Genomic DNA, 51,226 nt, shown 5'->3' on the forward strand with positions numbered 1-51,226 from the left:
CATAGCGGTCGAAGAGCTGCACGAGGCGCGGGTCGCGGCCGAAGGCTTTCTCGTGGCGCTGGTGCATGGTGCCCAGCAGGCCGAGTTGCGGCAGAGCTGCCACGGCTTTCAGTGTTTCGGGGCTGAAGTAAGTGCCGGCCTTGTGCAGAGATTTATGCAGAAAAGTGCCCGCCGTGGCATCGTACGCTTGGCCAGCGCGGGCCAGAAACTGCGTGACGGCCGCCGCCGGCGTACCCAGCTTTTCTTCCACCTCCACCGCAAATTTTGCCGCCTCTGCCCAGGCTGTGAGCCGCGTGCCGTCGGCAAAGAAGTAGTTGGTGATGGGGTCGAGCCGCTCGTAGCGGAAGTAGTCGGCCGGCTCGCGCTGGGCCAGCCGGAAAATATCGTCCACCAGTTGCGGCAGCGTAAACAACGACGGCCCGGCATCGAACCGGTACCCACCGGGCAGTGCAAACTGGTGCATCTTGCCCCCGAACGTGGCCCCGGCCTCAAATACCGTGACTGGGTGCCCGGCCACCGCCAGCCGCGCCGCCGTGGCCAGCCCCGCAATGCCCGCGCCGATGACGGCCACGGGCTGCCGGGAAGGAGAGATTTTGGCTTTCTTTTTAAACACTGGACTGCTAACCGCCGCAGCGGGGGGAGAAGTTTAGCCGAAGTGGCCAAAAATAAAACGGCGCTCCGGCGCAGACGTTTTTTGTCCACGCCGGAGCGCCGCTTTATTGCTAAAATAGGCTATTCCACCGCCAGCACCAGCCCTTTCAGGTAAGCGCCTTCCGGGTGGAACAAGCTCACCGGATGGTCGGCAGGCTGGGTGAGGCGGTGCAGGATGCGCGCCGGCCGGCCCGCCTCGATGGCTGCTGCCAGCACCGCGCCCTCAAACAATTCGGGGCTCACGACTTGCGAACACGAGAACGTAAACAGCAGCCCGCCGGGCGCGAGGTGCGCTATACCGGCCGCGTTCAGGCGCTTGTAGCCCATCAAGGCCGCGTGGCGGGCCCCCATGTGCTTGGCGAAAGCGGGCGGGTCGAGCACCAGCAAATCGTACTGAGCCGAGTGGTTTTTGAGGAAGCCCAGCACGTCGTCGGGGTAAGCGGCGTGGCGGTTGGCATGGTTCGATAGCTCGGCGTTGCGCTCGGTGAGGGCAATGGCTTTCTTGCTCGAATCGACGGAGTGAACCAGCTCAGCGCCAGCTTCCAAAGCATAAACGGAGAAGCCGCCAGTGTAGCAGAATGTGTTGAGAACCTTACGGCCGGGCGAGTAACGGGCCAGCAGGGCGCGGTTGTCGCGCTGGTCGATGAAGAAGCCGGTTTTCTGGCCGGTTTCCCAATCCACGGCAAACTGGTGGCCGTTTTCGGTCACCACGTGCTCGGTGCCCGAGCTTTCGCCGAACAGGTAACCGTTTTGGGCATCGGGCACGGCGTTGCCGGGCACGGTTTCGGCGCTCTTATCGTAAATGGCGCGCAGCTTATCGCCGAACACCACTTGCAGCGCGGCCGCGATTTCGGGCCGGGCGCGGTACATGCCCACGCTGTGGGCCTGCACCACGGCGGTGTCGCCATACACGTCGATGATGAGGCCGGGCAGGCCGTCGCCCTCGGCGTGCACTAGGCGGAATACGTTGGTATCGGCCGTGCCGGTCAGGGCCAGGCGCTGGCGCAGGCGGTAGGCATTGCCCAGCTTGTCTTCCCAATATTTTGCCGTTGGCAATTCGGATTCGGGGCCGAAATCCAGCATTCGCACGGCAATGGAGCCGCCGCTGGAGAAGTGGCCCACGCCCAGCAGCTCGCCGTTGATGGCTTCGACGCGCACGGGCTCGCCCTCGCGGGGCTCGCCCAATACGCGGGCAATGGCCCCCGAGAACACCCAAGGGTGGCGGCGGCGCAGGCTGTGGTCTTTTCCGTTTTTGAGGACGATGGTGGCGGGGTTCAGCATAGTGTGCAAAGGTACGGCCCCGCGCCGGGCCGGCTTGTCCCACCTACTTGAACCAGCGCCGGTAAATGGGCCGTCGCCAAGCAAACTGCGCCCACATGGCCGGGTATATCACCACATCGAGCAGGCGCGAAGCCGTGCGGTATTCCAGCGCATCCACAATCACGCTGCCACCATTGGGGTCGGGCTGAACAAGGTGACGGTGCCGCCAGAACTGCAGCGGCGGCGGCAGAATCTGGCCTTCATCCACGAAAAAATGGGTGCCGTCGGGCTGCACGCCATCGTCCACAATCAGCGAAGTCCAGGGCAGACGCTTCACCAACGTATCGAGCTCAATTTCAACCCGGTTGCCGGTGCGGCAGCCATCGAAACGTAGCAGCCGCAGCCTCGGAAACGGCGGGGCCAGAGCCACAAATAACTCGCGGGTGAAGCCGGCCATGACCGCGGCCGGAGACTGAGAAACGGCGGTGCGGAGGGTGACGTGCATGGGTTGCTAACCCCAGCCGCAGGCAATTGTTGGCCGAGCCCTATTGATAATCACGCAAGCAGGCATCGGTGTACCTGCAAGAGGGAATTTGCCGTTGAACTCAGCTATTTTATCCCAACAACTCCTCAATATCCTCGCGGGTGAGGTGCTTAATCACAGCTTCGTCGGTGGCGATGAGCTCGCTCACCAAGGCCAGTTTGCGGCGTTGCAGAGCTAGGATTTTCTCCTCTACCGTGCCCTGGGTGATGAACTTGTAGGTGAACACCGGACGCTGCTGGCCGATGCGGTGGGCACGGTCCACGGCCTGGGCTTCCACGGCGGGGTTCCACCACGGGTCGAGGATGAAGACGTAGTCGGCGGCGGTGAGGTTGAGGCCTACGCCGCCAGCTTTGAGGCTGATGAGGAAGATTTTCAAGTCCTCCGTTTCCTGAAAGCGCGCTACTTCGGCGGGCCGGTCGCGGGTCGCGCCGTCGAGGTAGGCGTAGGGCATCTGACGCTCATCGAGTGCGGCGCGTACCAGGGATAGGTGTTGGACGAACTGGCTAAATACCAATACCTTGTGTCCTTCGGCCACCACGTTGCGAATCATGCGCAGCACTTCGCGTAGCTTGCCCGATTCGTGGGTGTAGTTTTCGTCGGCTAGGCGCGGGTGGTTAGCAATTTGGCGCAGGCGCGTGAGGCCCTGCAACAGCAGAAACTGCGTGCTGGCCGGGCCGTGTTCGTCGAGGTTGCGCAGGATTTTGTTGCGGTAGAAGCTCTTGGTTTCCTCGTAGGCATGGGCCTGCTCGTCCGTCATCTGGCAGTAGCTGAGCTGCTCCGTTTTAGCGGGCAGTTCTTTAGCTACCTGGGCTTTGTGGCGACGCAGAATGAACGGCTTGATGAGCGCGTGCAGGCGGCGGGTGCGGCCTTCGTCCTGGTCTTTCTCAATGGGCTTGAGGAATTCCTTGCGGAAAAACGCCTGCGTGCCCAGCAAGCCCGGGTTGATAAAGGACATCTGCGACCATAAGTCCATCGTGCTGTTCTCCACCGGCGTGCCCGTGAGGATGAGCCGGTGCTTGGAATGCAACTGCCGCACGGCCTGCGAGGTGGTGCTCGACGGGTTTTTGATGGCCTGCGACTCGTCCAGAATCACGTAGTCGAACTTGTAGCCGGCCAACAGCTCAGTATCGAGACGCACGATGCCGTAGCTGGTCAGCACCACGTCGTAGTCGGCGAAACGGTCGGGGTTTTTGTCGCGGTAAGTGCCGGTGTAGGCCAGCACGCGCAGCTCGGGCGTGAACTTCTGGGCCTCATTCAGCCAGTTGAAAACCAGTGAAGTAGGAAGCACCAACAGCGACGCAGCCCCTTGCGCCTCCCCGCTTTCGCGGCGATGCTGGAGCATGGCCAGCGTCTGAATGGTTTTGCCAAGCCCCATATCGTCGGCCAGGCAGCCGCCGAAATGGTAGTCCTGTACGAAGCGCAGCCAGTTGTAGCCCGCCTTCTGATAGGGGCGCAGTTCGCCTAGAAAACCTACGGGCAGCGGATGGTCTTCCACTTCGGCAAAGTCGCGCAGCTTTTCCAGCTTGCGGCCCATGCGCACGGTGGCCAACTCATTGCTTTGCAGGTCGGCTACTAAGGCGAGGTGGTGGCGACGCAGGTTAAGGCCGTCCTCGGTTTCTTCGCCGAAGGCAAACAGCTCCAGATAGTCCGTAAACCACTCGTCGGGGATGATGGCAATCTGGCCGTTGGGCAGCTTGAACTCGCGCCGACGTTGCAGAATGTGCCCCCGCAGCCGGATAAATGGCACTTCGATATCACCAAAGCGCACCGTGCCGCGCACGTCGAACCAGTCGCCCGCTTCCTGAATGCCCACCTGCACGCTGGTGGGACCGATAAAGTAATTTTTGGTGGCCGTAGCAGCGGCTTCTACTGTGTAGCCTAGCTCCGTAAGAGCAGGGGAATTATCGTGCAGCCACTTGAAGGCCTCGGCTTTGGGCAGGGAGGCGTGGCCATTGGCCACCACGAGGCGGCGCGCCTGGAGCTCTTCCACAGTGGCTTGCTCCTGCTCGGGGCTGCGTAGCAATCGGTGAAAAACGTAGCTGTCGGCCGTTTTTTCGAGGTGCACGCTCACGGGCTTGCTGGTGCCCAGCGGCATGAGGTGCGGGCCGTAGCGGAAGCTCAGCTCGAAGTGAATCTGTTCGGTTTCAGCCCCGGTGAGGAGGGGCGCGATGGGCTTGGGCAGCGGGATGCGACCCCGGCGCGGCGGGCCGGGCGGGCGCACGGGCGCTTCGGGCGCGGGCAGGACGGGTTGAGCGTCGCTGAATGTGAGCCGGGGCCGCGCCACGTAGCGCTCCGAGCGGATATCGAAACCCCGGGCGTGTACCTCGAAGGCCTCCATGAGCGGAGCCACAAATTTCTGGAAATAGCTTTCCTCCACCTGCCGGGGCACCACGATGAATTTCTTCTTCAAAAACGGCAGGAGCTTCTTGCCATCAACTTCGGTACGGAAGGTGTAGAGCAGGTCGTTGAGCAGCAGCCAGGCCGGTTGCAGGCACACCAATACCGCATCTTTGTATTGAAAATCAAGCTTCTGTCCCTGGTATTGGATGGTGGGGAAGTAGTGAGTGCCTTCCTCGTTGCGGCGGAAGTGGAACAGGATGGACGCCTTGGCCGGGGCCATGCCGATTTCCTTCCAGGTCGGCTCGCCATCACGGCCCATGATGAACACCTGCTTGCCCGCCAGCCGCGCCAGAATGCCGGCCATGCGGGTCTGCACGTACTTGGAAATGAGCTCCTGAAGCGGTTTGTCGCCCTTTTCAGCGTTGTAGGTCTTGAGGAAAAACTCGGCTGTAGCGATTTTGCGGGGCCAGAATTCTTTCACCACCGCTTCCTGCTGAATCTGGTCGCAGAGTTCTACCAACTCAAAGTCGGTAGCATCAAGACCGGCCGCGAACTCATGGGCATTTTTCCCCGAAACGGTCTGGTGCTGAAGCGTTAGCTGACCGCGTGGGCCAAGCTGGACCACGTAGGCCGCGAACAAGTGGCCCAGGAACTCGTGTTCGAAGAGCGAGTAGACGATTTGAAATGGTTCTGCGGTAGATACTTTCATAGCCGGGCACGCGGAAGGCGCAAGGTAGGGCAGAAAGCGGAAATTGGTGTAGTCGAGCTTTGCTGCCAGGGACGAATGCCCGGTCCTTACGGCAGAAAAAGCTCAACGATAACCCAAAAGTCGATAAACGCTATAAATTCTCGCGCAAGTCCAACTTGCTAGCATTCAGGGCGGGGCGAATACTTACGGCCAAGGTGATGACGATAATGGACACGCAGGTAAAAATTAGGTCCGAAGCCTGCATTTTTACGGGGTAAGCGTCCACCACGCTCGTGGCCATGCCCATGCTCACGAAACCAAACCGCTGCTGGAGCCAGCAGAGCGTGACCCCCAGAATGAGCCCGGTGGCCGCGCCCACCAGCGCCACAATGGCCCCCACGTACAGGAACGTGCGCCGTACCGTCTTCTGACTCGCGCCCATGGCAAGCAGCACCGAGATGTCCTTTTTCTTATCGATGACCAGCATCGAGAGCGAGAAAAAGATGTTGAGCGAGGCGATGAGCAGAATGAGCGTGAACGTGATGAACACGAACAGCTTCTCCACTTTGATGGCCTTGAACAGGCTGACGTGCTGCTCGTCGGAATCCTGCACTTTGAAATCCGGCCCGAGGAGGTTGCGGAGTTCGCCTTTCACCTTTTCGATTTCGAAGCTCTGGCCCACCTTCACATAGAGGGCCGTGCGGCGCGTGCCGTAGCCCAGCAGGCGCTGGGCGAAGGTGAGCGGCACGAAAATGTAGCTGTCGTCGATGTGCTGCTCGATGAGGAAAACGCCGCCGGCCGTCAGGTTCTGCTCGTTGAAGGCGTTTTCAGGATTGAAATCGAGGGTTTTTTTGCCGGGCGTGTTGCGCGGGTACAGCAGGCGCATGGGGGCCAGGCGGTTGTTGAGCGTGATGCTGAGTTCGTGCTGCACGCCCGCGCCCACCAGGGCCAGTTCCAGGCTGTCGCGGCGGAGGCGGTGGTCGCCCTCGCGGATGTTGGCATCAATCTGGCTCTGGCCGAAGTAGTTATCCGAAAGGCCGCGCATTTTTACCACCATCTGGCGGTCGTGGTATTGTAGCAGGGCGTTGTCCTCAATCACCTCCGTGAGCAGGGCCACGCCGGGCGTGTTTTCCAGCTTCATCAGGAAGGTGCGGTCCACGTCGAAGGCCTTGCCTTTGGTGGCCGAGATGACGAGGTTGGGGTCCGACTTGCCGTAGAGCGTGCGCACCAAGTCCTCCAGCCCGTTGAACACCGACAGCACGATAATCAGCGCCATGGTGCCCACCGCCACCCCAATCATCGAAATGTTGGAGATGATGGTGATGATGTTGCGCTTGTTCTTGGAACGGAAATAGCGCCGGGCAATGAGGATAGGTACGTTCATAAATCACGGAATCGTCGGGTAGCTCACGGATTATCCGGATGGGACGACGATTCCTGCGTGGGTTTTATCGGGGCGCTTTACGGCGTTAGCGTTCGGAAAGCTAAGGCAAAATGCGGGTTAAATGGTAACGACTACAATTTCAGGTGATTTGCCTGCTCAGGTAGCAGCTTACTTCCAGGCCTTCACGATGAGGCCGGTGCCGGAGTCGTGCGTGCTGCGGGCGTCGAGCCAGTTCAGCAACAGGCAAAACGGGAACACCACGGCGTAGTAGAACGGCAGCAGGATGAAAAAGGCGCGCGACTTGCCCAGCATCAGAATGGGGTATTTCATGCTCAGGCGCCACGAAATCTGGCCCGGCTCGCCGTAGCTGTAGCGGGCCTCGATGCGCTCAAAACCGGCGGTGCGCAGCTTCTGCTGAATCTCGCGGATGTTGTAGCCGTCGCGCACGTGCTCTTCGATGAAGCTCGTTTCGCCGTCGTCGTGCACGTCGGAGCCGCCCTGGTCGCTGGGGGTCGAAATGAGCAGCATGCCGCCGTCTTTCAGCGACGCGTGGATGTTGCGGAACACTTCCACATCTTCCAGAATGTGCTCCATCACATCAACGGACAGGGCCAGGTCGAAGGAATTGGGTTCCTGATACAGCACCAAATCCTGCACGGCAAACTGCACGTTCTTGCGGCCAATCTGGCGGAAAAACTGGTTGGAATCGGCCACCTGGTCGTCTTTCACGTCTACGGCCAGGATGTTCCATTTCGCGCTCAGCCCGCTCAGCCAGTAGGTATACTGGCCGTAGCCGGAGCCGGCATCGAGGATGTGCAGGGGTTCCTGGGTGCGGCCTTTGGCCCAGCGGCGCAGCTCCCGGTGCACGTGCCAGGTGCGCAACAGCAGCAAATCGAGCAGGTGATAAAACAGCCGGCGCAGCCACGGCGTGCGATTGAATACCTGGCCGAGCGTCTTCTTAATAGGGTCGTAGTACAAGGGGAATTCTGAATTCTGACTTACAAATTATGAATTCAACGACAGGCTTATTGGTCGTCTTTGGGGTTGAACAGGCGCGGGCGGGCGGGCTTGTCGTCGTCCTCCGAAGTGTCTTCCTTCGGCGCGTCCGGAATGTAGAGTGTGCCGAGCACTTGGTCCATGTGGGCGGCGTAGGCGGCGCTGTCGTCGTGGAAAAACACGAGTTCGGGCACCACGCGGGCCGTTTTGCGGATGCGCTTGGCCAGGGCGTGGCGGATTTCCTTGGCGTTATCCTTAATAATTTCGATGCGCTCGTTGGCATCGTTGCCCAGCAGCAGGCTGAGGTACACGCGAGCCTGTCCCAGGTCGGGCGTCACCTTCACCATGCTGATGCTGGGGGCCAGCCCGCCGCCGAACAGGTGTGGTAAGTCGCGCTGCAATACGGCCGCAAGCTCCTGTTGCAGGAGGCTGGCCATTTTTTGTTGTCGTTTGCTATCCATAATGACTGGCAAAGGTACGAGGTGTTTTTAAGGGCGTGAGGGTAAGAGGGTGTGAGGGTAGGAGGTATAGAAAAAGAATAGGCGGCAGCGTTGGGGGCGCACAATACCTTTGCGCTGTCTTCAGGCCCCGCCCACTCATCCCCTCATACCCTAACGAGTGCTCCGCTTTTTCAAAAGCTCGTTGCCCACGCAACTGCTGGCTCTGGTGCTGCTGGTGCTGGCCCTGCGCCTGCCGCTGCTCTGGTTCGGCCTGCCCCTGACGGCCGCCGAGCTGCGGGCCCTGCTGGTGGGCGAGCGGCTGCACGGCGGGGCCATGCCCTACCGCGACCTCTACGACGGTACCGCGCCGCTGGCCGCCGCCACCTTCGCCGCCCTCGATGCCGTGCTGGCGCGCCCCGTGTGGCTCTACCGCATGGTGGCGCTGGGGTTGCTGTTCATCCAAGGCCTGCGCCTGAACCTGGTGTTCAACCGCTACGACGTGCACCCTGAGCGCGGCTATGTGGCGGCCCTCACCTACCTGCTGGTGGGCAGCGTGAGCACCGATTTGGATGCGCTCTCGCCGCTGCTGCTGGGCAATACCTTCATCGTGTTTTCGCTGAGCGCGCTGCTGCCCACCTCCCGCGAGGGCTACGACAACCGCCGTCTGTTCCGGGCCGGGTTTCTCATTGGCTTGGGGGCGCTGTGCTACCTGCCGCTGAGCTTGTTTGTGATAGTGGGGCTGTTTGCGGTGGTGATTTTCGCGGCCAATTCCTTTCGTAGCTCGCTACTGCTGCTGTGCGGGTTTTTCTTCCCGTATGCGCTGGTGGCCACCTTTTTCTTTTATACCGATGCCCTGCCGGGCTTCGTGCAGTTCCACTTGCAGCCGGGCCTCACGGACCTCATTGCCAGCGGCCTGCCCGCCGGCCTGCAACTGCGCCTGCTGATTGTGCCCGTGCTGGTGCTGGTGCTGGCGTTGCTGCGGTCGCTGGGCACATCGCTGGGCCTAGTGTTCCAAATAAAGTTCCGCCAGATGATGCTGGTGTGGCTGGCCGTGGCCGCCGTGGCTGCCGCCGTGGAGCGCGGCGCGGCTCCTGGGGCGCTGGTGCTGCTGCTGCCGCCGGTGGCCTATTTCAGCCTGTTTCTGTGGCAGCGCTACCGCCAAAGCTGGCTGCTGGAGCTGTTGCTGCTGCTCATCATCAACGCCGTGGTGGTGCTGCGCTACCGCGCCCAGGTGCCGCGCCTCGAAAGCCTGCTGCACATGCCCGCCGAAAGCCGTTTCGGTCTGGAGCCCGACCCGCGCTACGCCGCCCTGCGCGGCCAGACGCTACTAATCCTCGGCCCCGACGACCGGGCTTATTTCAACAACCACCCCGCCACGCCCTACCTCGACTGGGCCCTGTCGCAAGTCGATTTCGGCCACCTCAACGAGTACGCTGCCGTGGTGCGCGTGGCCCAGAAAATGGGCCCCACGCCGCCCGCCTACCTGCTCGACCAAAGCCGCGTGGTGCCCCGCCTCCAACAGCTGCTGCCCAATATCTTCAGCGCCTACGAACCGACAAGCACGCCCGGCTTGTACAAGCGGAAGTAGGACCTACACCCAGCACCACGCCTTGGTGCGCCGCTCCGTGGGCAGGCTACGCAGAAAAGTGGCCAACGGCTCCAAATCGGTAAGTAATGCGGTAAGTATAATGGCACGGCCGTCGCGCAGGTGCAGCGTCAGGTAATCATATTTTGCCCAGAAGGTGCGGCGGGCACTACATGTCACACGCTCTACGCGGGCTAAATCGCGCCACTCAAACGGCACCCGTTGCCCGGCTTCATACACTTCAAACCGATTATCAACGGGCTGAAAAGCCAGCGTGGTTTCCCGATTCAGAATCCAGTAGCGCAGGTGCAGCAGCAGCGCCGGTCCACTTAGGGCCAGCGTAAAGAGCATAAATCCCGCCGTGAGCAGCCACTCAAAGGCGCTGACTTCGGCTCCACCCATGGCCACGGCGGGCAGTACGCTCAGCCCCGCGCCCAGCGCCAGCAGCGGCCAGAAGAGCAGCCGCAGCTGCCGCGCCGCCGTGGTCTGGTACACGTGGGTACGCTTTGAGAACAGCCCCGTGACCCAGCGCGCCGCCCCCAGCACCAGAAAAATGACCACGGCCGCTTCAATCAGCGGGCGGAAGAAAGAGGTTTTCATGCCTGAAAAGCCAGCTCCACGCTAGGCTTGCACCTGTACCCAGGCCTCGCCATCGGTGTGCGTCCGCAGGTGGCCGAAGCTCTCCAGCGCCAGCCCGTGCTTGGCAAAAACAGCCTCCACGGCCGCCCGCCCGGCGGGCTCCACGCACACCAGCAGGCCGCCCGAAGTCTGCGGGTCGCACAGCCACGCCCGCTGCTCGTCCGTTACCGGCCCGATTTTGTGGCCGTAGCTGGCCCAGTTGCGGCCGGTGCCGCCAGGCACGCTGCCCTGCTTCAAATAGCTTTCAGCCGCAGCGATGCGCGGCACTTTGCTGAAGTCAATTTCCGCCGTCAGGTGGCTGCCTTCGCACACTTCGGCCAAGTGCCCGAGCAGGCCGAAGCCCGTCACGTCCGTCAGGGCCGTCACGGCGGGCAGCTTGCTCAGCTCCGCCCCAATCTTATTGAGCTGCATCATCTGAGCCGGCGCAATGTTGGCATCCTCATCCCGCAGAATGCCCTTTTTCTGGGCTGTCGTCATGATGCCCACGCCCAGCGGCTTGGTCAGGAATAATTCCGAACCCGCCGTAGCCGTGTCGTTCTGCTTCAGGTCTTTGATGTCGACCATGCCCGTCACCGCCAGCCCAAAAATGGGCTCCGGCGAGTCGATGCTGTGCCCGCCCGCCAGCGGAATCCCGGCCTCGGCGCAGATGCTGCGGGCACCTTCCAGCACGCGGCGCGCCACCTCGGGCGGCAGCTTATCCACCGGCCAGCCCAGCACGGCGATGGCCAGCAGCGGCCGCCCGCCCATGGCGTACACATCCGAAATAGCATTGGCCGAGGCAATGCGCCCGAAATCGTACGCATCATCCACGATGGGCATGAAAAAGTCAGTAGTCGAAATCACCGCCTGTCCGCCGCCGATATCATATACGGCCGCGTCGTCGCGGCTGGCATTGCCCACCAACAGCTTCTCGTGCTGAGGCTGCGCAATGCTGGTGTGCAGCATTTGGTCGAGCACGGCTGGCGCGATTTTGCAGCCGCAGCCCGCACCGTGGCTGTATTGGGTGAGCTTGTATTCCATGATATTTCAGGTTGGGGTGGGTACAAAAGTATGTAGCGTGGACTCTGTGAGTCCGCGTGTGGAACGCCCCACACGCGGACTCACAGAGTCCACGCTACGATTCATGCAAACAATTCTACTTAATAGCCACCGGCAATTCCACATTTTCCCAGCGCAGCACCAACGCCTTAGGCGTTACCTCATACACTAGGCGCTCGGTCACGGCTGCCGTTTTGCGGGGCGTCACCATCACGCGCAGGGCGTCCTGCTTCTCATCGTACTTGAATGCACCCCACTGGTTCGGCACCTTGTTAAAGATGACTGTCCACTGGCCACTCTCCGCCGGAATCACAAAGAAGCCGTACTTGCCCGCCGGCAGCGGCTTGCCTTCTACTGTCACCGCCTTGCTGAATTCGACCGTGGTAGCCTCATTAGCCCCGGCGCGCCACACTTTGCCATAAGGCTCCAGCCCGCCGAAAATCTTGCGGCCCTTTACCCCCGGGCTACTATAGTTCACCGTCACATCGGCTGCGCCAATCTTGCCGGTAGCCGTAGCCGCCGGGCTTGGCTTCACCGCATCCTTAGCAGGAGCATGCATAGTAGTGGGCGTCGTCTGGGCATAAGCAGTCGTGCTGGCCAACGCCAGCGTCAGGCCGAAAGCGGCAGTGCGAAGAGTCGTGAAGGATTTCATGGGAATTTGGCGTTGAAAATGAGAGTGAATTGGGTCGTGAAGTTCGGTCGTCGACTCGCAAACTCCGCATCAGCCACTGAGGTTTACCAAAGACACTGATTGCCGCCAGAGTTGCAGAAGTTATTTCAACCCCTAAACGCGTCAGGCTCCCCTCTCCCCAAGGAGAGGGGTTGGGGGTGAGGTTCTGCCGCTTGCACCGTTGCTGCGGCCGCACTCGTTCCATATTGCATTCGGCCCCCAATTGTCGTACCTTTGCCCCGAAGTTGGTATTCAATCTGATAAAGAGGGGACGCGCAGTCCCCTCTTTTTTTGCCCGCTTGTTTCAAAAACTATGCACTTCGACCGCAACCTGCTGCTGGAAATGCTCCACGACGCCATCGGCGAAGAGGAGCTGTTCATCGTGAGCCTCACCGTGTCCGATTCGGTGCTGCCCAAGGTCACCGTCACTCTCGACGGCCCCAACGGCCTCGCCATTCAGGCCTGCGCTACCATCAGCCGCCGCCTGGCCCGCCGCATCGACGAGCACTACGGCGAAGAATCCGCGTATTCCCTGGAAGTCACCAGCCCCGGTGCCGACCAACCCCTCACCGACCCGCGCCAGTACCCGCGCCACATCGGCCGCTCGCTGGCCCTGAAACTGGCCGACGGCACCGAAAAAACCGGCACCCTCACTGCCGCCACCGCCGAAGGCGTAGAAATCGAGGAAGTCATCAAACAAAAAACCAAGAAAACCACCCTGCCCGCCGCATTCTATCCCTTCGGGGACATTACAGAGGCCAAGGTTGTTATCTCTTTCAAATAAATACAGTTCTGCCTCTTATGAACAGCCACGAACTCATTGAATCCTTCGGCGAATTTGCCCGGAGCAAGAACATCGACCGGCCCACGATGATGAGCATCCTGGACGACGTGTTTCGCACCATGATTCGCAAGAAGTACGACCAGGACGAAAACTTCGACGTCATCATCAACCCCGACAACGGTGACCTCGAAATCTGGCGCAACCGCGAAATCGTGGACGATAACTCGGAGGATATCTGGGACCACGATAAAATTCCGCTGGCCGAAGCTCAGAAAATCGAGCCCGACTTCGAGGTTGGCGAATCCGTAGCCGAAGGCGTGAAGCTGGAGGATTTCGGCCGCCGCGCCGTGCTCATGGCCCGCCAAACGCTGATTCAGCGCGTGAAAGACCTCGAGCGCGACAACCTGTACCAGAAATACAAGGACCAGGTGGGCGAAATCGTGACTGGCGAAGTGTACCAGGTGTGGAGCCGCGAGGCCCTCATCATGGACAAAGACGACAACGAGCTGGTGATGCCGAAAGGCGAGCAAATCCCCAAAGACCGTTTCCGCAAAGGCGACACCGTGCGCGCTGTAGTTCACCGCGTTGAGGTGATTAACGGCACGCCGAAAATCATCCTTTCCCGCGCAGCCCCCGCTTTCCTCGAGCGTTTGTTCGAACTGGAAGTGCCCGAGATTTACGATGGCCTCATCGTTATCAAAAACGTGGTGCGCGAGCCCGGCGAGCGCGCCAAAGTAGCCGTCGAAAGCTACGATGAGCGCATCGACCCTGTGGGTGCCTGCGTGGGCATGAAGGGCAGCCGCATCCACCCGGTGGTGCGCGAGCTGGAAAATGAGAATATCGACATTATCAATTACACGGATAACTTAGAGCTTTATATTGCGCGGGCACTATCGCCGGCCAAAGTAGGTTCTATGAAGATAAACCAGGAGAACGGCCGGGTTTCCGTGTTCATGAAACCTGACCAAGTAAGCCTGGCCATCGGCCGCGGCGGTGCCAACATCAAGCTGGCCAGCCGCTTGGTGGGCATGGAAATCGACGTATTCCGCGAAGCCATCGACTACGAGGAAGACATTTCGCTGGACGAGTTCCAGGACGAAATCGAGCCTTGGGTACTGGCCGAATTGAAAAAAATCGGTCTGGACACCGGCCGCGCCGTACTAGCTGTGAAGAAAGACGACATCGTGCGCCGCACGGAGTTGGAAGAGGAAATGGTGGACGATGTGTACCGCATTATCCGCCAAGAATTTGCCGACGACGAAGACCTCGACGAGAACTCGCTGGAAACGGCTAAAAACCGCGTTGCCGCTGGCAAAACGGACGATGCGACCGCCGAAGAAGCGGCCGTAACCCACGCCTCGGCTACCGAAACCGCTCCCGAGCATACCCCCTTGGAAACCGAAGTGACCAACGAAAACGAACCAACGACTGAGGAAGCGGGCGCGAGCTCTCCCGCCGAGCCAGCCCAATGACGGCCGCGCGGCCGGTACGGCAAGGGTAACAAATCGGGCCAGTAGGCACGGTTTGCACCCTGCTGGCAAGATTTAATGTAATACCTTTGCACTTAGAAGCGTATCGTTACGCGAGAAAAGATAAATGGCGGAAGCAACCCCGAAACGGCTACAACAGGCGGCCAAAGACCTGAATATTGGAATGGACAGGGTGGTAGAAGCCCTGGCCAAGAAAGGTATACAAGTAGAGAACAAGCCGACCACGAAGCTCACCGGTGAGCAAGTGGCCTCGCTGGAGAAGGAATTCGCGGCCTCTGCCCACGACCGTCAAGAAGCCCAGAAAGTCATTCAGGCCAAGCGCCAGAGCGACCTCGATGCGGCTCCAAAACCTGCTGCCCCAGCCCCGCGCCATGCGCCGGTGGCTACGCCCGCACCGGCTCCCAAGCCGGCCGCGCCGGTGGCACCCGTGGCCGCCGCTCCGGTGGCTGCTGCCCCAGCCCCGGCTGCTCCGGTAGCCCCCGCGGCTCCCGTTGCCGCCGCTCCGGCACCCACGCCAGCTCCCGAAGCACCCAGCGTGCCCGGCCTGAAAGTGCTGGGTAAAATCGAGCTGGACAGCAAAGGCCGCGTGGTTCCGCCCCGGCCGGTGGCTGCCGCTCCGGTAGCTCCAGCCCCGGTGGCTGCCGCTCCGACACCCGCACCCGCTCCGGCTCCCGTAGCAGCGAAAGTGGAAGCCCCAGTGGCTCCTGCTCCTAAAGTAGAATCTCCGGCTGCCTCGGCCCCGGTTGCCGCCCCGACTCCCGTAGCCCAGCCCGTAGCGAAAGCTGAGCCGGTGGCTCCGGCCCCAGTGGCTGCTGCTCCGGCCGCGCCTGTTGCTCCGGTAACTCCTCCGGCTGCTGCCGCTGCTACTCCCGTAGCCGCTGCTCCTGCTGAACCAGCCGCTACGCCCGAAGACACCAGCACTATCGTGGCCAAGTCAGACACGCTGAAAGGTCTGACTGTATTGGGCAAGATTGACTTGTCGTCCATCAACAATGACCGGCGTGGGCCGGGTGGCCGTGGTCCCCGCCCCATTGCTTCGTCGGATGTGAGCAAGCGCGGTTTGCCCGCTGGCCCTGGCCAGAAAAAGCGCACGCGCCTGCCCGGCCCTCCCGGCAGCACCACCTCGCCTCCCAGCCCCGGCTATCAGGGCAACCGCCCTGCTGGCGCTCCCGGCCAGGGTGGTGGCTACCAGGGCAACCGTCCCAACGGTGGCCCCGGCGGCAACCGTCCCGGTGGTCCCCAGCGTCCCGGCCAGAATACGGCTCCCAAGCCTAATGCACCCGCACTCACCCCTGAGCAGGCTGAAAAGCAGATTCAGGAGCAGATTAAGGCCACGTTGGCCAAGCTCGGTGGCAATAAGGGCGGCAATAATCAGAACCGCGCCAAGTACCGCCGCGACAAGCGCAGCATGCTGGCGGAGGACCGCGAGGCCCTGCGTGCACAGAACGAGCTCGACGCCAAGACCCTCAAGCTCACCGAATTCATCTCGGCCAATGATTTGGCTTCGCTGATGGATGTGAACGTGAACGAGGTGATTAAGGTGTGTCTGGGCATGGGCATGTTCGTGTCCATCAACCAGCGCCTTGATGCTGAAGCCATCACCGTGATTGCCGACGAATTTGGCTTTGACGTGGAATTCCTGTCGGCTGAAGAAGAGGAGATTGATGTGGATGCCGGCGATGCTGAGGAAGACCTCAAGCCCCGCGCCCCCATCGTGACCATCATGGGCCACGTCGACCACGGCAAAACGTCGCTGCTTGACTACATCCGCGATGCGAGTGTGGCCAAAGGCGAAGCCGGTGGTATCACCCAGCACATTGGTGCTTATGAGGTTCGCACCAAATCAGGTCAGCCTATCACGTTCCTTGATACGCCTGGTCACGAAGCCTTTACGGCTATGCGTGCCCGTGGTGCCAAGGTGACGGACATTGCCATCATCGTGGTGGCGGCTGACGACTCGGTGATGCCGCAGACGAAGGAAGCCATCAACCACGCGCAAGCGGCTGGGGTGCCGATTATCATCGCCCTCAACAAGATTGACAAGCCCACCGCTAACCCCGAGAAAATCCGCGAGGAGCTTTCCCAGATTAACATTCTGGTGGAAGAATGGGGTGGCAAATACCAGAGCCAGGAGGTTTCGGCCAAATCGGGCATTGGTATAGAAGACCTGCTCGAAAAGGTGCTGCTGGAGGCTGAATTGCTCGACCTGAAAGCCAACCCCGACCGTGGTGCCATCGGCACCGTGATTGAAGCCTCGCTGGACAAAGGCCGTGGCTACGTAACCACCGTGCTGGTGCAAACCGGCACGCTGAACGTGGGCGACGTGATTCTGGCCGGCCCGCACTTTGGTCGCGTGAAGGCCATGACGGACCACCGTGGTAAGAAAATGAAGTCGGCACCGCCCGCAACGCCGGTGCAGGTACTCGGTCTGACCGGGGCCCCGCAGGCCGGCGACCGTATCCAGGTAATGGAGACGGAGCGCGAAGCCCGCGAAATCGCTACCCAGCGTCTGCAACTGGCCCGTGAGCAAACCATCCGGACCAAGAAGCACATCACGCTGGACGAAATTGGTCGCCGTTTGGCAATCGGCTCGTTCAAGGAACTCAACATCCTGGTGAAGGGCGACGTGGACGGCTCGGTGGAAGCACTTTCCGACTCGCTGCTGAAACTGAGCACGCCGGAAGTAAAGGTGAACATCCTATCGAAAGGGGTGGGCGCTATTTCCGAAAGCGACGTGCTTCTGGCTTCGGCTTCTGACGCCATCATTATTGGCTTCCAGGTACGGCCCTCGCAGAGTGCCCGTAAGTTGGCTGAGAATGAGCAGATTGATATCCGCCTGTACTCCATCATTTACAACGCCATCAACGAGGTGAAGGATGCCATGGAAGGCATGCTGGCCCCGACGGTGCAGGAGGTGGTGACGGCCAATGCCGAAGTACGGATGGTGTTCAACATCACCAAAGTGGGCACCATTGCCGGCTGTATGATGACGGAAGGCACCCTGACCCGCAAAACCAAGGTGCGCGTGGTTCGCAATGGCATCGTGATGTACACGGGCGATATCCAGGACCTCAAGCGTTTCAAAGACGACGTGAGCGAGGTGCGCCAGGGCTACGAATGTGGTATCTCCATCAAAGGCTTCAACGAGCTGCAGGAAGGCGATAACATCGAAGGCTTCGAAGAAAAGGAAATCAAGCGTACGCTCTAAGACCACGGATTCGCTCGGATTTTTCGGATTCCACGGATTTTGTGGACGTGTATTGAAAAACAAAAAGGTTTGCCATCCGGCAAGCCTTTTTGTTTTTTGCGTCATTGTTAAACTTTGAAAACAAACGAAAAAGGCTGCCCGATGAGGCAGCCTTTTTTGATATCTGACAACTGAAATCGTCTACAAAATCCGTGGAATCCGAAAAATCCGAGCGAATCCGTGGTCTAGAAAAAGAGAAATCTGTGTTGGCCCTTGTGCTTGTGCACCAACGGCTTACCAGCCGGATTGGAACTGCCCGGGGTATGGCCCGTGCCGCGCTTGCTAACATAGCCGGGCTTGCCGGGGGTGGCTTTAAACTTGCGGACCATGAAGCCGTTGCCGCTGCGGTTGGAGTCGAACTGGCGCTCGGGTCCCCGGGCACCGAAGCTGGTGTTACCGGTGCGGGCTTCGAGGAGCTCAAGCTGCTGGTCGCGCTTCACTTCGTCGGGCGTCATGGCGGCGCGGCGCTGGTTGCGGGCTAATTCCTGGGCGTTGTTGGCCGTGGTGACGCGGGCGCCTTCTTCGCTGGTGGCTTTGCCGGGCATGGGGAATGCCGGCCCGGTTTGGGCGTGGGCCGCTGAGGCAGCTCCAAAACTCAAGCCGCCAAAAAGTGCGGCAACAAACAATATTTTCATGGGGCGCGATGGTGGTGAGGGGAGCAGGATAGCGGCCTAACGATTGAGAGAAGTGGGTGGTTCAATGCAGGTATCCAAAAGGACGGCCTGCGGCGTTAGGCTGCCCCTAAGTTCGCAACTTATTTTGAATCGACCAATTAACCAGCTTGAATAAAATGACTGGTTGAAGCAAAAAAGCGAAAACCGTGGCCTGCCACTCGGTAAACCACGGTTTTTTCTGGGTGAACGGAATGGGCGACTTAGGCGCGGCCGGCACGCAACGAATCGCGGATTTCGGCCAGCAGGAGTTGCTCTTTAGTGGGGGCGGGCTCGGCGGCTACCACTACTTCGGCGGGCCGTTTGAAGCGGTTGGCGAGCTTAACCACCCAGAAAATGACGAAGGCAATGATGAGGAAGTAGATGATGGCATTGATGAAGTTGCCGTAGGCAATAGTGGCAGCTTTGGCATCCTGGGCGGCTTTTAGGGTGTCGTAGTGCTTGCCATCGAGGGTGAAAAACTTCTCGTTGAAGTCGATGCCGCTGGTGAACACGCTGAGAATGGGCATGATGATGTCGTCGGTGAGCGAGGACACGATTTTGCCGAATGCGCCGCCGATGATGACGCCGACCGCCAGGTCGAGCACATTGCCTTTGGAGATGAACTCCTTGAATTCGGAAACAAAGCCCATTGTAGTAAGAGGTTAGGTGTGAAAAAAGAGTAGGGTATGGCGCTAAAGCTACTTATTTAAATTCAAATAGCTATACCTGATTGCCGATGCAAAGCTGGCTTGTTTTGGCTTAGGTGGGCAGATGGTTTCGTTGGGGCGGGATGCTGGGGCGGCGAACCGGGGTATTAACCCGACCGGCACGGGGCGGCGCGTGTCCTATCTTTGGCGCTGCCAACCGCATTTCGGGGCTTCCTCTCTGCTTATGTCTGCTTCTTTCGAAAACCTGCTTTACGACCTGGACGCCGCCAGCGGCATCCTCACCATCACCATCAACCGGCCCACCAAGCTCAATGCGCTGAACGCGGCCACGATAGCCGACATCGACGCGGCCGTGCAGCAGGCGCTGGCCGAGCCGCAGGTGCGCGGCATTATCCTGACGGGCAGCGGCGAGAAGGCCTTCGTGGCCGGCGCGGATATCGCGGAGCTGGCGGCCCTCACGCCGGAGCGGGCCGGCCGGGCCTCGCTGGCGGGACAAGAGGCATTTGCCCGCATCGAAGCCAGTACCAAGCCGGTGGTAGCAGCCGTGAACGGCTTCGCGCTGGGCGGTGGCTGCGAGTTGGCCATGGCCTGCCACATGCGCGTGGCTTCGGACAATGCCCGTTTTGGGCAGCCGGAAGTGAACCTGGGCCTGCCGCCCGGCTACGGCGGCACCCAGCGCCTGCCGCAGCTTATCGGTAAGGGCAAGGCCATTGAGCTGCTGCTAACGGCCGATATGGTGAAAGCCGACGAAGCCCTGCGCCTCGGCTTGGTGAACCATGTGGTGCCGCAGGCGGAGCTACTGCCGTTCTGCACGCAGCTGCTGAACAAGATTCTGGGCAAGGCCCCGCTGGCTGTGGGCTTGGTGCTGGACTGCGTGAACGCGCACTACACCAAAGGCGCCGATGGCTACGAAACCGAAGCCCGGGCATTTGAGCGGGCGTTTGAGAGCGAGGATTTCAAGGAAGGCACCACGGCTTTTGTGGAGAAGCGGCCGGCGGTGTTCACCGGGAAATAATGTTGAGGATTGTCATTGCGGGCGCAATGCAGTGGAGCGCGGCAATTCGTCCTGTTTTCAGCGACCAGCTTTCTTGCTGTGACAACTCCCTTTAACTGCTGGCACCGCGTCGTATTTGTTTTATAGAGGCTGGTGCTTATCACAATTCAGGGCTTATCACATTGGAAGGACGGATTGCCGCGCTCCACTGCGTTTTGCTCGCAATGACAATATGAGTGCAATTGCCAAAAGATTAGCCTCGCAAACGGCCGTGTATGGCGTGAGCAGCATTGTGGGCCGGGTGCTCACGTATTTGCTGGTGCCGATATACACGGCGGCGTTTTCGGCGGCGGAGTACGGGGTGGTGACGGGGCTGTACGCCTACGTGTCGTTTCTGAACGTGGTGTTTACCTACGGCATGGAAACCACGTTTTTCCGCTTCGCCAACCGGGCGGGTGCTGACCGCAAGGAGCTGTACGACCGGGTGCTGAGCCTGCTATTTGTGAGCACGGCCGGCCTCACGGTGCTGCTGATGCTGCTGGCGCGCCCGCTGCTGAGCCTGTTGGAAATACCGCCTGGGCACGAGCAATACGCGGTGTGGGTGGCCCTGATTCTGGGGCTGGATGCGCTGACGGCCATCCCGTTTGCCCGGTTGCGGCTGGAGAACAAGGCGCGCAAGTTTGCCGGTATCAAGCTGGCCGGCATCATCGCCAACGTGGCGCTGAACCTGTTTTTCATCGTGCTCTGCCCGGCGGTGATGAGCGGCAAATGGCTGACCTTTTTGCAGCCGCTGGTGGCGCGGGTGTACGACCCCACGGTGGGCGTGGGCTATGTTTTCTTATCGAACCTCTTTGCCAGCGGCCTTACGCTGCTGCTGCTGTGGCGCGAGCTGCTGGATTTCCGCTTTCGGCTGAATCTATCGTTGCTGCAGCCGCTGCTGGGCTATGCTTTCCCGCTGATGCTGATGGGGCTGGCCGGCATGGTGAACGAGACGCTGGACCGCATTCTGCTGCCCAAGTGGCTGCCCGATAATTTCTATCCCGGCCAGAGCAGCCTCACGGCAGTGGGTATTTATGGGGCGTGCTATAAGCTGAGCATCTTCATGTCGCTGGTCATTCAGGCGTTCCGCTACGCGGCCGAGCCGTTCTTCTTCGCTCAAAGCACGGAGAGGAACTCGCCGGCCACGTTTGCCATGATATTGAAGTGGTTTACGCTGTGCTGCGCGGTAATTTTCGTGGGAATTAGCCTGAATGTGGAGGATTTCGGGCGGCTGTTTCTGCGGCGGCCGGAGTATTTGCAGGGGCTGGTGGTGGTGCCCATTCTGCTGCTGGCTAATCTGTTTCTGGGCGTTTATTACAACCTGTCGGTATGGTTTAAGCTCACCGATAAGACGTATTACGGCACCTACATCGGGGCGGGCGGGGCGGTACTTACTATTGCCCTCAACTTCGTGCTGATTCCGCTGCTGGGCTACCTGGGCTCGGCCATTGCCACGCTGGCCTGTTATTTCATGATGGCGGTGTTGTGCTGGCGTCTGGGCGAGCGGCATTTCCCGGTGCCGTATCCGGCGGTGCGGCTGGGGCTGTGGCTGGTATTTGCCTCGGGGCTGGTGGCACTAGGCTGGTGGGTGCAACCGGCGGGCTGGTGGGTGCGTCACGCCTGGCACGCGGGCCTCACGGTGGCCTTCCTGCTGGCGCTGTACGCGGTGGAGCGGCCCCGCCCGGCATTGAATGTTGCCAAAGTGTAATGCGGTTGGGATAGTATAGGCCTGCTTCTATCTTTGCCCGTTCCCTTATTACTGCCCATGCACATTCCCGTTATCAACCACTCGGGCCACCCCTTGCCCGAATACCAGACACCCCACGCCGCCGGCCTCGACCTGCGCGCTCACCTAGCCGATGGACCCGTCACGCTCGGGCCGCTGGAACGCCAGCTTATCCCTACCGGCCTAAGCCTGGAAATACCCGTAGGCTACGAAGCGCAGGTGCGACCACGCAGCGGGCTGGCTGTGAAGCACGGCATCGGTATTGTGAACAGTCCGGGAACGATTGATGCCGACTACCGAGGCGAAATCCGGGTGCTGCTCGTGAATTTATCCAACGAGCCTTTCGTGGTGAATGACGGCGAACGCATTGCCCAGCTGATAGTTGCCAAACACGAAACCATTGCCTGGCAGCCCGTTGAGGCGCTGAGCGCAACCCAACGCGGCGCGGGCGGGTATGGAAGCACGGGCAAGCAGTAACCAGCTTGCAAAAACAGCCGAATGCCGTGCCGGCTGGCATCCGCGCATTTGAAGCATCTTACCGCAGCGCTAACTCCGGCAAGTAAATTATTTGCTCGACACCTATGCTGCGACTGTGCCCGGCATGACGTTCTTTTACCAATAATTACTAGGATAAATCACCAACCAACCACATGAAAATCATCGTCCCGATGGCCGGCATGGGCAAACGCATGCGCCCCCACACCCTCACCGTTCCCAAGCCGCTCATTCCCATTGCGGGCAAGCCCATTGTGCAGCGCCTCGTGGAGGACATTGCCAAGGTCTGCGGTGAGCCGGTGGACGAGGTGGCCTTCATCATTGGCCGCTTCGGGGCGGAGGTGGAGAAAAACCTAGTGAAGATTGCCGAGTCGGTGGGGGCGAAGGGTACCATTGTGTATCAGGACGAGCCGCTGGGCACGGCCCACGCCATTCTGTGCGCCAAAGAATCGCTAACTGGCCCGGTGGTGGTGGCTTTTGCCGATACCTTGTTTAAAGCCGATTTCACGCTGGATTCCAGTGTGCCCGGCACCATCTGGGTGCAGAAAGTGGACGACCCCAAGCCCTTCGGCGTGGTGAAACTGAATGAGCAGGGCCAGATTACAGAGTTTGTGGAGAAGCCGCAGGAGTTCGTGTCAGACTTGGCCATCATCGGCATCTACTACTTCCAGGACGGCGAGTATTTGCGTAGCGAACTGCAATACCTGCTCGACAACGACATCAAGGACAAGGGCGAGTACCAGCTCACCAATGCCTTGGAAAACATGAAGAACAAGGGCACCGTTTTCGTACCCGGCCGCGTGACCGAGTGGCTCGACTGCGGCAATAAGGACGCCACGGTGTTCACCAACCAGCGCTACTTGGAGTATTTGAAGGAGCGCGGCGAGTCGCTGGTAGCTGAGTCGGCCAAAATCACCAACTCTGTTATCATCGAGCCGGTGTACATCGGCGAGGGCGCTATCATTACTGATTCGGTGGTGGGGCCGCACGTTTCGCTGGGTGCCAGCGCCAACGTGCGCGACTCGCGTCTGTCGAATTCCATCGTGCAGCAGTCGGCCTCGGTGCTGAACGCGGTTATCACCAATTCGATGATTGGCAACTTCGCCACCGTGACCGGCACGCCCGATGACCTGAGCCTCGGCGATTATAACCAGCTACGGGTGTGACATTTTAAGTCCGAAATGCGTTACCACGACGCGGCCTTCTCCCGGGGGCCGCGTCGTTGGCTTTTATTCCCCGTAATTTCGTGGGCCGGGCCTCAGGTCCGGTTTTCTTGTATATGCGTCAAGTTGTTCTGAGTCTGCTGGTTTGGGTGGGGCTGACGGCCCCGGGATACGCACAGGCCCCGTCGGGCACGCCTGAGCCGCCGGCCAAGCTGAGCCGCAAGGAGCAGCGCGTGCTGGAAAAAGAACAACGCGAGCTGGAGAAGCGCGTGGCCGAACTCCGCGCCAAGCGCGCCCTGATGCCGGGCCTGTCGGAGCGGGAGAAGGAGCAGAGCGAGGCCCTGTTTGTGGACGGCGTGAAGTACGTGATGCTGGAGGACTACCCCAAAGGCCTCGAAAACCTACTGAAAGCCTACTCGCTGCGCCCCGACAACGCGGCCATCAACTACAAGATTGCCGAAGCCAGCCTGCTGAGCGGCAACCTGCGCGACGCCACCAACTACGCCGAAGCCGCCACCCGCCTCGACCCGCAAAATGCCTATTATTACCTATTGTTAGCCCAAGCGCAGGCCAGCCAGAAGCAGTATGAGGCGGCCACCAAAACCTACGCCACGCTCATCAAGCAGGTACCCAACTCGGGCAGCTACCTGTTCAATCTGGCCGACCTCTACCTGGCCCAGAACCACCTGCCCGAGGCCCTGACCACGCTGGACCAGGCCGAAAAAGAGTTTGGCCAGGTCGACGAGATTTCCTTCAAGAAGCAGCAGATTTACCTCAAGCAGAACAAGCTGGACCTGGCGTTGGCTGAGGGCGAAAAGCTCATCAAGGCCAACCCGACCGAGGCGCGCTACGTGCTGGCCCAAGCCGAGATGTACGCCAGCAACAACCGCCTGCCCGATGCCGTGCGCGTGACCCAACAGGCCCTGCGCCTCGACCCCGACAACCCCCAAGCCCACCTGATACTGTCGGAAGTGTACCGCCAGCAGAAGCAGGATGCCGATGCCGACCAGCAGCTCCGCCAGGCTTTTGCCAGCCCCGCGCTGGACATTGATGCCCGGGTGCGCATTCTGGTGGGCTACATCAAGCAACTGCCCAGCCCCAAGGAACCGACCAACCAGCTGGTGCGCGACCTCGCGGCGGCCACCGTCAAAAGCTACCCCAAGGATGCCAAGGCCTACGCCATTTCCGGTGATGTGCAGACCCTGACCGACCACAAAAAGGACGCCCGCAACACCTACCTGCAAGCCCTGCGCTACGACAATTCCAAGTTCCAGGTGTGGCAGCAGGTGGTGCTGATTGATGCCGAGCTGAACCAGACCGATTCGCTGCTCGTGCACTCGGGCCGGGCGCTGGAGTTATTTCCCAACCAGTCGTCGCTGTGGTTTTATAACGGTGTGGCTTACCTGCTGAAAAAGCAGCCTCAGAAAGGCGTGAAAGCCTTGGAGCACGGCCGCAAGCTGGTGGTGAACAACGCGCCGTTGCTGGGCCAGTTCGATGCCCAGCTGGGCGATGCTTACCACGAGCTGCACGAGTACGAAAAGTCGGATTCGGCTTATGAATCAGCTTTGGTGAGCGACCCGGATAATGTGCAGGTGCTGAACAATTACAGCTATTTCCTGTCGTTACGGGGCGAAAAGCTAGACAAGGCCAAACAGATGTCGGGCAAAGTCGTGAAGCAATTCCCTGACAACGACACCTATCTGGATACGTATGCGTGGGTGCTTTACAAGCAAAAAGATTACGCCGGGGCAAAAACTGCCCTGGAAAAAGCGCTGCAAACCAGCAAAGACGGCTCCATCATCGAGCACTACGGCGACGTATTGTTCCAGCTCGGCGAGAAGGACAAAGCCGTGGTGGAATGGCAGCGGGCTCATAAAATCGGAGGAACGTCCGACCTGCTGGAGCGGAAATTGAAAGACCATAAACTGTATGAATAAAGTCACGCTACTGCTGGCCCTGGGGCTGCTGGGCAGCTGCGCCCGCAAGGCCGTACCCACTACCACGTCGGCAGCCGGGCCGGGCACCTCTACCCCCATGATGGAGCCCGCTCTGCCTTCGGTGAAGGCCACCAATACTACCTTCATCTTTCTGAATGCCAAGGCGAAAGCCCAGATTAACATGAAGGGCAACAAGCAGGGAGCCAACCTCTCGTTGCGGATGCGCCGCGACAGCATCATCTGGGTGTCGGCGGGTTTGGCGGGTATTGAGGGCGTGCGCGCCGTGCTCACGCATGATTCGGTGCGGGTGATGAACCGGCTGGATAAAACCTACTTCTCGGGCGGCTACGACTACCTCAGCAAGCTGCTGAATGTGCCCGTGAGCTTTGCCCAGATGCAGGCCCTGCTACTCGGCGACTACCTGCCCGCCCCCACCGGCACCAAGCCCACCGTGGCCACCGAAGAAGCTGGCCGCCAGCGTGTGAGCTACCCCCTGGCCGATGTGCTGGTAGAACGCCTGCTGCAAGCCGGCACCGGCCGCGTGCAGCAGCTCAAAATGAGCGACGAAGCCACCAAACGCAACCTCACCGTCGATTACACCGATTTCCAGCCGCTGGATGAGCCGGCGGGTCTGCCTTTTGCGCATGCCACTTTCATTCAGGCGCAACAGCCGGCGGCGGGCGTGGTCACGGCAGCCATCAATTACAATAAGGTGAACACTGGCCGCGAGCGGCTGACGTTTCCGTTTGCCGTGCCCAAGGGCTTTCGGCGCATTAAGTAGCCGGGCCGCAAGCGCGGTGGCGCGAAACTGATTCGGGCCAACAATTAACAACCACTCACCCGATTACCTTTGCCCCGCCATAGTAGTGGCGGGTTTTGAATGGCGCACGTTGAATAAGCAGGTAGTACAGGCTGAGAAAGCACTCGTTTCGGAAGTAAAAGCTGGCGCGATGGCCATTCGTGGCCGGTGGTGGCTATTCGCCCTGCTGGGCCTGCTGCTGGCGGGGCCCGTGGGTGCGCAGCACCGCAAGCCCAAACAACCCGCCAAGCCGGTGCGGCAGCCGGCAAAGTCAGCCCGGAGCATCAAGCAGCCCACCCGTACCCGCACAAAGGCTACCACCAGTACCCGGCCGGCCCGTGCCAAAAGCAAAGAGCAGCTGGAGCGCGAGCGCCAGAACAACCTGCGCCAGATTCAGCAAACCAGCCAGGCGCTGAACCAAACCCAGGAAAAGAAAAAGGTGAGTCTGGGCCAGCTTCACGTCATCACCGAAAAGCTGACCGAGAAAAAGCAGGTTATTCAGGGGATTTCGACCCAGCTGCACGGCATCGAAACCAACGTGCACCAGACGGCGAAGCAGGTTATTCAGACCCAGCAGACCCTGGCCCAGCTGAAGGCGGAATATGCCCGTCTGCTTTATACGGCTTCAAAAACGTCGAATGGCTTCAACCGGCTGATGTTTTTGTTTGCATCGGAGTCGTTCAACCAGTTTGCGCTGCGGCTGCGCTACATCCGGCAATACACCGAGGAGCGGCAGCGGCAGGCGGCCCGCATCATGGGCACGCAATACCGGCTGCATCAGGAGCTTTCGGGCCTCACCAAGCAGCAGCAGCGCAAAAGCAGCCTGCTGAACAGCCAGCTGAGTGAGAATAAAAACCTGCTCACCCTCAAATCGAAAGAAGACGAGATGGTGCAGCAGCTCAGCCAGCAGGAGCAGGGCCTGCGCCAGGAGCTGGAGGAGCGCCGCCAGGCCGTCAACCGCCTCGATAACCTGATTGCCGAGCGGGTGCGCGAAGAAATAGCCCGTGCCGCTCGTGCCGCCCGCCTGGCCGCCCGCCGCGAAGCCGCTGTGGCCGCCGCCCGCGATGCCCGCGCCGCTCGTGCTGCCCGCAACAACGCCAGCGCCAGCCCCGCCCGCACCCGTCGCAACGAAGAAGCCACCACTGCAGAAACCAGCTCCGACGCGAACAACGACACGGCCAACCCGGAAATGGACGCGCCCGAAACGGCCGCCGAAGCTGCCGCCGACCGCCGCGCCGTGCGCATTGCCCTCACGCCCGAAACTGCGCAGTTGTCGTCTTCTTTTTCGGGCAACCGGGGCCGACTGCCCTGGCCCGTGAGCCGAGGCTTTATCAGCCAGCACTTTGGCCGGCATCCCCACCCGGTGCTGAAAAACGTGACCGTCGAAAACCGGGGCGTGGACATCCAGACCGGGGCCGGCGAGGCCGTGCGCGCCTGCTTCGATGGTAAGGTGCAGACCGTGACCAATATCGCGGGCATGAACACCATTGTGATGATTCAGCACGGCGACTTCTTCACGGTGTATGCCAAGCTGCGCTCCGTAAGCGTGAGCGTGGGCCAGCGCGTGAGTGCCCGCGACGTTATCGGCACGGTGGCGACGGATGCCGAGGGCACGTCCGAAGTGCAGTTTCAGGTATGGCACAACTCGTCCAACCTCAACCCGGAATCCTGGCTGGGTCACCGCTAGGCGCTGGGGCTGATATGAGCTCTTGCGGTAGGGAATAACAGCCCTGCCGGACCAAGTCAGCCTAAAAATAAAAAAACCCGCTCCAAAGGTGCGGGTCTTTCTGAGCTATGAAAACAAACTTAGCTGTCGGCAGCGGCGGCTACTAGCCTGCTGCAACCGATAACCGTATCAAAGATGCAGGGCGGGGCTACCTATTAGCTGAGCAATTCGGTGAAGGGAGCCATTAGCGCGGCGAACGTCAGCTTTGCCGGGTCTGGAGTAATTGTAGCCCCCGCCAGCTTCTAAACCAAGGTGAGCCGATTGAGCAACCCGGCTTTGTATGAGCTGCCGATGGGCACGCGCATGGGCGTCCGGGTGGGGCCGGTATTCGAGCTGCCGTCGAGCAGGGCCGCGTCGGCCTCAATGGCCACGATGCGGTCGAGCCGCACGATGTACTTGCGGTGAATGCGGGCGAAATCGCGGCCGGGCAGCTTGGCTTCGAAGTCCTTCATGGTGCCGTACACGGTGAGGCGCTCGCGGGTGGTGTGCAGGTTCACGTAGTCGCCGAGGGCCTCCACGTACTGCAAATCGGCGGTGGCCACGCGCACCAGGCGCTGGTCCTGCTTCACGAAGATTTCGGCCCGGCCGTTGGTAAATAGCGAGTCGCCGGTGCTGTTGGCCATGCGCAGCACGCCTTCCAGCTTCTGGCGCTCGTCTTCGAGCTGGGTGCGCACGCGGCGTAGCTCCATGTGGGCCATCACCTGGCGGGCCAGCACGCGCAGGGCCTCGCGCTGGTCGGAGGTGAGCTGCCGGGGCACGGTATCAAGGGCGCACAGGGTGCCCAGGGGCTGGCCATCGGGCGAGAGCAGGGGCGCGCCGGCGTAGAAGCGGATATTGGGCGTGCCCGTTACCAGCGGGTTATCGGCAAACCGGGGGTCGAGGGCCGCATCAGGCACCTCGTATACATCAGGAGCGCGCATGGCGTACTGGCAAAAGGCGTGTTCGCGGGGCGTTTGCTTGGCTTCGAGGCCCACGCGGGCTTTAAACCACTGCCGCTCGCCATCAATCAGCGAAACCAGCGACATGGGCGTGCCGCAGATAAAAGCCGACAGCTGCGCCAAATCATTGAATACCTGCTCCGGGTCGGTATCGAGGATATTATAGCTATAGAGCGTTTCCAGACGTTCGGGCTCGTTTACCTGTCGCAGGGGAAGGGTGGCGGAATTCGTGGTCTTGGATGATTTCACAACTGATTGGATTAGGGAAGAGCTGCCGTAACTCATTCGAAATGAGAAAGCACGGATGAACGGAACAACAAAGCTAATGGGTTGGGACAAGTAAGCAGCGGCGATGTCGTCCAACCGTAATGCTTGCCCGTTGAACCCCGGTGAATTGTCCGTCGAAGGCGCGCTTCATCATCTAAACAGCTCTATCGGGTATCTTTGATACTCCAAAAGGCGCTCGGCTGCGTATATCCTCTTTTCTCACCCAATATTGGGCCCAAGTGCCCCCCTCTCCATGCTTCATTCCCTGTTTCTGATTGGTAGCTTCGGGACAACCGAAATGCTGCTTATTTTATTCGTAGTTATTCTGTTATTTGGAGCCAAGCGTATTCCGGAGCTGTTCCGGGGCATGGGTCAGGGCGTACGCGAGTTCAAAGACGCCAGCACCAAGCCCGAAGACCAGCAGCCGCAGTACCGCGACCAGCCAGCCCCGCCCTACCAGCAGCAATATCCCCAGCAGGGCTATCCCCAGCAGGGACCTCCCGCCCAGGGCTATCCGCAGCAGGGTTATCCCCAGCAAGGCGGCTACCCCCAGCAGCCGCAGCATAACACGTATGCGCAGCCGGGCCAGCCGGGCTACCAGCAGCCCGCCCCGCCGGCCTACAACCCCAACGACCCTAACCAGCAGCTCGGCTAAGCCGCTGCCCGGTTCTTTATTTATCCCGTTTCAACGCTAGTTAGAAATCATGCAAACCCCACTCATCCTATTTCTGGGCGATATCGGCGGCTCGGAGCTGATGCTGATAATGGTTGTTATCCTCATTTTCTTTGGGGCGAATAAAATTCCGGAGCTGGCCCGGGGCCTGGGCAAAGGCATCCGCGAGTTCAAGGATGCCAGCACCGAAATCCGCCGCGAGTTTGAGCAGGCCGGCCAGCCCGGGCAGCCCAACTACAACCAGCAGCCCAACCCCAATTACGCCCCCCAGAACCAGTACCCCGCGCCCCTGCCGCAGGCTCCCGTAGCTCCAGTGGCGGAGCCCGGCTCCGGTTTCGACCCGTGGGCTACACCCGCTGCTGCGGCCGTCACCACGACTCACTCCGAGCACACCAGCTACCCCACGGCCGATGCGCCGTACGTAGCTCCCGCGTTGCCGCCCAACCTGGCCCCCGAAGGTACCCAGCCCCGGCAGCCTTACATTCCCGCCAATCCCGACGCTTAATTCCAGAATCGGTCACCTAAAATCTGCAAATAGTTTGAAGCGTTTTCAGTCTTTATCCGAAGTTCGTAGCGAGCTGACGGCGGGCACCACGTCCTGCCGCCAGCTCGTTGAGTATTACCTGGGCAACATCGAGCGCCAGAATTCCACCCTCAACGCCTTCCTGGAAGTGTGGCCCGACGAGGCCCGCGCCCAGGCCGACGCCGTGGATGCCAAACTGGCCGCCGGCACCGCCGGTCCGCTCGCCGGCATGGTCATCGGCATCAAGGATGTACTGGCCTACGCCGGCCACTCGCTGCAAAGCAGCAGCCTGATGCTGGATGGCTTCAAGTCGCTCTACACCGGTACGGCCGTGCAGCGCCTGCTCGATGCCGATGCCATCATCATCGGCCGCCAGAACTGCGACGAGTTTGCCATGGGCGGCTCAAACGAAACCTCGTATTTCGGCCCGGCCCGCAACGCCGTGGACCCCAGCCGCGTGCCCGGTGGCTCGTCGGGCGGCTCGGCGGTGGCCGTACAGTCTGATATGTGCCTGGCTTCAATTGGCTCCGACACGGGTGGCTCGGTGCGCCAGCCGGCCGCGTTTTGCGGCGTAGTAGGCTTTAAGCCGACCTACTCGCGCATCTCGCGCTACGGCTTGGTAGCCTTTGCGTCGTCGTTCGACCAGATTGGCCCCATCACCCGCTCCGTGGCCGATGCCGCGCTGCTGACCGAAATAATGGCCGGCCCCGATGGCATGGACAGCACCGCCAGCCAGCGCGAAGTGCCCGCCTACAGCCAGCAGCTCACGCCTGCCGCCCACTACCGCATCGGCTACATCGCCGATGCCGTGAACAGCGAGGGCCTGAACCCCGAAATCAAGGCGGCCATGGAAACCCAGCTCGACTTGCTGCGCGGCCAGGGCCACGTAGTTGAGGCGGTGGATTTCCCCTACCTCGATTTCATGATTCCGACTTACTACATCCTCACCACCGCCGAAGCCAGCTCCAACCTGGGCCGCTTCGATGGCGTGAAATACGGCTACCGTGCCCCGGATGCTACGGATTTGGAGTCGCTCTACAAAAAGAGCCGCGCCCAGGGCTTCGGGGCCGAAGTGCAGCGCCGCATCCTGCTTGGCACCTTCGTGCTGAGCGCCAATTATTACGATGCTTATTACACTAAAGCCCAGCGTGTTCGTCGTCTGATTAAGGACAAAACCGACGAGTTGCTGCGCCAGTACGATTTCCTGGTATTGCCCACCACGCCCACCACGGCCTTCAAAATCGGCGAGAAGCAGGACCCGGTTTCCATGTACCTGGCCGACATTTTCACGGTTCAAGCCTCTTTAGCCGGCGTGCCCGCCATTTCGGTGCCGGTAGGGGAGGACTCCACGGGCTTGCCCATTGGCTTGCAGATAATGGCAGGTTCCTTCCGCGAGGCCGAGCTGCTGGCCTTTGCCAGCGCCATTACCGAGGAAGTGGTGGCTTAAAACCTGTTAGTAAGAAGCTGGCCAGTACGTTGCACGCTGGTAATTGCGAATGCCCCGGTCCATTGGCTGGGGCATTTTTGCTGATAGGCCATCCTGAAAGCGCTTAGCTGCGTATCAGGATTTTTTTGCCGGCATCTCTACAAGTTCTTTACCTATCGCCTATCTTAGTGCTATGAAGCAAGGGATTAAGCACGTAAAATTCTCCCGCCCCCGCCCTTTATGGCTGGGGTTGGTGCTGCCTTTTCTGTTGTTGCAGGGCACCGCTGCCAAGGCCCAGCAGGGAACGCAGCGCGATTCGACGGGCCGGGTAATTTCCACAATGCCAGCACTGTTGGGCGATACCGTGCGGGTGCGCTTGGAGCTGCAGCCCGATTCGCTGGTAGCCGTGCCTGTGACGCCCGGCGTCATCGACTCGGCCCGGCTGGAGTGGCTACGCACCCCGCCCACCATGCGCGACTTGGTGTGCGACCGCGTGGGCTGCTTCGAAACCGAAGCCCCGCACCAGTTCAACAACTCGGTGATGGCCTACGTTACCCTGTTCACAGCCCGCAACCGCAGCTACATGCAGCGCGTGCTGGAACGCGAGAACCTGTACTTCCCGATTTTCGAGAAATACCTGGCGCAGTACAACCTGCCCATCGACCTGAAATACCTGGCCGTGGTGGAGTCGGCCCTGATTCCCACCGCTAAATCTCCGGTAGGTGCCACCGGGCTCTGGCAGTTCATGGGGCCCACGGCCGGCGACCTGCGCCTGAAGCGCGACGAGTGGATTGACGAGCGCATGGCGCCCGAAAAAGCCACCGAAGCGGCTTGCAAGCACCTGCGCTACCTCTACGGCGTGTTCCATGACTGGGAACTGGTGCTGGCCGCCTACAACTGGGGCGCGGGTAGTGTGCAGCGCGTGATGCGCCGCACCGGCAAAAAAACCTTCTGGGACCTGTACCCCTACATGCCAGCCGAAACGCGCAACTACGTGCCCACCTTCACGGCCATCATGTACAGCATGAAGTACGCGGAGGCCCACGGCCTGCGCACGCCCACGCTGCGCTACCAGTATGCCGAGCCGATGGATACGCTCAGCCTGCGCGGCCGGGCCTTCGACCTGCGCCGCCTAAGCCAGGCCTGTGGCTACGAGGATTCATTGTATCTCACGCGCTTCAACCCGGAGCTGCGGCGGGCGGCATTGCCGGCCGGCTACCGGCCCTACGTCGTGCGGTTTCCGGCGGCGGCGGCCGTGCATTTTGGCGATGCCGACCGCAATACGCTGCTCGACTATTGCCAGCCGGCCACCGAGTTGCCCCGTCCGCTAGCCTTCCTGCCGCCACGGCTCGAAGGCGTGGAGCCGTGGGTGAACCGCTCGCTGCTGGCCGTCACTACTGGTCCGCGCGCCGATGCTGCTGAAACTGCCCCGCGTTTCCGTCGCGTCCCTCATAAAGTGAAGCGTGGTGAAACCCTGGCCAGTCTGGCCGAGCGGTTTGAAGTAAGCCAGACCCAGCTGCGCCGCTGGAATGAGCTGCCCAAAGGCCGGCCACTGAAGCCAGGCCGCGAGCTGGTGGTATTCGTGCCAATGCCAACGGCAGCCCCCGGCAAGGCGGTAGAAACGGTAGTAATACCTACCGTCGCGCTGGCTCCCGCCGCCCGCGTGCGCCCAACGGTATCGGATGAGGAAGCTGCCGCCCGCCGCGAGCAGGCTGCGGCCAATGCCCGCGAAGTAGCGCGGCTGCAAGACATAATTCGGCAGGAGAAAATGCAGGATGTACGTCTGGCTGCCATTAAGCAGCGGCAGGCTGTGCAGCAGGCGGCTGCCGAGGCACAGGCCCGGATTACGGCCCGCCGCCTCGCGCAGACGCAAGCTGCCGAAACCAAGCGCAACGAAGCCAAAACCGCGGTTGCAACTGTAGCGCCAGAGGCTGAAGAGGCTGATGATTCTACCCCAGTGGCCGTAGCCCAAACCGGCCCTTATACTGTGCGCAAAGGCGATAACCTCACCAAGCTGGCCCGTGAGCATGATTTGACGGTTGCCCAGCTAATGACTTGGAATAAAATGAATTCGGAGGCGGTAGTGCCGGGCCAGCGGCTGGTGTTCCGCGCTCCGGCTAATGAAGAAGAAACACGCGAAACTCCGCGCAAAGCTGCCAAGCCAGCCGCTTCAAGCATTGCTGCCACCAAGCAAGCCAAGTTGGAAAACCGGCTGGAAACGCCGAAAGTCCATTTGGTGCAGCCCGGCGACACGCTGTTCAACATATCGCGCCGTTTTGGGGTGAGCGTGCAGACCCTGCGCGAACTCAACCACCTGGCTTCGGATGAGGTGAAGCTGGGCCAGAAGCTGCTGGTGCCGCAGGGGTAAAGTAGCGTCGCTGGCATTAAATTAAAAAGTAAACCCGGCCTTGCTGCGCTTTTCGCGGTAATTTCGCCTTAGACGGCCGCGCTGCCCGCGCGGCCGTTTTCATGTCTGAAGAATTCCCGATGCTCAAAATAAACAAGCAAGACGCCCTCAACTACCACTCGCAGGAGCCCGCCGGCAAGCTCGAAGTGGTGCCGACCAAACCCATGAGCACCCAGCTCGACCTCGCCCTGGCCTACTCGCCCGGCGTGGCCGAGCCCTGCAAAGCCATTGCCGAAAACCCCGACGACGTGTACAAATACACCGCCAAGGGCAACCTGGTGGCCGTGATTTCGAACGGCACGGCGGTGTTGGGCCTGGGCAACATCGGCCCGGCGGCCAGCAAGCCGGTAATGGAAGGAAAGGGCGTGCTGTTCAAGAAGTTCGCGGGAATCGACTGCTTTGATATTGAGATTGATGCCACCGACCCCGACGAGTTTATTCGCATCGTGAAGTCGCTGGAGCCCACATTTGGTGGCATCAACCTGGAGGACATCAAGGCACCGGAGTGTTTTCGCATCGAAACCGAGTTGCGGGAGAAGATGAACATCCCGCTGATGCATGACGACCAGCACGGCACGGCCATCATTACTTCGGCTGCGCTGCTGAATGCGCTCGAAATCGTGGGCAAGAAGATTGGCGAAGTGAAGCTCGTGGTGAGCGGGGCGGGCGCGGCAGCCGTATCGTGCCTGCGTTTGTACCTGGCGCTGGGCCTGAATAAGGACAACGTGGTGGTGTTCGATAAGGACGGCGTCATCAATGCCCAGCGTACCAATCTGGACCCCATTCAGATGCAGTTTGCCACCAGCCGCGCCGTGACCACGCTGGAAGAGGCCATGACCGGGGCCGACGTGTTCCTGGGCCTTTCGGCGGCCAATGTGCTGCCCGCCGGCCTGCTGCTACTGATGGCCGGCAACCCCATCGTTTTCGCCCTGGCCAACCCCGACCCCGAGGTGAGCTACCAGCTGGCCATGGCCACCCGCGACGACCTCGTGATGGCCACCGGCCGCTCCGACCACCCCAACCAGGTGAACAACGTGCTGGGCTTCCCCTACATTTTCCGGGGCGCGCTGGACGTGCGCGCCACCGAAATCAACGAAGCCATGAAGCTGGCCGCCGTGCGTGCCCTGGCCGAACTGAGCAAGGAGCCCGTGCCCGAGATGGTGAACAAGGCCTACGGCGATAATACGTTGGCCTTTGGTCGTAATTACCTCATCCCCAAGCCACTCGACCCGCGCCTGATTACCAGCATCAGCCCTGCCGTGGCGAAGGCTGCGATGGAAAGCGGTGTGGCCCGCCTGCCCATCACCGACTGGCACGCTTACGAGGACCAGCTCCGCGCCCGCCTCGGCGTGAACCAGAAGCTGATGAACCGCATCACCTCGGCGGCCCGCGCCAACCCCAAGCGTGTGGTGTTTGCGGAGGCTGATAACTACAAGATTCTGAAAGCCGCTCAGATTCTGCAGGATGAGGGCGTTTGCTTTCCCATTCTGCTGGGGCCGCAGGAAAAAATCGAAGCCATTGCCCGCGAAAACAGCCTCGACCTCGACGGCTGCGAAATCATCAACATTCTGAAGCAGGACGCCAAGCGCGACGAATACGCCAATATCCTGTACCAGAAGCGCCAGCGGCGTGGCATGACGCTCTACGAAGGCCGCCGCCTGATGCGTGAGCGCAACTACTACGCCGCTATGATGGTGGAAACCGGCGAAGCCGACGCCTGCATCACCGGCCTTACGAAGGACTACGGCAAAAGCATTATCCCCTCGCTGCAAGTCATTGGTACCGAGGACGGGGTGAAGCGCGTGTCGTCGATGTACATCATTCAGCACAAGAAAGGCCCGTACTTCTTTGCCGATACCACGGTGAATATCAACCCGACGGCCGAGGAGATGGTGGAGATTATCGGCCTCACGGCCCGCGCCGTGCGCTTCTTCGATGCGGTGCCGCGCGTGGCCGTTATCAGCTATTCCAACTTTGGCTCGAACTCCGGGCCGCTGCCCGAAAAAACCCGCCGCGCCACCGAATTGGCCAAAGCCCGTTTCCCGGACCTGCTGATTGACGGCGAGATGCAGGCCAACGTGGCCCTGAGCCCCGCCCTGCTTCAGGAGCACTACGGCTTTTCGCCGCTGGCTGAGAAAGGCGCTAATACGCTGATTTTTCCCAATGTGGAGTCGGGCAACATTGCTTACAAGGTATTGCAGGAAATCAGCGGCACGGAAGTAATCGGGCCGGTGCTGATGGGCATGCGCAAGCCGGTGCACATTCTACAGCTTGGGGCCAGCGTGCGCGACATCCTGAACATGGCCGCCATTGCGGTGGTGGATGCCCAAACCGGCAGCCGGGCGCTGTAGGTTCGGCAACTGAAGGAACGTCATGCTGAGCGTAGCCGAAGCATCGCGCGTGCCATAGTAACTCAATCGATTGGTTTACTATGGCACGCGCGATGCTTCGGCTACGCTCAGCATGACGTTCTTTTTTTATTTCTTCATCCTCACATCTTCTTCATTTGACCCAATATTTTTGGCCGAAAAGCCAGTAAATTTGGGAGATAAAAACCGGGGACTGGTGTTGCCTAAGTAACATCCTGTTCCCTCTCTTTTCTTCCTTTCGCCGGCTTATGATTGCCTACCTCGACGGTAAACTCGCTTACAAAGACGCCACCCTCGCCATTGTCGACATCCTCGGCATCGGCTACGAAGTTCGGATTTCGCTGGCCACCTACTCCAAGCTCCCGGCCGAGGGTGCGGCCACCAAAATCTACACCTACCAACACATCAAGGAAGATGGGCAGACGCTCTATGGCTTCCTCGACCCCAGTGAGAAGGCGCTGTTCATGCTCCTGATTTCGGTATCGGGCATCGGGCCGGGCACGGGCATTGTGATGGTGAGCAGCATGAGTGTGGGCGAAATCCGCGAGGCCATCGTGAGCGAAAACGTGCGCGCCATCCAGAGCATCAAGGGCGTGGGGCCGAAAACCGCTCAGCGCGTGATTCTGGAGCTTAAAGACAAGCTGCGCAAAGACGAGCTGCTGGCCAAAGCCGGCGTGGACACCGTGCCGCTGGCCCGCCAACACAATACGCGCCGCGCCGAAGCGTTGCAGGCCCTGGTGACCCTCGGCTTTGCGCGGGCCGCTGCCGAGAAACAGCTGGACCAGATTCAGCACAAGCACGGCGGGGAGCTAAGCGTGGAGGAATTGATTAAATTTGCTTTGAAGTCGCACTGAGTCGTGACGCGGGTTTTTAGCCTGCGTCGTTGCACGGGTTGCCTCAGCTGGCTTGCTATTGTATTTGAAATGCCGTGCCTGACGCGGGCCATCTGGCCGGCGTCATTATCCACCTATCCTGCTTGAAATCCGGACAGAAATTACTCCCCGCGTCGGTTGTTATGGTTGCGTCGTTGCTGGCATGGTGGGCTCAGGCCGCACCTATTGCCGGCCCGCGAGCAGCCAGCATGTGGCTACGCGCCAGCCGGGCCCTGGCCTCCGATACGCCCCGGCCCATCCGGGCGGTGGCGGATACCACGGGGCCGTACAAGCCGAGCCGCCGGCCCCGGGTGCGGGCGCACGACCGGCCAGGTAGCCCGTTCGGGCCGCACCGCCGCGAGTCGCCGCTGGTGCTGCCCTTGCCGAAGAACGTAAAACTGAACGTTGCGGTTGACGACAGCCTGAAACAATTCGACGTTAAGGAGACGGTGGGCAAAGATGTCGACTACCGCGACCCCAGCGTACTGAGCTACAAGCAGTATACGGAATTCCAACGCCGTCAGGCCATTAGCGACTATTACCGGCAGAAGGCCAAGGGCGGCATTACGGGCCCGGCGGCGGCACCCGGCACAGCGCAGGCCCAGCGGCTGATTCCGAAAATTTACATGGGGCCGATTGCCAACCGGATTTTCGGGGGCAGCTACGTGGATATTCGGCCGGCGGGCTCGGTCACGCTCAAGTTTGGGGCGCGGTTTAATAAGAACGAAAACCCGGCCCTGACCCTGCGCCAACAGAGCGTGGGCGACTTTTTGTTTGAGCAGAACATCAACGTCAACCTGTCGGGGGCCATCGGCACCAAGCTCAAGCTGGTGTTCAACTACGACACCAAGGCCGCGTTCGACTTCGACAACCAGATGAAGTTCGACTACGCGGGCGAGGAAACGGACATTATCCGCAAGGTGGATTTGGGCAACGTGAGCCTGCCGCTCACCAACTCGCTGGTGCAGGGCGGGCAGAACCTGTTCGGCATCAAGACCCAGATGCAGTTTGGCAAGCTGGGCGTGACGGCTGTGGCCGCCACCGTGCGCGGTACCGCCGATGAGGTGCGCATCCAGAACGGCGCCCAGAGCCGGCAGTACGAAATCAAATCCAGCCAATACGAGAAGGACCGGCACTTTTTCCTGGCCCAGTTCTTCCGCGACCGGTACGACCAAGCCCTGCGCAGCCTGCCCACCATCCAGAGCCAGATTACCATCAACCGGCTGGAGGTGTATGTGACCAACGACAACCGCACCACCGAAAACCTGCGCAACGTGGTGACGTTGATGGACTTGGGGGAGCCGTTTCGGCTGTATCAGGCTCAGAAGTACCGTATTGGCAACCCAACCATTCAGGCCCCGGCCAACAACGCAGCCAACAGCGAGTTCGCCAAGCTGACCAGCCCCGGAGCGACGCGCGACAACATTGCGGTCGACGATTTTTTGCAAAACCCGGCCAATCAAGGCCTGACCAAGAACGTAGACTTTGAGCGCGTGCGGGCCCGCAAGCTCGATACCCGCGAGTACACCTTCAATGCCCAGCTGGGCTATCTGAGCCTGAACACCGCCCTGCTGCCCGACCAGGTGCTGGGCGTGAGCTTCGAATACATCTACAACGGCAAGACCTACAAGGTGGGCGAGCTGTCGGGCGACTACAACAACGTGACGCCCGACCAGGTCATCTTCCTCAAGATGCTGAAGGCCAGCAACCCCGGCGTGGGCATTGCCGACCCTAGCAAGAACCCGGACAACCCCAACTTGCTCACGCTGAACACGCCGACCTGGGATTTGATGATGAAAAACATCTATCCCCTGAACGCCTCGCAGCTGCAGCGCGACAACTTCCAGCTGCAAATTATCTACAAGGACGATGCGACGGGCGTGGACTTGATTTCGCTGAAGGAAGGGGCCCAGGTGACCAACCGGCCGCTGGTGGAGGTGCTTAACCTCGACCACGTTAACTCCAACAACGACAAGATTCCGGACGGCAACTTCGATTACTTCCCGGGCATCACGATTGATCCCGAGCTGGGCAAGATTATTTTCCCGAACGTGCAGCCGTTCGGCTCTTTCCTGCAAAGCAAGTTTGCGGGCGAGCAGCCGCTGATTGACAAGTACGTTTACAACGAGCTGTACAACCAGACCCAGAGTGATGCCCAGCAGCGGCAGGAAAAGGACAAGTTTTTCCTGCGCGGGCGCTTTCAGGGCGGGGCATCTTCGGATGAGATTAACCTGCCCGGCATTGGCATTGCGCAGGGGTCGGTGCGGGTGCGCTCGGGTTCGACGCTGCTCACGGAGGGCACCGACTACCAAGTGTTCTACGACCAGGCCAAGGTGAAAATCCTGAACCCAGCCTATCTGAATTCGGCCAATGAACTGCGGGTAGAATTCGAGAAAAACGCCTTGGTGCAGGTGCAGCCGCGCAAGCTGCTGGGCGTGCGTCTGGATTATCGGCTGAACAAGGACGTGACCATCGGCGGCACGGCCCTGCACTTGCTGGAAAACCAGGCCCCGGGTATCAACCGCGTGAACATTGGCGACGAGCCGGGCAACAACACTATCATCGGTCTCGACGGCAGTATTCGCAAGGACAGCCGGGTGCTGACCAAATACCTCGACATGCTGCCCTTCGTGTCGACGAAGGAGATTTCGACCATTGCCTTCAGCGGGGAGTTTGCCAAGCTGCTGCCGGGCCGCTCGCAGCTGGGCAACGGTGAGAATGGCGTGTCGTACATCGACGACTTTGAGAATGCCCGCACGCCTTATACGCTGGGCGGGCTGGCGTCCATTCCGGCGTGGCGGCTGGCTTCGACGCCGCTACCCATTAAGAACAGCTCGGTGGGTGGGTTGGCCTACAACTATCAGCGCGCCAAGCTGGCCTGGTACACCGTGGACCAGAGCTACTACACCGGCGGCAGCAGCGTGCCGGGCAACATCGGGGCCAGCGACCTGCTGAACCACTATACCCGTGGCATCAAGCGCGACGAGGTGTTTCCGAACAAGGACCTGGGCTCAACCGGCAACGGCTTCGAATACAGCTTCGACCTGGCCTATTTTCCCAGCGAACGCGGCCCCTACAACTACAACCCCAACATAGACAACAACGGCAAGAAGTTCACGAATGGCGAGCGGCCCGAGGACAAGTTTGCCGGCGTCAGCCGGGCCATCACCTTCGATACCGATTTTGACAACGCCAACATCGAGTACATGGAGTTCTGGATGATGGACCCCTTCCTGAAAATCACCAACCCCAACGCCCCGGCTGCCCGCGTAAACATCACCGACCAGGACGGTAACGACGCACCTACTACCATCGGCGGCGACTTCGTTATCAACCTGGGCAACGTGAGTGAGGACGTGCTGAAGGACGGCAACCAGCACGAGTTCGAGAACGGCCTGCCCGTGACCAACGACGCGCAGGATGTGAAGGACAACACCAACAACACGGTGTGGGGCCGCGTGACGCGCCAGCAGTTCCTGACCGATGCCTTCAACGCGGCCCCCGGCGCGCGCACGGCCCAGGACGTGGGCCTCGACGGGCTGAGCGACGACAACGAGAAGAATTATTTCAGCAACTACCCGTCCGCGCTGGGCACGGTGGCCCCGGTGTACGGCACGCTGCCCGACCCCTCGGGCGACGACTTCCGCCACCACCTCGACCCGAGCTACGACCAGAACAACACCAAAATACTGGGGCGCTACAAGAACTATGACGGCTACGACGGCAACTCGCCCGAAAACAGCCAGCTCAGCTCCACCGCTTTCCCCGACAAAGAAGACCTGAACCGCGACAACGTGGTGCAGGACGTGGAGCGCTACTACGAGTACAAGATGTCGTTGCGGCCGGGCAACCTGAACGTGGGCTCGAACTACATCATCGACAACGTGAAGAACAACGTGAACGGTGAGGAGGTGAACTGGTACCTGTTCCGCATTCCGATTCGCGAAGGCTACAAGGTACAGGGCAACGGCGGCAAGGACTTCGGCTTCAAGTCCATCCGCTTCCTGCGCATGTACATGACGGGCTGGTCGCAACCCGTGGTGCTGCGCCTGGTGCAGCCGCAGTTTGTGGCCAACCAGTGGCGCCGCTTTCTGTACCCCATCGTGGATTCGCGCCAGGGCAACACCTTGCCTAACCCCAGCCTCACCGATGCCGACGCTTTCAACATCTCGACGGTGAGCGTGGAGGAAAACGGCGTGGCTGTGGGCGTTACGGGTAAGATTCCCTACGTGTCGCCGCCCGGCATTCTGCGCGACAAGGAGTATGGCAGCAGCAGCACCTCGCGCCTGCAAAACGAGCAGAGCCTGCGCCTGGCCGTGGTGAACCTGCGCGACGGCTACGCCAAAGCCGCCTACAAGAACATCACCATCAACATGCTGCGCTACAAGCGCCTGCGCATGTTCCTGCACGGCGATTCGGACGACCCCACCACCCTCAGCGGCGACGTGCAGGCCTTCCTGCGCATCGGCACCGACTACAGCCAGAACTACTACCAGTACTCGCTGCCGCTGAAGCTCACGGCCGCCGGCGACCAGTCGGCCGACGGCGTGTGGCCCGTGGAAAACCGCATCGACGTGTCGTTTCAGGATTTCATTGATGCCAAAGCCAAACGCAACCAGCAGCCCAATGTCAACCTCCAGATTCCCTTCACGGTAACTCTGGACAACGGCGCGACCATCACGGTGCTGGGCAACCCCGACTTTTCGGCGGTGCAGGGCGTGATGCTGGGCATTCTGAACCCGAAGGACCCCAGCACGGCAGAAAAAACCGTGAACCTGTGGGCCGATGAGTTCCGCGTGTTCGACTTTGAGCAGCAGGCCGGCTACGCCGCCACCGCCCGTCTCAACGTGAAGCTGGCCGACGTGGCCAACGTGACGGCCACGGGCAGTTTCACCAGCGTAGGCTTCGGCGGCTTGCAGGATAAGGTGCAGCAGCGCTCCGTGGACGACGTGTTCCGCGGCGACCTGAACACCACCGTGGCCGTGGAGAAATTCCTGCCCCCGCAGCTGAACCTGCGCCTGCCGGTGCTGCTCCAGGTGGGCCGCGAAAGCCGCTCGCCCCTCTACGACCCCCTCGACCCCGACACCAAGCTGGAGCAAAGCCTCCAGAAATTCAAGAACACCGACGGCAGCATCAACGCATCGGCCCAGGCGGCGTACCGCAATAAGGTCATCGACCAGACCACCAGCCGCAGCATCTCGGTGCTGAACGTGCGCAAGGAGCGCGCCCTGCCCAAACCCGGTGCCCTGCCCGCCAAGCCCAAGCCCTGGGACATCGAGAACGTGGCCCTGAGCTATTCGATTACCGACCGCCTGCACTCCGACATCCGCACCGACCGCGACTACACCAAGGCCTACACCGCCGCCGTGGCCTACGTGTACCAGACCACGCCCAAGAACTACACCCCGCTGGCCAACTTCAAGGCGCTGGACAACCCGTACCTGAAGATTTTCCAGCAAATCAACTTCACCCCGTTGCCCTCGCGCTTCTCGTTCCGCACCGACCTCGACCGGCGCTACAACGAGCGGTTCCTGCAGCGCGTGCTGAACCCCGGCGAAGTGCCCAGCACGGCTGGTATCGCGCCCGTGGTGCAAAAATCCTTCTTCATCAGCCGCATCTACGACCTGAAATGGGACCTGACCAAGAGCCTGATTTTCGACTACACCGCCACCAACCGGGGCGTGATTGACGAAGGCTCCGGCCGCACCATTGGGGTGAGTGCGCGGGCCGACAGCAACCGCACGCAGCTCCAGCGCAACCTGCTGCGCGGCGGCCGCACCGTCAATTTCAACCAGACGGCCGCGCTCACCTACCGGCTGCCGCTCGATAAATTCCCGCTCACCGACTGGCTGAGTGCCGATACCCGCTACGCCGCCACCTACAGCTGGCAGGCCGCCGCCCAAGGCCAGCGCGCCCTCAAAAACCCCACCAGCGCCACCGATACGTCGAGCTACCAGGTCAATATCGGCAACACGATTCAGAACAATGCCGAAATCAGTGCCAATGGTAAAATCGACCTGGTGAAGCTCTACAACAAGGTCAAGTTCCTGAATATCATCAACAACGCGCCGCCGCCCCAGGGCCGGCCTGCGGCCATGCGGGCCAACATCGGCGAAGCCAACGCGCCCAACCGGCCCGCGCCGGCCGCCGATACCACCCGCGAAAAATTGCGCTTCGTGAAAGCCGTGCTGCGCTCGCTGATGACGGCCCGCTCCATCAACTTCACCTTCACCCGCTCCAACGGCACGCTGCTGCCCGGCTACTTGCCCAAGACCAAAGCGTTTGGCTTCGATGAAACCTTCACGGCTCCCGGCCTGCCCTTCATCCTGGGCGAGCAGCCGGGCCTGCAAACCCTCTACAACCGGGCCAGCAGCAACGGCTGGTATACCCGGGAAAGCGAGTTCCTGAACACGCCGCTGAGCTCGTTGCTCACACAGAGCTTTACCCTGCGCACGGCCCTGGAGCCGTTCCGCGACTTCAATATTCAGGTGGATGCGCGCCAGCAAAAGGTGCAGAACCTTGATGCCTATTACCGTCGCACCATTGACGAGCAGACGCTGAAGGCAATAGACAACGCGCCCATCGTGCCCCAGACGCTGGGTTCGGGTTCGTTCCAGACATCTACTATCACCATCAATACCCTGTTCGGCGACCTCAGCGCCAATGGCGAAACGTCGGCGGCTTTCGAGCAGTTTGTCAAAAACCGGCGCACTGTGCGCAACAAGCTGGCCCTGGCCAACCAAAGCCCCGGCGCCACCTACGGCTACAACTCGCAGGACGTGCTGGTGCAGAGCTTCATCGATGCCTACCACGGCCGCTCGTCGGACGGCTACCAGGCCAAAGAGTTCAGCCCCTTCGCCATGATACCGCTGCCCAACTGGCGCGTCGACTACAACGGCTTCGCCCAGCTGCCGCTTATCAAGCAGTATTTCAGCTCGTTCACGCTGAACCACGCCTACTCGTCCATCTACAGCATCGGCAGTTACACCACCAACAACATCTACTCGGCTGAGCCCACCTTCGGCTCGCCGGGCCTCCCGCCGACTAATCCCTTCCAGCCGAATGCCAGCCTTCAGTACCAGCCCTACTACGTGGTGGGCCAAGTGAGCATCGTGGAAACGCTGGCCCCGCTCATCGGCGTCAACTTCCAGACCGTGAGCAAGGTAACCGGCCGCATCGAGTACCGCACCAACCGCACCGTGGCCCTGAACATCACCAACGCCCAGGTTACCGAGCTGTCGACCAAGGAGTTTGTGATTGGTTTCGGCTACGCCACCAACAGCCTCAAGCTGCCCTTCAAAGTGGGCGGCGAGCAGCGCGTGCTGAAAAACAACCTCACCGCCCGCCTCGACCTGAGCATCCGCGACAACATCACCATCCAGCGCAGCATCATCGACTCGGTAGACCCTGATGTTGCCACGCCTACCATACGCGAATCGGTGGGCCGCGCCCAGGGCCAGATTACCAACGGCTCGAAAACCTTCCAGCTGCGTCCAACCATCGACTATCTGCTCAACACCCGCCTCAACCTGCAGTTCTACTACAGCCAGACCATCACCACGCCGCGCATCAGCAACGCCTTCCGCAACTCCAATACCGAAGGCGGTATTCAGCTGCGCTACAGCCTGACGCAGTAGTAATTATGGATTGCGAGTTATGAATTATGAGTTGGGAAATGGAGAATTATGGAACGGAGAAGTTTGCCGGTTCTACTTTTGACGTATCACCGCCGTTGGTCACTCATCTCGGCCAACCCGTAATTCATAATTCCTAACTCATAATTCCCTCCCAATGAACCTGCCTGCCACCCTGCACTACACCAAGGACCACGAATGGATTCGCGTTGAAGGCGACGTTGCCTACGTGGGCATCACCGACCACGCGCAGAAAGAGCTGGGCGACATCGTGTACGTCGATATCGACACGCTCGACAAGGACGTGGCCCAGCACGAAGTGTTCGGCACCGTGGAAGCCGTGAAAACGGTTTCGGACCTGTTCAGCCCCATTACCGGCACCGTGCTGGAAGTAAACGAAAAGCTGGCCGATGCGCCCGAAACCGTGAACTCTGACCCCTACGGCGATGGTTGGATGGTAAAAATCTCCATCGCCAAGCCCGAAGAGCTGAGCGAGCTGCTCAGCGCCGAAGCCTACGGCGAGCTGGTGGGAGCCTAAAAAACTAGCACGGCTTTCGCTTGTGCGCCGCGATGCCTGATTTCGTTAACCCCAAGCCAACGCCCCCCATACCCCGTTCCCGCCGCGCCTACGCCGCTTTGCCGCTGCTGTGGGCCGTCGTGGTGCTGGTTCTCACGCTCACCCCTTCTGATGAAATGCCGCGCACGCCCGTGTGGGAGCTGCTGTCGTTCGACACAGCCGCCCATGCGGGCGTGTTCCTGGTTTTGGCGGGGCTGAGCTGGTTCTCGTTGCACCGGCAGCGCCGCTGGCCGCAGTTGGCCCACCACGCCGGCTGGGCCGTACTGGCCGGCAGCATCCTGTTCGGGGCCATCATCGAAGTACTGCAAATGACCATGCGCCTGGGCCGCCACGGCGAGTGGTCCGATTTGCTGAGTGATGGTATTGGCGCGGCGTTGGCTGTGGGCGTGGCCGCCGTCTGGTCGGCCCGCCAATCCGGCCGCCGCGCCCGGCCCTTGGCCAGCGGGCCGTGGCTGGTGCTGGTCGCTGCCGCCACGCTCAGCGCCGCCCCGCTACCCGGGCGGGCACAGAATGCTTTGATAATTCGGGCCCGCGCCCGCCGTACCATCAAAGCCCTGGCGGCTCCCGATATGCACGGCCGGGGCTACGTGAAGCAGGGCGAGCACCTGGCCGCCGCCTACCTGCGCGAACGCCTGAGCGAGCTGAAACTAGTTCCGCTGGCTCCCAACTACACGCAACCCTTTACGCTGGACGTAAACACGTTTCCGGGCCGGGTGAGCGCCTCCATCAAGGCCGATGGACCCGCTGGCAAAATGACGAGCTGGAAAGCCGGTACGGCTTGCATCGCCGCCCCCAATTCGGGTACCGGCACTGCCAAGGGCCGCCTGCTGCTGCTCGATACGCTGGTTTTCACTAAAGCCTCGGTGCAGGCCCGCTACCTGCGCACGCAGTGGAGCAGCCGCGTGCTGCTGCTGCGCGCCGCCGATGCCAACCGCTTGGCCAAGCTGCCCGCCGCCCTACGCCAGCGCCTGAACTCGGCCGCTGCCTGGATAACCGTGGTGCCCAAGCTCACCGCCTCATTGGCCGCCGAGCAAGCGGCGCAGCCCCGCGTGGAAGTGCTGGCCGAAAAGGTGCCCATGTGGCTCGATAAAGCCATTTTTGGCGATACTGCTACCGGCGCGCCCCAGGGCCGCACCGTGTGGAGCACCGTGCGCGTCGATGCCCAACTCCAGCGCAGCTACCAGACCCAGAACCTGGCCGCCGTGGTGCGCGGCTCCATCCGACCCGATTCCTTCCTCATCGTTTCGGCCCACTACGACCACCTCGGCATGATGGGCAAGGACGTGTACTTCCCGGGAGCCAACGACAACGCCAGCGGCGTGGCCCTGCTCCTAGAGCTGGCCGCCCACTACGCCAAACCCGAAAACCGCCCGGCCTACTCTGTAGTCTTTCTGCTTTTCGGGGGTGAGGAAGCCGGCTTGGTGGGTTCCAGCTACTTCGTGGCGCACCCGCTGGTGCCGCTCAAAAGCATCAAGTTCCTGTTCAACCTCGACCTGCTGGGTACCGGCGAGCAAGGCGCTACCGTCGTCAACGGCAAGCTGCTGGAAGCGCCCTATCGTCGCCTAGTGGCCCTCAACGAAGCCCACCACTACCTGCCCGCCCTGGGGGCTCGCGGCCGTGCTGCCAACTCCGACCACTTTCCATTTTCCGAAGCCAAAGTGCCGGCGTTTTTCATGTACACGCGCGGTGGCAGCGCGGCCTACCACGACGTGAACGACCAGCCCAAAGCTTTGTCGCTGGCCGGTTTTGCCGGGGCTTTCGGGCTGGTGCGCGATTTCCTGAACGAAGAAGGAGCCGCCCCCGCCGCAAAAAAATAGTCGGTGGCCGAACTTGCGTTCAACCACCGACTACGGTACTGATTTGCAGGGATATTAACCTTTGGCTTTCAGCGAAAGCATGATTTGCTTGGCGATGGGCTCCCACTCTGGCTTCTGGCGGTCGGCGCAGTTGAAGGTGCAAATCATCAGCTTGCCCTCTACATCGGTGAAGAAAACCAGCGTGTACACCTCGTGGCCCATCTCGGGCTTCATGAATTCGAGGTAGCCCACCTTGCGGTTGTTGATATTTTTCACACCGTCGCCGAACCAGGTGGCATCCTTGTATTGCTTGTGGTAAGTCTTGCCGAACGATGCGGAATACACGTCCACCATGTCCTGGTCGGCGTCGTTGTCGCTGTAGTTGAAGGCGAGGCTGATGAGGTTGTTATTGGTGAAGATAACGCTCGGACGGCTCTGGGCTTTGGCGTAAGCGAAGTCCATCTGCTGCTCGGTCATCACCTCGAAGCCCTTGGGAATGAGGATTTCAACCCGCTCGCTGAGCACACGCTTCTTGACAAGTTCAATTTCAGATGCGGGACGCGCAGCCGTTAGTAAAAGTCCCAGAATACAGAGTAAAAGTGTAGATTTCATACTAATGGGGGATAAGGGTTTGGTTAACTAACTGCCTATTTGTAAACCCAAGTTAGATACAATAATCAGATATCCAACTTTGAACGTACAAATATTGTCATTTTTTTTGAGATGCCGGCTGGGTTGAGCTTAAAATTAACAATAAATGCCTAGCAATCGAACGGTTGGAGGCATCGTGGCTCAGATGATGACCTTACGCAACTTTCCAGCCACATAGCGCCAGGGTCACTATCATATTTCAAAATTAAGTGGTATAGTCCAATTTGGTTGATGTGTTTTCGGCCAACTGGGACTTTTACCGGGCGAACGACAAAGCTGCTGAGGCCAATGCGGATAGCCAAAAAGAAAGGACTGGCTTAAAGAATATTATTCAGCTGCTCTTTGATTTTTTCCAGCTCTTCCTTCATGCCTACCACCAAGTGCTGCACGGTGGCATCATTAGCCTTGGAGCCGATGGTGTTGATTTCGCGGCCGATTTCCTGGGCCAGGAAACCGAGCTTTTTGCCCACGGCCTCGTCGGGCTGGAGCACGGCCTGCTCGAAGTAGGCAAGGTGGGCGGCGAGGCGCACTTTCTCTTCGGCAATGTCCAGCTTTTCAATGTAGTACAGCACTTCCTGCTCGAAGCGGGTGGCGTTGAACTGCTCGTGGCTGGTGAGCTCGGCGAGGTGGCCAGCCAGGCGCTGGCGCACGTGCTCGATGCGGGCGGGGTCGTGCTGCTCCACGGCGGCCAGCTGCTGCCGGATGGTGGCGATGTAGCCCATGATTTCGGTGGTGAGGGTGTGGCCCTCGTCCTGCCGGAACTGCTGCATGGCGGCCAGCGCCTGCATCAGCAGCGGCTGGAGCTCGGCCCAGGTCACGTCTTCGGCGGCGGGCTCGGCGTCGCGCACCTCGCTGGCGCTGGGGATGACGCCCGGCAGGCGCAGGGCGGCCAGGAGGGTGGCTTCGCCGGTGGGCAGGCCCAGGGTGTCGGCCACGGCTTGCAGCTCGTGGTAGGCGGCCGCCAGGGCTTCGCGGTTGAGGGTGGCGGCGGCGCGGGTGGTGGCGGGCCGCACAAAATCGAGGTTGAGGTTGACTTTGCCGCGTAGCAGGGCCTTGGCCACGGTGTTGCGGATTTCGAGCTCGTGGGGGAGCAGGAAGCGGGGCAGGCGCAGGGTCAGGTCGAGGGTTTTGGAGTTGAGCGACTTGACTTCGAGGGTGGCGGTGTAGGCGTCGATTTCGCGGTGGGCCTGGCCGTAGCCGGTCATGGAGAGGAGCATCCGAGGGAAGAATTGCGGTGAGCGGGAAGCAGGGCCACGGGCCGGGGCCAGTGGTTGCGGGTGCAAAGGAACGGCATTCGCGGCGGGTGTTGGGCTGCGGGGCTTTTCGCACCTCAAAAAGGCAAAAAAGGCCGCAAAAGTAGTAGCTCCCGACGGCCCGCGAAGCCTTGAAATCAGGCCGTAACAATAGGACAATGTGCGGGCTACGATGCCGTAATAGGGCCCCGGTAATTTTGCTTCATCTAACCAACATGAAGTGTATGCGGTATTATCTACTCGGGTTTTTGTGGTTGTTTGTGAGTGGTTTAGCCCTGGCTCAGCCGGGCACGCTGGCCGGCAAAGTGACCGATAAAAAGACCAGTGAGGGCGTAATCGGGGCCACGGTGCTGGTGACGGGCACCACCCTAGCGGCCCCCGTGAATGTGGACGGCAGCTACAGCCTGCCGCTGGAGGCGGGCACCTACAACATCACGATGACCTACGTGGGCTACAAGCCGCTCACCTTCGCCGGCATCATCATCAAAAGCGGTGAAACCACGACCCTGAACGGCACGATGGAGGAAAGCGCCACCAGCCTGACCGAGGTGACAGTGACTGGCGTGAAGCAGACTGGCTCCGAAGTGGCCATGATTCAGGACCTCAAAAAAAGCGAGGTGGTGGTGAGCGGTATGAGCAACGACCAGATAGTACGCACCCTAGACCGCGACGCGGCCGAAGTGGTGAAGCGCATTCCGGGCGTGACGGTGCAGAACAACAACTTCATCGTGATTCGCGGCCTGGCCGAGCGGTATAATACCGTATTGCTGAACGATGCCCTCACGCCCTCGGCCGAGGTGGATACCCGCTCGTTCTCGTTTGATATTCTGCCGAGCTCGGTGATTGATAGGGTGTTGATTTTCAAGAGCGGCGCGCCGGAGCTGCCGGGCGAATTTGGCGGCGGCGTGGTGAAGGTGTATACCAAAAACTCGGTGCTTGAGAATACGACCACCTTCACGATTTCGGGCTGGAACCGCTCGACCAATACCTTCAATAGCGGCTACCTGAGCACCGACCACAGCCCGACCGATTTCCTGGGTTTTGACAATGGACAGCGGAAGCTGCCGGGCAGTCTGGCGGGCCTGGCTCCGGCGATTAAGGCTACTCCGGAGCAGCTGTCCGCGATTCGGAACGACCTGCGCAATGAGTTTCTGCCCAAGAGCATTACCTCGCGGCCCGATTTGCGCATGTCGTTGGGTATCAATCGGAAGTTTGAGATTGGCCATGTGTACGTGAGCAATGTCACGTCCGTCTCTTATTCCAATACGCAGGAGCAGTACGACTCGCGCCGGCAGCGCTATGCTTACGACTATGCCAAGGAAAGCCTCTTGCCCGCCGGGCAGCGGGCCGAGCCCGTGCTGAACATCGATTATGTGGATACGCGCAGCATATCGGCGGTGCGGCTGGGGGTAATCCACAACTACCAGGTGCGGCTGAACGACCGCAACCGGATAGAGTTTCGCAACTTTTTCAACCAATACGCCACCGATGAAGTGGTGAACCGGCACTTGGTGAACTTTCCCGATGAGCGGGAGCGCAACGATTACAGCCTGCACTACCAGAGCCGGAGCATTTACTCGGGCCAGCTGAGCGGCAGCCACGAGGCCGGCCCCGCCCGCCGCACCTTCCTGACCTGGGCCACTGGCTACAACTACGTGAACCGCAACGAGCCCGACTACCGCCTCAACAAGCAGGACCGGGAGCTGGTGCCGGGCAAGTTGAGCGATACTAACCCCGTGCCGTTTCAGGTATCCATCAACAATGGCGGCGTGGCCAACTCCGATGCGCGCTTTTTCTCGACGCTGAAGGAAAATACCTACATGGCCAGCGGCCAGATAGAGCGCCGTTTCAATGGCCGCGACACGCTGGGTGTGAACCAGATAA

At 60.6% G+C, this 51,226-nt stretch carries 35 protein-coding genes and 1 pseudogene; 21 read left to right on the top strand and 15 right to left on the bottom strand.

What is annotated here, in order from left to right; translation table 11 throughout:
• The 7 genes from AAFH49_RS14520 to AAFH49_RS14550 form a co-directional block, all read right to left on the bottom strand.
• On the bottom strand, positions 1 to 613 hold a 613-nt coding region (locus AAFH49_RS14520; protein WP_342299250.1), incomplete at its 3' end, for a phytoene desaturase family protein.
• 119 nt (positions 614 to 732) lie between these two features.
• Complete coding sequence (locus tag AAFH49_RS14525; RefSeq protein ID WP_425293336.1) at positions 733 to 1,929, bottom strand: class I SAM-dependent rRNA methyltransferase; 1,197 nt, start codon at positions 1,927 to 1,929, stop codon at positions 733 to 735.
• 46 nt (positions 1,930 to 1,975) lie between these two features.
• Positions 1,976 to 2,416, bottom strand: a complete 441-nt coding sequence (locus AAFH49_RS14530; protein WP_342299252.1) for an SRPBCC family protein — start codon at positions 2,414 to 2,416, stop codon at positions 1,976 to 1,978.
• A 109-nt stretch (positions 2,417 to 2,525) separates the two neighbouring features.
• Positions 2,526 to 5,504: an SNF2-related protein gene (locus tag AAFH49_RS14535; RefSeq protein ID WP_342299253.1), complete on the bottom strand. Its 2,979-nt coding sequence runs from the start codon at positions 5,502 to 5,504 to the stop codon at positions 2,526 to 2,528.
• A 130-nt stretch (positions 5,505 to 5,634) separates the two neighbouring features.
• Entirely contained in the window at positions 5,635 to 6,867 is a 1,233-nt protein-coding gene (locus AAFH49_RS14540; protein ID WP_342299255.1) for an ABC transporter permease, read from the bottom strand.
• Positions 6,868 to 7,035: 168 nt separating this feature from the next.
• A complete protein-coding gene (locus AAFH49_RS14545) occupies positions 7,036 to 7,845 on the bottom strand; it encodes a class I SAM-dependent methyltransferase (RefSeq protein ID WP_342299258.1) in 810 nt (269 codons plus the stop codon).
• 47 nt (positions 7,846 to 7,892) lie between these two features.
• On the bottom strand, positions 7,893 to 8,300 hold the full coding sequence (locus tag AAFH49_RS14550) for a ribosome-binding factor A (protein ID WP_342299260.1): 408 nt from the start codon (positions 8,298 to 8,300) through the stop codon (positions 7,893 to 7,895).
• Between the two features lie 181 nt (positions 8,301 to 8,481).
• Between AAFH49_RS14550 and AAFH49_RS14555 the strand changes: the two genes are divergently transcribed.
• On the top strand, positions 8,482 to 9,891 hold the full coding sequence (locus tag AAFH49_RS14555) for a hypothetical protein (protein WP_342299262.1): 1,410 nt from the start codon (positions 8,482 to 8,484) through the stop codon (positions 9,889 to 9,891).
• 3 nt (positions 9,892 to 9,894) lie between these two features.
• Here the strand turns inward: AAFH49_RS14555 and AAFH49_RS14560 are convergent, their stop codons facing one another.
• From AAFH49_RS14560 to AAFH49_RS14570, 3 genes are all read right to left on the bottom strand, one after another.
• A complete protein-coding gene (locus tag AAFH49_RS14560) occupies positions 9,895 to 10,488 on the bottom strand; it encodes a PH domain-containing protein (RefSeq protein ID WP_342299263.1) in 594 nt (197 codons plus the stop codon).
• 21 nt (positions 10,489 to 10,509) lie between these two features.
• On the bottom strand, positions 10,510 to 11,547 hold the full coding sequence (selD, locus tag AAFH49_RS14565; RefSeq protein WP_342299265.1) for a selenide, water dikinase SelD: 1,038 nt from the start codon (positions 11,545 to 11,547) through the stop codon (positions 10,510 to 10,512).
• A gap of 115 nt (positions 11,548 to 11,662) precedes the next feature.
• Positions 11,663 to 12,217, bottom strand: coding sequence for a DUF2911 domain-containing protein (locus AAFH49_RS14570; RefSeq protein ID WP_425293334.1), 555 nt, complete (start codon positions 12,215 to 12,217; stop codon positions 11,663 to 11,665).
• A 331-nt stretch (positions 12,218 to 12,548) separates the two neighbouring features.
• On the opposite strand from AAFH49_RS14570, the gene AAFH49_RS14575 reads away from it, so the two are divergent.
• The 3 genes and pseudogenes from AAFH49_RS14575 to infB all read left to right on the top strand — a co-directional run bounded on the left by AAFH49_RS14575 (position 12,549) and on the right by infB (position 17,717).
• Positions 12,549 to 13,019 (top strand): LSm family protein, encoded by a 471-nt coding sequence (locus AAFH49_RS14575; RefSeq protein ID WP_342299266.1) that lies wholly within the window; start codon positions 12,549 to 12,551, stop codon positions 13,017 to 13,019.
• A gap of 17 nt (positions 13,020 to 13,036) precedes the next feature.
• A pseudogene (gene nusA / locus AAFH49_RS14580) lies at positions 13,037 to 14,269 on the top strand (transcription termination factor NusA); the annotation flags it as partial.
• Between the two features lie 346 nt (positions 14,270 to 14,615).
• The gene (gene infB, locus AAFH49_RS14585) at positions 14,616 to 17,717 is read left to right on the top strand and encodes a translation initiation factor IF-2 (protein WP_342299267.1); all 3,102 of its coding nucleotides are present in this window, start codon (positions 14,616 to 14,618) and stop codon (positions 17,715 to 17,717) included.
• 224 nt (positions 17,718 to 17,941) lie between these two features.
• On the opposite strand, the gene AAFH49_RS14590 is transcribed toward infB, so the two are convergent.
• Positions 17,942 to 18,391, bottom strand: a complete 450-nt coding sequence (locus AAFH49_RS14590; RefSeq protein WP_342299270.1) for a hypothetical protein — start codon at positions 18,389 to 18,391, stop codon at positions 17,942 to 17,944.
• A gap of 239 nt (positions 18,392 to 18,630) precedes the next feature.
• Entirely contained in the window at positions 18,631 to 19,059 is a 429-nt protein-coding gene (gene mscL, locus AAFH49_RS14595; RefSeq protein WP_342299272.1) for a large conductance mechanosensitive channel protein MscL, read from the bottom strand.
• Between the two features lie 241 nt (positions 19,060 to 19,300).
• Between mscL and AAFH49_RS14600 the strand changes: the two genes are divergently transcribed.
• The 7 genes from AAFH49_RS14600 to AAFH49_RS14630 all read left to right on the top strand — a co-directional run bounded on the left by AAFH49_RS14600 (position 19,301) and on the right by AAFH49_RS14630 (position 27,917).
• Complete coding sequence (locus AAFH49_RS14600; protein ID WP_342299273.1) at positions 19,301 to 20,092, top strand: enoyl-CoA hydratase/isomerase family protein; 792 nt, start codon at positions 19,301 to 19,303, stop codon at positions 20,090 to 20,092.
• A gap of 211 nt (positions 20,093 to 20,303) precedes the next feature.
• A complete protein-coding gene (locus AAFH49_RS14605) occupies positions 20,304 to 21,818 on the top strand; it encodes a lipopolysaccharide biosynthesis protein (RefSeq protein ID WP_342299275.1) in 1,515 nt (504 codons plus the stop codon).
• A 57-nt stretch (positions 21,819 to 21,875) separates the two neighbouring features.
• On the top strand, positions 21,876 to 22,313 hold the full coding sequence (dut, locus tag AAFH49_RS14610) for a dUTP diphosphatase (protein ID WP_342299277.1): 438 nt from the start codon (positions 21,876 to 21,878) through the stop codon (positions 22,311 to 22,313).
• A 173-nt stretch (positions 22,314 to 22,486) separates the two neighbouring features.
• Positions 22,487 to 23,497: a sugar phosphate nucleotidyltransferase gene (locus AAFH49_RS14615; protein ID WP_342299279.1), complete on the top strand. Its 1,011-nt coding sequence runs from the start codon at positions 22,487 to 22,489 to the stop codon at positions 23,495 to 23,497.
• A 113-nt stretch (positions 23,498 to 23,610) separates the two neighbouring features.
• Entirely contained in the window at positions 23,611 to 25,431 is a 1,821-nt protein-coding gene (locus tag AAFH49_RS14620; protein ID WP_342299281.1) for a tetratricopeptide repeat protein, read from the top strand.
• Entirely contained in the window at positions 25,424 to 26,212 is a 789-nt protein-coding gene (lolB1, locus tag AAFH49_RS14625) for a lipoprotein insertase outer membrane protein LolB1 (RefSeq protein ID WP_342299284.1), read from the top strand. Before AAFH49_RS14620 ends, lolB1 begins: the two co-directional genes overlap by 8 nt.
• 169 nt (positions 26,213 to 26,381) lie before the next feature.
• Positions 26,382 to 27,917, top strand: coding sequence for a murein hydrolase activator EnvC family protein (locus AAFH49_RS14630; protein ID WP_342299286.1), 1,536 nt, complete (start codon positions 26,382 to 26,384; stop codon positions 27,915 to 27,917).
• A 281-nt stretch (positions 27,918 to 28,198) separates the two neighbouring features.
• Here AAFH49_RS14630 and AAFH49_RS14635 read toward each other — a convergent pair whose 3' ends face one another.
• The gene (locus AAFH49_RS14635) at positions 28,199 to 29,143 is read right to left on the bottom strand and encodes a GAF domain-containing DNA-binding protein (protein ID WP_342299288.1); all 945 of its coding nucleotides are present in this window, start codon (positions 29,141 to 29,143) and stop codon (positions 28,199 to 28,201) included.
• A gap of 271 nt (positions 29,144 to 29,414) precedes the next feature.
• On the opposite strand from AAFH49_RS14635, the gene AAFH49_RS14640 reads away from it, so the two are divergent.
• The 9 genes from AAFH49_RS14640 to AAFH49_RS14680 all read left to right on the top strand — a co-directional run bounded on the left by AAFH49_RS14640 (position 29,415) and on the right by AAFH49_RS14680 (position 47,459).
• Positions 29,415 to 29,816, top strand: a complete 402-nt coding sequence (locus AAFH49_RS14640; protein WP_342299290.1) for a Sec-independent protein translocase subunit TatA/TatB — start codon at positions 29,415 to 29,417, stop codon at positions 29,814 to 29,816.
• A gap of 49 nt (positions 29,817 to 29,865) precedes the next feature.
• Positions 29,866 to 30,339 (top strand): Sec-independent protein translocase subunit TatA/TatB, encoded by a 474-nt coding sequence (locus tag AAFH49_RS14645; RefSeq protein ID WP_342299291.1) that lies wholly within the window; start codon positions 29,866 to 29,868, stop codon positions 30,337 to 30,339.
• Positions 30,340 to 30,373: 34 nt separating this feature from the next.
• Entirely contained in the window at positions 30,374 to 31,804 is a 1,431-nt protein-coding gene (gene gatA, locus AAFH49_RS14650; RefSeq protein WP_342299292.1) for an Asp-tRNA(Asn)/Glu-tRNA(Gln) amidotransferase subunit GatA, read from the top strand.
• 172 nt (positions 31,805 to 31,976) lie between these two features.
• Positions 31,977 to 34,151 carry a LysM peptidoglycan-binding domain-containing protein gene (locus tag AAFH49_RS14655; RefSeq protein WP_342299294.1) on the top strand — a complete coding sequence of 725 codons (2,175 nt, stop codon included), beginning with the start codon at positions 31,977 to 31,979 and terminating at the stop codon, positions 34,149 to 34,151.
• Between the two features lie 119 nt (positions 34,152 to 34,270).
• Entirely contained in the window at positions 34,271 to 36,541 is a 2,271-nt protein-coding gene (locus AAFH49_RS14660; protein ID WP_342299306.1) for an NADP-dependent malic enzyme, read from the top strand.
• A gap of 266 nt (positions 36,542 to 36,807) precedes the next feature.
• Positions 36,808 to 37,413 (top strand): Holliday junction branch migration protein RuvA, encoded by a 606-nt coding sequence (ruvA, locus tag AAFH49_RS14665; RefSeq protein ID WP_342299295.1) that lies wholly within the window; start codon positions 36,808 to 36,810, stop codon positions 37,411 to 37,413.
• A 227-nt stretch (positions 37,414 to 37,640) separates the two neighbouring features.
• Positions 37,641 to 45,068 (top strand): T9SS outer membrane translocon Sov/SprA, encoded by a 7,428-nt coding sequence (gene sov / locus AAFH49_RS14670; RefSeq protein WP_342299296.1) that lies wholly within the window; start codon positions 37,641 to 37,643, stop codon positions 45,066 to 45,068.
• A gap of 154 nt (positions 45,069 to 45,222) precedes the next feature.
• The gene (gcvH, locus tag AAFH49_RS14675) at positions 45,223 to 45,603 is read left to right on the top strand and encodes a glycine cleavage system protein GcvH (protein WP_342299298.1); all 381 of its coding nucleotides are present in this window, start codon (positions 45,223 to 45,225) and stop codon (positions 45,601 to 45,603) included.
• Between the two features lie 32 nt (positions 45,604 to 45,635).
• Positions 45,636 to 47,459 carry a VanZ family protein gene (locus tag AAFH49_RS14680; protein ID WP_342299299.1) on the top strand — a complete coding sequence of 608 codons (1,824 nt, stop codon included), beginning with the start codon at positions 45,636 to 45,638 and terminating at the stop codon, positions 47,457 to 47,459.
• 54 nt (positions 47,460 to 47,513) lie between these two features.
• On the opposite strand, the gene AAFH49_RS14685 is transcribed toward AAFH49_RS14680, so the two are convergent.
• Positions 47,514 to 48,050 carry a hypothetical protein gene (locus AAFH49_RS14685; protein WP_198069415.1) on the bottom strand — a complete coding sequence of 179 codons (537 nt, stop codon included), beginning with the start codon at positions 48,048 to 48,050 and terminating at the stop codon, positions 47,514 to 47,516.
• Between the two features lie 356 nt (positions 48,051 to 48,406).
• Positions 48,407 to 49,306, bottom strand: a complete 900-nt coding sequence (locus AAFH49_RS14690) for a YicC/YloC family endoribonuclease (protein ID WP_342299300.1) — start codon at positions 49,304 to 49,306, stop codon at positions 48,407 to 48,409.
• 260 nt (positions 49,307 to 49,566) lie between these two features.
• Here AAFH49_RS14690 and AAFH49_RS14695 point away from each other — a divergent pair.
• The coding region (locus AAFH49_RS14695; RefSeq protein ID WP_342299302.1) for a carboxypeptidase-like regulatory domain-containing protein at positions 49,567 to 51,226 on the top strand (1,660 nt) is incomplete at its 3' end.

It is taken from the genome of Hymenobacter segetis (assembly GCF_038448715.1).
GTDB lineage: Bacteria > Bacteroidota > Bacteroidia > Cytophagales > Hymenobacteraceae > Hymenobacter > Hymenobacter segetis.

Excerpts from the sequence above, each read along its gene's own strand:
- AAFH49_RS14530 (WP_342299252.1), bottom strand. The coding sequence starts at position 2,416 with ATGCACGTCACCCTCCGCACCGCCGTTTCTCAGTCTCCGGCCGCGGTC.
- AAFH49_RS14535 (WP_342299253.1), bottom strand. The coding sequence starts at position 5,504 with ATGAAAGTATCTACCGCAGAACCATTTCAAATCGTCTACTCGCTCTTC.
- AAFH49_RS14540 (WP_342299255.1), bottom strand. The coding sequence starts at position 6,867 with ATGAACGTACCTATCCTCATTGCCCGGCGCTATTTCCGTTCCAAGAAC.
- AAFH49_RS14550 (WP_342299260.1), bottom strand. The coding sequence starts at position 8,300 with ATGGCCAGCCTCCTGCAACAGGAGCTTGCGGCCGTATTGCAGCGCGAC.
- AAFH49_RS14560 (WP_342299263.1), bottom strand. The coding sequence starts at position 10,488 with ATGAAAACCTCTTTCTTCCGCCCGCTGATTGAAGCGGCCGTGGTCATT.
- selD (WP_342299265.1), bottom strand. The coding sequence starts at position 11,547 with ATGGAATACAAGCTCACCCAATACAGCCACGGTGCGGGCTGCGGCTGC.
- AAFH49_RS14570 (WP_425293334.1), bottom strand. The coding sequence starts at position 12,217 with ATGAAATCCTTCACGACTCTTCGCACTGCCGCTTTCGGCCTGACGCTG.
- AAFH49_RS14575 (WP_342299266.1), top strand. The coding sequence starts at position 12,549 with ATGCACTTCGACCGCAACCTGCTGCTGGAAATGCTCCACGACGCCATC.
- infB (WP_342299267.1), top strand. The coding sequence starts at position 14,616 with ATGGCGGAAGCAACCCCGAAACGGCTACAACAGGCGGCCAAAGACCTG.
- AAFH49_RS14590 (WP_342299270.1), bottom strand. The coding sequence starts at position 18,391 with ATGAAAATATTGTTTGTTGCCGCACTTTTTGGCGGCTTGAGTTTTGGA.
- mscL (WP_342299272.1), bottom strand. The coding sequence starts at position 19,059 with ATGGGCTTTGTTTCCGAATTCAAGGAGTTCATCTCCAAAGGCAATGTG.
- AAFH49_RS14600 (WP_342299273.1), top strand. The coding sequence starts at position 19,301 with ATGTCTGCTTCTTTCGAAAACCTGCTTTACGACCTGGACGCCGCCAGC.
- AAFH49_RS14605 (WP_342299275.1), top strand. The coding sequence starts at position 20,304 with ATGAGTGCAATTGCCAAAAGATTAGCCTCGCAAACGGCCGTGTATGGC.
- dut (WP_342299277.1), top strand. The coding sequence starts at position 21,876 with ATGCACATTCCCGTTATCAACCACTCGGGCCACCCCTTGCCCGAATAC.
- AAFH49_RS14615 (WP_342299279.1), top strand. The coding sequence starts at position 22,487 with ATGAAAATCATCGTCCCGATGGCCGGCATGGGCAAACGCATGCGCCCC.
- AAFH49_RS14620 (WP_342299281.1), top strand. The coding sequence starts at position 23,611 with ATGCGTCAAGTTGTTCTGAGTCTGCTGGTTTGGGTGGGGCTGACGGCC.
- lolB1 (WP_342299284.1), top strand. The coding sequence starts at position 25,424 with ATGAATAAAGTCACGCTACTGCTGGCCCTGGGGCTGCTGGGCAGCTGC.
- AAFH49_RS14630 (WP_342299286.1), top strand. The coding sequence starts at position 26,382 with ATGGCCATTCGTGGCCGGTGGTGGCTATTCGCCCTGCTGGGCCTGCTG.
- AAFH49_RS14640 (WP_342299290.1), top strand. The coding sequence starts at position 29,415 with ATGCTTCATTCCCTGTTTCTGATTGGTAGCTTCGGGACAACCGAAATG.
- AAFH49_RS14645 (WP_342299291.1), top strand. The coding sequence starts at position 29,866 with ATGCAAACCCCACTCATCCTATTTCTGGGCGATATCGGCGGCTCGGAG.
- AAFH49_RS14655 (WP_342299294.1), top strand. The coding sequence starts at position 31,977 with ATGAAGCAAGGGATTAAGCACGTAAAATTCTCCCGCCCCCGCCCTTTA.
- AAFH49_RS14660 (WP_342299306.1), top strand. The coding sequence starts at position 34,271 with ATGCTCAAAATAAACAAGCAAGACGCCCTCAACTACCACTCGCAGGAG.
- ruvA (WP_342299295.1), top strand. The coding sequence starts at position 36,808 with ATGATTGCCTACCTCGACGGTAAACTCGCTTACAAAGACGCCACCCTC.
- sov (WP_342299296.1), top strand. The coding sequence starts at position 37,641 with ATGTGGCTACGCGCCAGCCGGGCCCTGGCCTCCGATACGCCCCGGCCC.
- gcvH (WP_342299298.1), top strand. The coding sequence starts at position 45,223 with ATGAACCTGCCTGCCACCCTGCACTACACCAAGGACCACGAATGGATT.
- AAFH49_RS14680 (WP_342299299.1), top strand. The coding sequence starts at position 45,636 with ATGCCTGATTTCGTTAACCCCAAGCCAACGCCCCCCATACCCCGTTCC.
- AAFH49_RS14685 (WP_198069415.1), bottom strand. The coding sequence starts at position 48,050 with ATGAAATCTACACTTTTACTCTGTATTCTGGGACTTTTACTAACGGCT.
- AAFH49_RS14690 (WP_342299300.1), bottom strand. The coding sequence starts at position 49,306 with ATGCTCCTCTCCATGACCGGCTACGGCCAGGCCCACCGCGAAATCGAC.